At 44.6% G+C, this 57671-nt stretch carries 55 protein-coding genes, 1 tRNA gene, 1 pseudogene and 1 other annotated feature (2 of these 58 running past the window's edge); of the genes and pseudogenes, 14 read left to right on the top strand and 43 right to left on the bottom strand.

The window, feature by feature from the left end; all coding sequences use genetic code 11:
• Both NFR43_RS02480 and NFR43_RS02475 read right to left on the bottom strand, forming a co-directional pair.
• Positions 1 to 676 carry the beginning of a formate--tetrahydrofolate ligase gene (locus NFR43_RS02480; protein WP_251546116.1) on the bottom strand. It extends 986 nt beyond the left edge of the window, so only the first 676 of its 1662 coding nucleotides appear in the window; the start codon lies at positions 674 to 676; its stop codon lies beyond the left edge, outside the window.
• Positions 677 to 793: 117 nt separating this feature from the next.
• Positions 794 to 1840 (bottom strand): AI-2E family transporter, encoded by a 1047-nt coding sequence (locus tag NFR43_RS02475; protein ID WP_251546114.1) that lies wholly within the window; start codon positions 1838 to 1840, stop codon positions 794 to 796.
• Positions 1841 to 1975: 135 nt separating this feature from the next.
• Between NFR43_RS02475 and NFR43_RS02470 the strand changes: the two genes are divergently transcribed.
• Entirely contained in the window at positions 1976 to 3070 is a 1095-nt protein-coding gene (locus tag NFR43_RS02470; protein ID WP_251546113.1) for an AI-2E family transporter, read from the top strand.
• Positions 3071 to 3150: 80 nt separating this feature from the next.
• On the top strand, positions 3151 to 4332 hold the full coding sequence (locus tag NFR43_RS02465) for an SAM-dependent methyltransferase (RefSeq protein ID WP_251546111.1): 1182 nt from the start codon (positions 3151 to 3153) through the stop codon (positions 4330 to 4332).
• Positions 4333 to 4380: 48 nt separating this feature from the next.
• On the opposite strand, the gene NFR43_RS02460 is transcribed toward NFR43_RS02465, so the two are convergent.
• The 18 genes from NFR43_RS02460 to NFR43_RS02375 all read right to left on the bottom strand — a co-directional run bounded on the left by NFR43_RS02460 (position 4381) and on the right by NFR43_RS02375 (position 20761).
• Positions 4381 to 4929 carry an RBBP9/YdeN family alpha/beta hydrolase gene (locus NFR43_RS02460; RefSeq protein WP_251546109.1) on the bottom strand — a complete coding sequence of 183 codons (549 nt, stop codon included), beginning with the start codon at positions 4927 to 4929 and terminating at the stop codon, positions 4381 to 4383.
• Positions 4930 to 4988: 59 nt separating this feature from the next.
• Positions 4989 to 5408: an AzlD domain-containing protein gene (locus tag NFR43_RS02455; RefSeq protein ID WP_251546107.1), complete on the bottom strand. Its 420-nt coding sequence runs from the start codon at positions 5406 to 5408 to the stop codon at positions 4989 to 4991.
• Positions 5408 to 6196, bottom strand: coding sequence for an AzlC family ABC transporter permease (locus tag NFR43_RS02450; protein ID WP_251546222.1), 789 nt, complete (start codon positions 6194 to 6196; stop codon positions 5408 to 5410). Before NFR43_RS02450 ends, NFR43_RS02455 begins: the two co-directional genes overlap by 1 nt.
• Positions 6197 to 6420: 224 nt before the next feature.
• Entirely contained in the window at positions 6421 to 7629 is a 1209-nt protein-coding gene (locus NFR43_RS02445; RefSeq protein WP_251546104.1) for a D-alanyl-D-alanine carboxypeptidase family protein, read from the bottom strand.
• The gene (locus NFR43_RS02440; RefSeq protein ID WP_251546102.1) at positions 7613 to 8773 is read right to left on the bottom strand and encodes a sensor histidine kinase; all 1161 of its coding nucleotides are present in this window, start codon (positions 8771 to 8773) and stop codon (positions 7613 to 7615) included. The genes NFR43_RS02445 and NFR43_RS02440 overlap by 17 nt, the downstream gene beginning before the upstream one ends.
• Positions 8774 to 8870: 97 nt before the next feature.
• Positions 8871 to 9560, bottom strand: a complete 690-nt coding sequence (locus NFR43_RS02435; protein ID WP_251546100.1) for a response regulator transcription factor — start codon at positions 9558 to 9560, stop codon at positions 8871 to 8873.
• Positions 9561 to 9702: 142 nt separating this feature from the next.
• Positions 9703 to 10845 carry an IMP dehydrogenase gene (gene guaB, locus NFR43_RS02430; protein WP_251546098.1) on the bottom strand — a complete coding sequence of 381 codons (1143 nt, stop codon included), beginning with the start codon at positions 10843 to 10845 and terminating at the stop codon, positions 9703 to 9705.
• A gap of 89 nt (positions 10846 to 10934) precedes the next feature.
• The gene (locus NFR43_RS02425) at positions 10935 to 11711 is read right to left on the bottom strand and encodes a DUF1129 domain-containing protein (protein ID WP_407658119.1); all 777 of its coding nucleotides are present in this window, start codon (positions 11709 to 11711) and stop codon (positions 10935 to 10937) included.
• Between the two features lie 29 nt (positions 11712 to 11740).
• The gene (gene ychF / locus NFR43_RS02420) at positions 11741 to 12838 is read right to left on the bottom strand and encodes a redox-regulated ATPase YchF (protein WP_251546096.1); all 1098 of its coding nucleotides are present in this window, start codon (positions 12836 to 12838) and stop codon (positions 11741 to 11743) included.
• Between the two features lie 20 nt (positions 12839 to 12858).
• Positions 12859 to 13056, bottom strand: a complete 198-nt coding sequence (locus tag NFR43_RS02415; protein ID WP_251546094.1) for a DUF951 domain-containing protein — start codon at positions 13054 to 13056, stop codon at positions 12859 to 12861.
• 17 nt (positions 13057 to 13073) lie between these two features.
• Positions 13074 to 13964, bottom strand: a complete 891-nt coding sequence (locus tag NFR43_RS02410; protein ID WP_251546092.1) for a ParB/RepB/Spo0J family partition protein — start codon at positions 13962 to 13964, stop codon at positions 13074 to 13076.
• Entirely contained in the window at positions 13951 to 14721 is a 771-nt protein-coding gene (locus tag NFR43_RS02405; protein WP_251546090.1) for a ParA family protein, read from the bottom strand. Before NFR43_RS02405 ends, NFR43_RS02410 begins: the two co-directional genes overlap by 14 nt.
• Positions 14722 to 14738: 17 nt before the next feature.
• A complete protein-coding gene (locus NFR43_RS02400) occupies positions 14739 to 15656 on the bottom strand; it encodes a nucleoid occlusion protein (protein WP_251546088.1) in 918 nt (305 codons plus the stop codon).
• Between the two features lie 20 nt (positions 15657 to 15676).
• On the bottom strand, positions 15677 to 16405 hold the full coding sequence (gene rsmG, locus NFR43_RS02395; RefSeq protein ID WP_251546086.1) for a 16S rRNA (guanine(527)-N(7))-methyltransferase RsmG: 729 nt from the start codon (positions 16403 to 16405) through the stop codon (positions 15677 to 15679).
• Positions 16406 to 16518: 113 nt separating this feature from the next.
• Positions 16519 to 17439, bottom strand: a complete 921-nt coding sequence (rihC, locus tag NFR43_RS02390; protein ID WP_251546084.1) for a ribonucleoside hydrolase RihC — start codon at positions 17437 to 17439, stop codon at positions 16519 to 16521.
• A gap of 80 nt (positions 17440 to 17519) precedes the next feature.
• Positions 17520 to 18719: a NupC/NupG family nucleoside CNT transporter gene (locus tag NFR43_RS02385; protein WP_251546082.1), complete on the bottom strand. Its 1200-nt coding sequence runs from the start codon at positions 18717 to 18719 to the stop codon at positions 17520 to 17522.
• Between the two features lie 508 nt (positions 18720 to 19227).
• Positions 19228 to 20592: an amino acid permease gene (locus NFR43_RS02380; protein WP_251546081.1), complete on the bottom strand. Its 1365-nt coding sequence runs from the start codon at positions 20590 to 20592 to the stop codon at positions 19228 to 19230.
• The gene (locus NFR43_RS02375; protein WP_251546079.1) at positions 20585 to 20761 is read right to left on the bottom strand and encodes a hypothetical protein; all 177 of its coding nucleotides are present in this window, start codon (positions 20759 to 20761) and stop codon (positions 20585 to 20587) included. The genes NFR43_RS02380 and NFR43_RS02375 overlap by 8 nt, the downstream gene beginning before the upstream one ends.
• A gap of 404 nt (positions 20762 to 21165) precedes the next feature.
• Between NFR43_RS02375 and tyrS the strand changes: the two genes are divergently transcribed.
• Both tyrS and trpS read left to right on the top strand, forming a co-directional pair.
• Positions 21166 to 22419: a tyrosine--tRNA ligase gene (tyrS, locus tag NFR43_RS02370; RefSeq protein WP_251546077.1), complete on the top strand. Its 1254-nt coding sequence runs from the start codon at positions 21166 to 21168 to the stop codon at positions 22417 to 22419.
• Between the two features lie 266 nt (positions 22420 to 22685).
• Positions 22686 to 23702: a tryptophan--tRNA ligase gene (gene trpS / locus NFR43_RS02365; protein ID WP_251546075.1), complete on the top strand. Its 1017-nt coding sequence runs from the start codon at positions 22686 to 22688 to the stop codon at positions 23700 to 23702.
• A 43-nt stretch (positions 23703 to 23745) separates the two neighbouring features.
• Here the strand turns inward: trpS and NFR43_RS02360 are convergent, their stop codons facing one another.
• The 9 genes from NFR43_RS02360 to NFR43_RS02320 all read right to left on the bottom strand — a co-directional run bounded on the left by NFR43_RS02360 (position 23746) and on the right by NFR43_RS02320 (position 35664).
• Positions 23746 to 23934, bottom strand: a complete 189-nt coding sequence (locus tag NFR43_RS02360) for a sugar-binding domain-containing protein (protein ID WP_275087089.1) — start codon at positions 23932 to 23934, stop codon at positions 23746 to 23748.
• A 121-nt stretch (positions 23935 to 24055) separates the two neighbouring features.
• Entirely contained in the window at positions 24056 to 25564 is a 1509-nt protein-coding gene (gene gltX / locus NFR43_RS02355; RefSeq protein WP_251546071.1) for a glutamate--tRNA ligase, read from the bottom strand.
• A 261-nt stretch (positions 25565 to 25825) separates the two neighbouring features.
• Positions 25826 to 27202 carry a glutamate decarboxylase gene (locus NFR43_RS02350; RefSeq protein ID WP_251546219.1) on the bottom strand — a complete coding sequence of 459 codons (1377 nt, stop codon included), beginning with the start codon at positions 27200 to 27202 and terminating at the stop codon, positions 25826 to 25828.
• A gap of 164 nt (positions 27203 to 27366) precedes the next feature.
• A complete protein-coding gene (locus NFR43_RS02345) occupies positions 27367 to 28764 on the bottom strand; it encodes an amino acid permease (RefSeq protein ID WP_251546218.1) in 1398 nt (465 codons plus the stop codon).
• A gap of 233 nt (positions 28765 to 28997) precedes the next feature.
• The gene (locus NFR43_RS02340) at positions 28998 to 29525 is read right to left on the bottom strand and encodes a TetR/AcrR family transcriptional regulator C-terminal domain-containing protein (RefSeq protein ID WP_251546069.1); all 528 of its coding nucleotides are present in this window, start codon (positions 29523 to 29525) and stop codon (positions 28998 to 29000) included.
• An 85-nt stretch (positions 29526 to 29610) separates the two neighbouring features.
• Positions 29611 to 29683 (bottom strand) — tRNA-Glu (locus NFR43_RS02335).
• Between the two features lie 163 nt (positions 29684 to 29846).
• Positions 29847 to 31148: a serine--tRNA ligase gene (gene serS / locus NFR43_RS02330; RefSeq protein WP_251546067.1), complete on the bottom strand. Its 1302-nt coding sequence runs from the start codon at positions 31146 to 31148 to the stop codon at positions 29847 to 29849.
• Between the two features lie 290 nt (positions 31149 to 31438).
• Positions 31439 to 34540, bottom strand: a complete 3102-nt coding sequence (locus NFR43_RS02325) for an AAA family ATPase (RefSeq protein ID WP_251546065.1) — start codon at positions 34538 to 34540, stop codon at positions 31439 to 31441.
• Positions 34540 to 35664, bottom strand: a complete 1125-nt coding sequence (locus NFR43_RS02320; protein WP_251546063.1) for an exonuclease SbcCD subunit D — start codon at positions 35662 to 35664, stop codon at positions 34540 to 34542. Before NFR43_RS02320 ends, NFR43_RS02325 begins: the two co-directional genes overlap by 1 nt.
• A gap of 221 nt (positions 35665 to 35885) precedes the next feature.
• Between NFR43_RS02320 and NFR43_RS02315 the strand changes: the two genes are divergently transcribed.
• From NFR43_RS02315 to dltD, 5 genes are read left to right on the top strand one after another with little or no spacing between them, the layout of a single operon-like run.
• Complete coding sequence (locus NFR43_RS02315) at positions 35886 to 36017, top strand: teichoic acid D-Ala incorporation-associated protein DltX (protein WP_251546061.1); 132 nt, start codon at positions 35886 to 35888, stop codon at positions 36015 to 36017.
• Between the two features lie 14 nt (positions 36018 to 36031).
• On the top strand, positions 36032 to 37561 hold the full coding sequence (gene dltA / locus NFR43_RS02310; RefSeq protein ID WP_251546059.1) for a D-alanine--poly(phosphoribitol) ligase subunit DltA: 1530 nt from the start codon (positions 36032 to 36034) through the stop codon (positions 37559 to 37561).
• Entirely contained in the window at positions 37561 to 38793 is a 1233-nt protein-coding gene (dltB, locus tag NFR43_RS02305; protein WP_251546057.1) for a D-alanyl-lipoteichoic acid biosynthesis protein DltB, read from the top strand. Before dltA ends, dltB begins: the two co-directional genes overlap by 1 nt.
• Before the next feature lie 33 nt (positions 38794 to 38826).
• Complete coding sequence (dltC, locus tag NFR43_RS02300) at positions 38827 to 39066, top strand: D-alanine--poly(phosphoribitol) ligase subunit DltC (protein ID WP_251546055.1); 240 nt, start codon at positions 38827 to 38829, stop codon at positions 39064 to 39066.
• Entirely contained in the window at positions 39059 to 40354 is a 1296-nt protein-coding gene (gene dltD, locus NFR43_RS02295) for a D-alanyl-lipoteichoic acid biosynthesis protein DltD (protein WP_251546053.1), read from the top strand. Before dltC ends, dltD begins: the two co-directional genes overlap by 8 nt.
• A 49-nt stretch (positions 40355 to 40403) precedes the next feature.
• Here dltD and brnQ read toward each other — a convergent pair whose 3' ends face one another.
• Complete coding sequence (gene brnQ, locus NFR43_RS02290; RefSeq protein ID WP_251546051.1) at positions 40404 to 41780, bottom strand: branched-chain amino acid transport system II carrier protein; 1377 nt, start codon at positions 41778 to 41780, stop codon at positions 40404 to 40406.
• A 443-nt stretch (positions 41781 to 42223) separates the two neighbouring features.
• Between brnQ and rlmD the strand changes: the two genes are divergently transcribed.
• On the top strand, positions 42224 to 43657 hold the full coding sequence (gene rlmD, locus NFR43_RS02285; protein WP_251546049.1) for a 23S rRNA (uracil(1939)-C(5))-methyltransferase RlmD: 1434 nt from the start codon (positions 42224 to 42226) through the stop codon (positions 43655 to 43657).
• A gap of 43 nt (positions 43658 to 43700) precedes the next feature.
• Here rlmD and NFR43_RS02280 read toward each other — a convergent pair whose 3' ends face one another.
• The 4 genes from NFR43_RS02280 to NFR43_RS02265 are packed head-to-tail and all read right to left on the bottom strand — an operon-like array spanning position 43701 to position 47507.
• Positions 43701 to 44852: an ArgE/DapE family deacylase gene (locus NFR43_RS02280; RefSeq protein WP_251546047.1), complete on the bottom strand. Its 1152-nt coding sequence runs from the start codon at positions 44850 to 44852 to the stop codon at positions 43701 to 43703.
• A gap of 21 nt (positions 44853 to 44873) precedes the next feature.
• Positions 44874 to 45575, bottom strand: a complete 702-nt coding sequence (locus NFR43_RS02275) for a methionine ABC transporter permease (RefSeq protein WP_251546045.1) — start codon at positions 45573 to 45575, stop codon at positions 44874 to 44876.
• The gene (locus tag NFR43_RS02270; RefSeq protein ID WP_251546043.1) at positions 45568 to 46632 is read right to left on the bottom strand and encodes a methionine ABC transporter ATP-binding protein; all 1065 of its coding nucleotides are present in this window, start codon (positions 46630 to 46632) and stop codon (positions 45568 to 45570) included. Before NFR43_RS02270 ends, NFR43_RS02275 begins: the two co-directional genes overlap by 8 nt.
• A gap of 23 nt (positions 46633 to 46655) precedes the next feature.
• The gene (locus NFR43_RS02265; protein ID WP_251546041.1) at positions 46656 to 47507 is read right to left on the bottom strand and encodes a MetQ/NlpA family ABC transporter substrate-binding protein; all 852 of its coding nucleotides are present in this window, start codon (positions 47505 to 47507) and stop codon (positions 46656 to 46658) included.
• A gap of 95 nt (positions 47508 to 47602) precedes the next feature.
• Positions 47603 to 47848 (bottom strand) — a binding site (T-box leader).
• Positions 47849 to 48017: 169 nt separating this feature from the next.
• Here NFR43_RS02265 and NFR43_RS02260 point away from each other — a divergent pair.
• On the top strand, positions 48018 to 48428 hold the full coding sequence (locus tag NFR43_RS02260) for a hypothetical protein (RefSeq protein ID WP_251546039.1): 411 nt from the start codon (positions 48018 to 48020) through the stop codon (positions 48426 to 48428).
• A gap of 40 nt (positions 48429 to 48468) precedes the next feature.
• Here NFR43_RS02260 and NFR43_RS02255 read toward each other — a convergent pair whose 3' ends face one another.
• From NFR43_RS02255 to pyrR, 5 genes are all read right to left on the bottom strand, one after another.
• The gene (locus NFR43_RS02255; RefSeq protein WP_251546037.1) at positions 48469 to 48807 is read right to left on the bottom strand and encodes a helix-turn-helix transcriptional regulator; all 339 of its coding nucleotides are present in this window, start codon (positions 48805 to 48807) and stop codon (positions 48469 to 48471) included.
• A 136-nt stretch (positions 48808 to 48943) separates the two neighbouring features.
• Positions 48944 to 50266 carry a dihydrolipoyl dehydrogenase family protein gene (locus tag NFR43_RS02250; RefSeq protein WP_251546035.1) on the bottom strand — a complete coding sequence of 441 codons (1323 nt, stop codon included), beginning with the start codon at positions 50264 to 50266 and terminating at the stop codon, positions 48944 to 48946.
• 179 nt (positions 50267 to 50445) lie between these two features.
• The gene (pyrE, locus tag NFR43_RS02245; protein WP_251546032.1) at positions 50446 to 51090 is read right to left on the bottom strand and encodes an orotate phosphoribosyltransferase; all 645 of its coding nucleotides are present in this window, start codon (positions 51088 to 51090) and stop codon (positions 50446 to 50448) included.
• A 2-nt stretch (positions 51091 to 51092) separates the two neighbouring features.
• A complete protein-coding gene (pyrF, locus tag NFR43_RS02240; protein WP_251546030.1) occupies positions 51093 to 51821 on the bottom strand; it encodes an orotidine-5'-phosphate decarboxylase in 729 nt (242 codons plus the stop codon).
• 114 nt (positions 51822 to 51935) lie between these two features.
• The gene (gene pyrR / locus NFR43_RS02235; RefSeq protein WP_275087087.1) at positions 51936 to 52472 is read right to left on the bottom strand and encodes a bifunctional pyr operon transcriptional regulator/uracil phosphoribosyltransferase PyrR; all 537 of its coding nucleotides are present in this window, start codon (positions 52470 to 52472) and stop codon (positions 51936 to 51938) included.
• Between the two features lie 215 nt (positions 52473 to 52687).
• Between pyrR and NFR43_RS02230 the strand changes: the two genes are divergently transcribed.
• Positions 52688 to 53323, top strand: a complete 636-nt coding sequence (locus tag NFR43_RS02230; protein WP_251546028.1) for an HAD family hydrolase — start codon at positions 52688 to 52690, stop codon at positions 53321 to 53323.
• Between the two features lie 90 nt (positions 53324 to 53413).
• Complete coding sequence (locus tag NFR43_RS02225) at positions 53414 to 54463, top strand: hypothetical protein (RefSeq protein WP_251546026.1); 1050 nt, start codon at positions 53414 to 53416, stop codon at positions 54461 to 54463.
• A gap of 67 nt (positions 54464 to 54530) precedes the next feature.
• Here NFR43_RS02225 and NFR43_RS02220 read toward each other — a convergent pair whose 3' ends face one another.
• From NFR43_RS02220 to NFR43_RS02205, 3 genes and pseudogenes are all read right to left on the bottom strand, one after another.
• A complete protein-coding gene (locus NFR43_RS02220) occupies positions 54531 to 55904 on the bottom strand; it encodes an NAD-dependent succinate-semialdehyde dehydrogenase (RefSeq protein ID WP_251546024.1) in 1374 nt (457 codons plus the stop codon).
• Between the two features lie 348 nt (positions 55905 to 56252).
• Positions 56253 to 56693, bottom strand: a complete 441-nt coding sequence (locus tag NFR43_RS02215; protein ID WP_407658129.1) for an LCP family protein — start codon at positions 56691 to 56693, stop codon at positions 56253 to 56255.
• Positions 56688 to 57091: pseudogene (locus NFR43_RS02205) on the bottom strand (HAD hydrolase family protein); the annotation flags it as partial. The gene NFR43_RS02215 and the pseudogene NFR43_RS02205, both read right to left, overlap by 6 nt.
• Before the next feature lie 65 nt (positions 57092 to 57156).
• Between NFR43_RS02205 and NFR43_RS08555 the strand changes: the two are divergent.
• On the top strand, positions 57157 to 57420 hold the full coding sequence (locus NFR43_RS08555; protein ID WP_407658128.1) for a LysR family transcriptional regulator substrate-binding protein: 264 nt from the start codon (positions 57157 to 57159) through the stop codon (positions 57418 to 57420).
• Positions 57421 to 57460: 40 nt separating this feature from the next.
• On the opposite strand, the gene NFR43_RS02200 is transcribed toward NFR43_RS08555, so the two are convergent.
• Positions 57461 to 57671 carry the 3' portion of an adenylosuccinate synthase gene (locus NFR43_RS02200; RefSeq protein ID WP_251546021.1) on the bottom strand. The gene runs 1079 nt beyond the window's last position, so the window shows 211 of its 1290 coding nt (coding positions 1080-1290); its start codon lies off the right edge, out of view — the gene reads right to left on this strand; its stop codon occupies positions 57461 to 57463.

The raw sequence follows: 57671 nt of genomic DNA, 5'->3' as shown, positions 1-57671 counted from the left end.
TTGTATAACCAACAACGATTCGACCGACCCGTCGCTTTAAGTCCATCAGGTCCGTTGAGAGGCACAAAATAGCCATTAATTCAGAAGCCGCGGTAATGTCAAAGCCAGTTTCCCGCGGGATCCCCTGCATGACCCCACCTAAACCGGTCACCACGTGACGAAGGGCCCGATCGTTGACGTCTTCAACCCGTTTCCAAATAATTCGCCGGGGGTCTAAATTCAATTCGTTATCCCGCATAATGTAGTTGTCAACGAGAGCCGCCAACGTATTGTTAGCACTCGTTAACGCATGCAGGTCGCCAGTAAAGTGTAAGTTGATATCTTCCATTGGGACCACTTGGCTAAAGCCACCACCAGTGGCACCACCTTTGATCCCGAAAACCGGCCCCATTGATGGTTCACGCATGGCAATGATCGTTTGGTGATCCAGTCTATTCATGGCATCACCCAAGCCAACTAAGACGGTGGATTTCCCTTCACCAGCCGGAGTCGGGTTAATGGAAGTGACCAGGACCAACTTGTGTTTTTTAGTCGCATCCTTCTTTAATGGGAGGTTGATTTTGGCCTTGTACTTTCCATATTGCTCAATATCGTCGTCGCTGAGCCCAATCTTGGCAGCAATTTCAGTAATGGGTTCCATTTCGGCTTGGTCAGCAATTTCAATGTCGGTTTTCATTTAATGGTTTCCTCCTTTTGAGATCTCAAGAACTAAAGGCGAACTTTTATAAAAATAAAATACAAATAGTTTGTGATTACATTCATAGAATAATCGATTTACCCGGAAATGTAAACACTATTCTTCTACTTTTGTTGGTCGCAACTGGTGTTTCTTTTGGACTGGTTTGACACCAAAGATATCCAGCAAGAAGGTAAAAATTGGCACCCCAACAATCAAGCCCCAGGTTCCCCACAAATGTTCGGCAACTAGCAGGACGACAAAAGTGTAAAAAATTGGTAATTCCGTCCGGCTGGACATAAATTTCGGGTTTAAAACGTAGGCTTCGAGGGCGTGGATGACCATGATCATAATCAAAATGTAGATTACGTCACGTAAACCACCAACCTGGTACCCCACCAAGCTTAACGGAATCAGCGAAATAATCACCCCAGCGACCGGAATCAGACTCAAAATAAAGACCATCAGCCCCAACGCAAAAATCTGCGGCATTTTCATAAACGACAGGCAGATCATCGTCAGTGCAGTATTACAAATGGCAATGAAGAATTGAGCCTCCAGTACTACGCCAAAGGTATTGACGAAGGTTTTACCGAAGTAGTAAATATCCCCGAAAAACCAGTTAAGGTACTTGGTATCCAAAAACTGGTGGGAAAATTCGTTCATTTGCTTGAGTTCAACCGTATAAAAGAAGCTGAGAATTAATGACATCACGAAGGCAATGGTGAGTGTTCCAATCCGCGTCAACGTGTTCACTGCGAAGGTCATCCCATGCTTAGCTTGCCCAATAATCGTGGATATTGAGACGTAACGGTTGACGTACTTCATCAACCACTTCATATCATCGCTTTGGTAAAATTTAATTAGCGAATTCACCATCTTCACAATTTCGTTAATCAGCATTGGCATATAGTCAGTGACGACGTAATAAATCCCCCAAATTAGTAGCAGGTAGGTCACGACCACAATTAACGCGGTCGGTAGTTTAGGCAACCACCGCTGGATTAAATGCACCCAATGCACGATCAGATACGTAAAAATAAATGTTAACAGAATTGTGTTCATCATCCCGCGTGCTAAGTACAGGATGGCAACCAAAATCACCAAGACTACCGTCCGGTGCAGGTGCACATTTCCGGTAAATTTCGCCCAAGCATTTTCCATTTTTTTCACGACCTTTTTCCAAATTACTTCAATTTTAACAAACCATCACCTGAAGTGAAAAGCAATCCCTTCACCAGGAATCCCGAATTCCGTGTAGAATAGAATTAGATTTGATTCGATTTGGAGGAGACTAATTTGAAAAGATCAATCCTGGAAAAGCACTACCTACCCATCTTTGTCACCCTCTTTGCCTTATACCTGGCCATCCACTACTGGCCAACCATTGCCAAATTTGCGGGAAATATTGGTCATGCAACAATTCCGTTACTGGCCGGGGCCGTCCTCGCCTACGTCATAAACATCTTGTTAAACCAGTGGGAACTCCTGTATACCAAGGTTCTACCTCATGGCGCTCAAAAATTTAAACGGGGCGTTTGTATTGCCCTCTCCTACGTTTCAATTATCGTGATCATTAGTTTGGTCCTCTGGTTAGTCATTCCCGAAGTCATTGCTTGTGTCAAATTACTTCTCGCTCACCATAGTCGCTTAATTCAGCGAACCATTGATTACATCTCCAACCACTCTTTCAAATACATTGATCCAGATAAAATTAATTGGTCCAAGTTGGTTAACCAGGCCTCAGTTGGTGTCGGGGGCACTTTCAAAATTGTTAAGAGTACTGCTTCGAAGGTGATCTCATTTGGTACCACTTCGATCATCGCCATCTTCTTTTCTGTCTACCTGCTGATTTTCAAGGAAATGCTGCAACGGCAATTTACAAAATTGATTGACCTGTTGCTCCCCAAAGCCAAGCACCAGATTATGTACGTCGTCCGGGTCTTTGATAACAGCTTTAGCAGTTACATCAGCGGTCAATGCAAGGATGCGGTGATCTTAGGATTATGTTGTTTTCTTGGCATGACCATTCTGCGCCTGCCATACGCCTACATGATGGGGGCAGTGACAACAGTGACGGCCCTGATCCCGATCATCGGCGCTATCTTAGGAGCGTCGGTTGGTTTGGTCATTATTTTCGCTGTTTCGCCAGTCAAGGCCCTGATCTTCTTAATCTTCATCATCGTTTTACAACAACTCGACAACCGGATTACCTACCCGATTGTCGTTGGCAAGACCATCGACCTCCCCAGTGTTTGGGTCTTCGTTGCCGTCATGGTCGGCGGCGGTGTTTCTGGCATCATTGGGATGATGTTCACGGTACCGTTATTCTCCGCCTTTTACCGGTTAATTCGTGATCGGGCAGCCTTACGGGAACCGCAACAAGACAAATAATGTCCGTTGTTGATTCGCGAATTCAAGCGAAGGGTGTATAATGATTACTTGTGTAATATAAGAAAGAAGGAAACCCACAGATGTTAGAAAAGACGTTCTACAAGCAATTGTTAAGTCGCTCTTTCACCATTCCTGTCAAAATCGTCTTCTGGGATGGCAAGAGTGTCGCCTATGGCGATGGTGAACCTGAAGTAACAATCACCTTCAAGGAAAAGATTCCAATTAAAGACATCACGCGGAACGCCTCAATCGCCCTCGGTGAAGCCTACATGGACCACAAGATCGAAATTGATGGCAGTATCCAAAAACTGATCGAATCCGCCTACGAAAGTGCGGACAGTTTCATGCGGAGTTCGAAATTCCGGAAGTTCTTACCAAAGCAAAGCCACACCGAAAAACAGAGTGAAGACGATGTCCAAAGCCACTATGACGTTGGTAATGACTTCTACCGCCTGTGGTTGGATGATACCCTGACTTACTCATGTGCCTACTTCACGAACGGCAATCATGACGACCTGAAAGCAGCCCAAATTGCCAAGGTCCACCACATTTTGCAAAAGCTTGATCCAAAGCCTGGCAAGACCCTCTTAGACATTGGTTGTGGTTGGGGAACGTTGATGCTCACCGCTGCCAAGGAATATGGTTTAAAGGTTACTGGGGTCACGCTGAGTGAAGAACAATACCAACTGGTCCAAAAGAAGATCGAAGAAGAAGGCCTCAGCAACGTTGCTGAAGTTAAACTGGTTGATTACCGTGAACTTGGTGACCGCCAATGGGATTACATCACCTCTGTCGGGATGTTTGAACATGTTGGTAAAGAAAACCTAGGAATCTACTTCAAGGACGTCGCTAAGTACCTCGCCAACGATGGGGTTGCATTGATCCACGGGATCACCCGTCAACAAGGCGGTGCTTACAATGGTTGGATTAACAAATACATCTTCCCTGGTGGTTACATTCCTGGTTTAGCAGAAATGGTTGACCACATCGAAGAAAATAAGTTACAAATTGCCGACATGGAAATGCTCCGCCGGCATTACCAACGGACCCTGGAAATTTGGGACCAAAACTTCAACGCCCACCGCGATGAAATTACCCAAATGATGGGCGACCGGTTCACCCGGATGTGGGACCTGTACTTACAAGCATGTGCTGCATCATTTGAATCTGGTAACATCGACGTCATTCAATACCTCATCACTAAGGGTGCTTCTGGTAAGAACTTGCCAATGACCCGTGATTACATGTTAAATAATAAATAGTTGGAAAGCGGCGGTTGATTTCTCGTTTGAAATCAACCGCCGCTTATATTATTTCATCATCGTTTTCAATTCCTGTGCTACCAACGGAAATTCAGTATAGCCATCGTCACTCAAGAAGTGTCCTCCGGTCGGTCGAACAACTAGTTTTGCTCCCAGATGGTTGGCAACTGCCACACTATATTGATATGGTGCAATCGGATCATCCTGGGCCGTAATCACCGTCGCGTGCTGTAGTTTTCCTTGTACGTTGTGGAAATCTACCGGTGGAATCATAAAACCGTCTAATTGCGGGTAGTTAGGAAGGGGCTTGGCAAAAGCCCCGACCAACAATAGATTAACATTAGCAACGTCATTGCGCTCCACAAACCGTAGTGCCGCAATGCAGCCCAAACTATGGGCAACGATGGTGACTTCCTGCCCATCCGTATGGGGAATTTGGTCATCAATCGCGTTACTCCAGTCCCGTTGGTTCGGATTAAAGGGATCCGGTAACCAAATTCTGTCCAGTTGAATTGCCGGTGCCACTTCTTTTTCCAACCATGGGAACCAGTCATCGTCCCGGGTCGAGGTACCATGAATTAGGTAAGCTTTTTTCATTTTGGTCATCCTTTCTCAATGCCCATTGTACCAAAAAAGAGGCTGAGCACCTCAGCCTCTTACACACCAATTGTCACCGATAATAACCAGACGACGCCGAGCCCAACAATCACGGAGGAGAGCATTGACCGGGTAAAGTAAGCCACCAAAGCGACACACACCGCCGCAATCAGATAACTGGCCAGCCCATACACCGTCAGGTTATTACCAAACAAGTGGATATGATCAATTACCAAATGATACTTGCCATCCACAAAAATCCCTTTGACCACTAGGGCAGTAAAGAGGCTGACCGGAACGTACTTCATCCATTCATTAAACCACTCCGGAATTGGCCGGTTGGTAAAAAAGCGCATGGGGAAATACCGCGGGATAAATGCCGCTAACGCCGATAGTAAAATCACGATGAGGTGATACGTTAAATTGTGGTGACTTGGTACCATCGATGCCAATACCAAATTATTACTCAAATTAACCATTATTTGTCTCCATCATGTATTTCAGAATTTAATTGCTGCTCTTCTTCTGGGGCATTCTCGCCTTCCATTTCCTCAACGGTCGTCTTCGTCATCCGCGGACGGTGAATCTTACCAAGAATCCATGTCTTATTAGGCGACTTGGAGTATTTCCGCACCCGGTTTTCAATGGCAAAGCCGATCAATGACGTTAGCAGGGTCGACAAAATAATCCCAATCGTGTTTTTCGTCAGTAGCAGGAAGAAAAATGAAGAAATAATTGATAACAAACAGATAATGAAGGTGATGTTGTTTTGAATTTGCATGACGATCATGTAAATAAACAGGGCCGTCAAAGCAAAATCCACGATCGTTAAGTCAATTGAAACGGCACTCCCAATCAAACTCCCGATTAAATTCCCACTGGCCCAAGAAATTAAGGAATAGTGTTCAATCATCAATGCATCACGGGTCGTCCAATTTTTATCCGTGGCAAATTTCAAATAATTAATGGCATAGTTTTCATCATTCATTGATGCCGAAAACAGTAACACAAACCGTTGTGATGAATGCTTAAAGTATTTTGATAAACTCGATCCTAAAAGTGCATACCGCAATTCCAAGAAGAACAGTGTCATAAAAATACTCGACACCGGGGCATCTAAAACTAGTAGCGACGCCAAAATAAACTGGGCTCCACCGGAAAAGACTACGATGGATACCAGCAACGTTAACAGAAAATTCATCCCGGCAGCATGCAGTAAAATCCCACAAGCAATCCCAATTGGTAAATAACTGAGACACAGGGGCATGGCAATGCCAAGGTTTTCAAGCCAGGGTTGTTTTTCTGGATCGATTTGATGGGCTTTGTGTTGCAATAAACCTTCCTCCACAACAAAAGAAGTTAATTAGCTACTTGGCAATAACGGTCACATCACTAGTGGTGAATTTGACCTTCCTAACTAGTTTATCATATTTAAATTTAACTTAATATCTATGCAACCACTTACATTCGACGAAATCACGAAATTTTCGCTTAGAACAGTGAAGCTAACCAGCCAAAGAGGCCCCGCCGGTGTACATCCCGAGTCGAATAAACACCAAATTCTAGTACATGACCGTTAACCTTTTTTAATTGGTTAAAGCGTAACTTACCAACTTGCGTGTTGGCCTTAAATGGGGCCTTCAGTTGAGTACCATCACGATACTTTCGATTGGCAATCCATTGAGCACTCGCCTTCTTTGAACGCGGTTGCCAAACTGTAACCTTTTGCTTAGTTTGCACCCGAACCGTCTTCACACGCCCCCGGCTCACCTTGACCGTCTTACTCAGCTTAGCACTGGTTGGTTGCCACTGACTAAAGACTGCTGAATAAATTACCTTCGACTGTGTAAAACGGTTATCTGCGTGCATGACAACCACAATCAACCGGTGACCATGATAAGTCCCAGTAGAAACCAAACATTGACCGGCTTTATCGGATGTTCCAGTTTTCAAGCCATCAACCGTGATCTTCTTGGTTGCGTTGGCGTTGCCGGGTAAAAGTTCGTTGAGGTTTTGGTAGGTTTGACCTGACCACTTCAACGTTTTTTGTTTCGTAATGTTCAGGAGGTCCGGATAATTTTTGATCAGGTATTGGGCTAGCTTGGCAACGTCGCGAGCCGTCATCTGATTTTCCGCACTCCCGGCAGTATTAGCAAGTTTAAAACTGGCCATATCTTTATTTTCCAAGCCAATTCCGTTATAGAAACGATAATTGGTCAAGCCAATGCGTTTCGCCATGGCGTTCATTTGTGACACGAATTGTTTAGTGCTTTTTCCTTCAGCCCGGGTTAACGCAATTGTGGCCGCATCACCGGATTTAATCAATGCTGCCTCGGTGAGCTGCTTAACAGTGTAACTGTGGCCGGCTTTGAGTGGCACGTTTGAATACCCACTCGCCGTTGATAGTTTGGCTTCGGCAGCCGTAATTTTCACCTTGGTCGACCACTTTAGGTTTCCCCGATCAATTTCGTGTTCGATTACGGCAACCGTAAGCAGCTTACTCATTGATGCCACGGCCAATCGTTGATCCCCATTTTTGTTATAAAGAACCTGGCCAGTCTGGGCATCAATCGCAAAGGCGGCGTTCGCATTCACCGTAGTTGCAGCATGGCTCACTAACGGTCGACTCGTGAGGACACTGCCGATCATCAAAATTATCAGTCCCAGGTAAAGGACAAACTTGTTAACTTTCTTCATCATTCTTCTGACCCGTTTTTTCTTGTTCCTGTTTGGTTGGTAAAGTTACAATAAACGCCGTTTCATCATCATCCGACTGGGCAGTTACTGTCCCATGATGAAGGTCGACAACGCTTTTAACGATGGCAAGGCCCAGCCCGGTCCCGCCAGTCGCCTTCGAACGTGAAGCTTCAACCCGGTAAAAACGTTCAAAGAGGTGGCTAATGGATTCAGCGGGAATCGGTTCACCATCATTGGCGACTGTCACCCGAACTTGATCACCATGTTGAGCAGCATTTAACCGGATGTAACTAGCACCATGACCATATTTGATCCCGTTCGCTACCAGGTTACTAAAGACCCGTCCCAACTTTTCAGGATCCGCTTCAATCATCAGCGGTGTCGGGGTAGTCTGTGAAGTGACTTCAATTCCCTTATTTTCACCTTCAAGCTCAAAGCTAGCACAGACTTGCTCCAGCAATTGGCCGAGGTCAACCGTCATAAAATTGATGGGGGCACCATGCTGTTGCACCTTGGTGTATTCAAACAGGTCTTCCACCATGTTTTTCATTTGCTTAGCTTTTTCGTAAGCAATATGAGAATACTTGAGGATATCCTCTTCAGAATGATACTGTTTATCTTCAATCAATCGTAAGTAGCCAATAATACTCGTCAGCGGGGTTCGTAAGTCATGGCTAACGTTGGTAATTAACTCGTCTTTCGATTTTTCAATTTGTCGTTCATCGTTCATTGATTGCACGGCGCTGTCCACCAATGCGTTGACACTCGTTACAACGTGCTGAGTCCGCCCCTTCAACCGGAAAGGGATCCGGTGATCTAAGTGACCCTGCGCGATGTAGTGAAGCTCCCGAATAATGTGATTAATTTGGTACTGGTGGTACCGACGCAATAATCGCCACCACACCACAAAAATATCGATCACGATAAAGATCCCAATCACTAACCGCTGGTATGACCAAATCTGCGCTTGAAGTGGCCCAATTTTCAAAGACTTTTTAATAATAAAAATTCCGTTGGCCACTCCCGGATTTCCCTGGACAACGCCCTGTAAAATCACAATCAGGGCTAAGTTGATCAGGATTAATAAGATAACCGTAATGATTCCCTCAAAAATGAGCGAACCTTTTTCACGTGCCGTTAATTTCACAATACTTTCCCCACTTTTAGTAATTCACGCTCATTATACCATTCTCCACCCTAGAGAAAAGGGACAATGGTCTTACCCACCGTCCCTTCAATTATCATTAATGTGTTTCAACTTTGTAGCCGACACCCCACACGGTTTCGATGACCTTTTCACCACCGGTCGCTGCTTCAATTTTATCGCGCAGGTGGCTCACGTGGACCATCACCGTTTTGGCAGAAACTACGGATTCTTGTTGCCAAACCCGTTCAAAAATATCATCCGCCGAGAAGACCCGGTTCGGGTGTGAGGCCAAGAGATAGAGAATGCCAAATTCGAGGGCCGTTAACTGGATCAAGTCTCCATTAATGGTCTTAACTTCATGGGAATCCTTATTAATCTGGAGTGGACCAACGTTCAAAATATCTGGTTGATCATTGGTCATTTGGCCTTCACTCCTCCGGAGAAGTGAACGAACCCGAGCCATCACTTCCAGTGGATTAAATGGTTTGGTCACATAATCGTCAGCCCCGGTAATTAACCCCTGAATCTTATCCATATCCGCTGTCTTGGCCGAAAGAACCAAGATCGGAATCGAAGAATCCTTCCGAATTCGCTTAATGACTTCCATGCCGTCCATTTCCGGCATCATGAGGTCCAGGATGACCAAGCCAATGTCGGGAGTCGTGTTCAACTTGGTTAACGCTTCTTTACCATTGTAGGCAGCTACTGGTTCATAGCCCTCGTTGCGAACATAGATTTCCAATAGTTGGACAATTTCTTTATCATCATCAACAACAAGAATTTTCATCGTGTTTCCCCCTTTTACGAGCATATAACTAAGCTAATTATACACTTTCCCGGGAAATAATTCTTGATTGGCAAAGGGCCTTAAATAATTATTTACTTTCAAACAACAACGCGACGACCATTGAGGTCACCGCGTTTCTTAGTTATTTATAATTTGGTGCGGCCTTGGTGATTTGGACATCATGAGGATGAGATTCACGAAGACCAGCATTGGTAATTTGAACAAATTGGGCGTTATCAATTAACGTTTGGATATCCGGAGCACCACAGTAGCCCATTCCAGAACGGAGACCACCGACCATTTGGAAAATAATGTCGGCAACGTCACCCTTGTATTCAACCCGGGCTTCAATTCCTTCAGGAACCAACTTGTTGGCTTCATTAACGCCCCCTTGGAAGTAACGGTCAGAAGAACCATGGGATTGGGCCATTGCACCAACGGAGCCCATGCCACGGTATGCCTTGTACTTCTTGCCATTATCTTCAAAGACTTCACCGGGTGCTTCAGTTGTGCCAGAGAACATTGAACCAAGCATGACAGCATTCCCACCAGCTGCTAGGGCTTTTACGATATCGCCAGAATACTTGATCCCACCATCAGCAATGATTGTCTTGCCATATTCACGGGCAACTGACGCCGCATCATAGATGGCAGTGATTTGGGGAACCCCAACACCGGCAACCACCCGGGTTGTACAAATTGAGCCAGGGCCAATGCCGACTTTGACAACGTCAACACCAGAATCAAACAGGGCCTTGGTACCTTCTGCCGTTGCGACATTTCCGGCAATCAAGGTTACATCTGGGAAGTGTTCCCGAATTTCCGCAATCTTGCGTAAGACTCCGGCAGAGTGACCATGGGCGGTATCAATAACAATTGCGTCCGCACCAGCCTTTAAGAGAGCTTCCGCCCGTTCAAAAGTATCGGAGGTGACACCAACTGCAGCAGCGACTAACAAACGGTTTTGGCCATCTACAGCAGCTTTTTCAAAGTTCCCGGCCAAGGAAACACCCTTAACAGTGGCAACTTCGCCTGCTTGGGCTTGGATGGACATGTTCTTGTGAACAACCCCCATCCCACCTTGAAGGGCCATGGCAATGGCCATTGAGCTTTCAGTAACAGTGTCCATTCCGGCACTAATGAATGGTACGTTTAACTTAATATTCTTTGCTAATTGCACACTCAAGTCCACTTCGTTCGGCAAAACGTGGCTTTCTGCCGGAATTAACAGGACATCATCGAACGTTAATCCTTTTTTTGCGAACTTTGTATCCCAATTTGACATTAAATATCCACTCCCTTATGAATTTTGTTAGTATTTAACCTACTAGGAAATCCAGGCCAGGTCAAGAGTAATTGGCAAGAAATTTGAATTTATTTGCGGTTCCGTGGTGCACCACCAAAGACGTTGTTAGTAATGTTGAACCGGGTCCGCAAGAAGAGATCGGCACCAAAGACCACGATCCCCAGAATGATGTAGACCCACTTGTTCGTTTGTGGATTGACTGCATTTGGTAACAACGCGGTGAGGGTGTAAATCCCGATCCAGATCAAGAAGGCCAAAACAATCAAACCAATCCGTAACCACAAGTTACGTTGAACAACTTTGCCGGTCTTTTTATCCTTGTAAGGCGCCATGATCTTGGCAACGTAGCCAAACAGCAGCCCCCCAGCGATGGCAATGATCAGGATGGCCGTCAAACCAGAACTACCATAATGACCATTCGGGCTTAATGAGTTGGGATTCATAAAGGCAATCAAACCAAACATGAAGGCAAAGATGGCAAAGAACATCATCCCGTTGTCTAAGGCGAGGAGCCAGAAATTGCTGTTTTCTGGTACTTCGCTCGTCTTCTTTTTCGGGTTGATGAGTTCATCTGCGTACGCCGTTGGGGTCCCAAACTGAGCCTTAGCGGTTTGTCCCTTCTTTTGTCCCGCTAACAGGTCATTGATTGTCTGGTCAATGAATGTGGCCTTCTTATCAGCCGTGACACCCTTTGCTTCGAGCTGCTTATTTAATTGATAAACAAACTCTTCGTTTTTGCGGGTCAAACCGTACTCACTAAAGGCCTTACCTGCTTCCTTATTCGTTTCTTTGATGTATTGCTTCTGCCGTTGTCCAGCAGCCGCGTTCCGTGGTTGTTCGCTCAAGATGTAACTCCTCTCTTCATTTAGCCAAATTAAACGTTGAACCGGAATTCAACGATGTCACCGTCTTGCATGACGTAATCCTTACCTTCCAGCCGGAGTTTCCCAGCTTCCTTAACTTTGGCCGCTGAACCAAGTTGATCTAAATCTTCAAAACTCATCACTTCAGCACGGATAAAACCGCGTTCAAAGTCAGAGTGGATAATTCCGGCAGCTTGGGGAGCCTTGGTACCCTTACGGAAGGTCCAAGCCCGCGTTTCAGGACCACCTGCAGTAAAGAAGGTTTCCAGGCCTAAGAGCTTGTAAGCAGCCCGAATCAACCGATTCAAACCTGGTTCCTTCACTCCTTCCATCTCCAAGAAGTCAGCTTTTTCATCATCATCCATTTCAGCAATGGATTCTTCTGCAGCCGCTGCCACGCCGATGACTTCACCTTCACCGGCCACGTGTTCCTTAATAGCATCCATGTACTTATTGCCATCAGGGTCAGCCATGTCTTCTTCCGCAATGTTAGCAACGTAGAGGACCGGCTTAGTTGTTAGGAGGAATAAGCCCTTCACGATCTTTTGTTCATCCTCTGAGAAGTCAATTGTCCGAGCGCTCTTGCCATCTTCCAAAACTGGCTTGATCTTGTTCAAGACCGCTAATTCAGCCAGAGCGTCCTTATCGCGACCCTTCGCCGCCCGTTGAACCTTGCTCAAACGGTTATTAACGGATTCTAAGTCTGCCATAATCAATTCTAGATTAATCGTATCGATATCTTCGATTGGGTCCACTTTCCCGGTCACACTGGTGATGTCATCATCATCAAAGGCCCGGACAACATGGACGATGGCGTCTGTTTGCCGAATATTTTCCAGGAACTTGTTACCAAGTCCTTCACCCTTCGAGGCTCCTTTAACAATGCCGGCAATATCAGTAAATTCAAAGGTCGTCGGCACGATCTTTTTTGCCGGAATCAATTCATCAATCCGGTCCAACCGTGAGTCAGGCACTTCCACCATTCCAACGTTAGGATCAATCGTCGCAAATGGGTAGTTAGCCATTTCGGCGCCCGCCTTCGTAATCGCGTTAAATAGTGTTGACTTCCCAACGTTTGGTAAACCAACAATTCCTGCAGTTAATGACATTTTATCTTCACGTTCCTTTTTTAATTTTCTTGATCTGCTTTTTCAAGCACTTTTTTCATTCGCTTGTCAAAGTTATAACGGCTCATCATCACAATATGGCCACAACCAGTGCATTGGATTTTGATATCAGCACCAATCCGGATAATTTGCCACCGGTTAGTTCCACACGGGTGTGGTTTTTTCATCATCACAATATCGTTCAATGCGTAATCTTGCATCATGATCACTCCTTTGCTTAATCAAAAGAAATGCCCAAAATTTCGAGAATCCTGGTCAGGTCTTCGTTAGAAGTATACGGAATTTCAATTTTTCCAGTATTCTTCTTCGCCGCCGGTGCTACTGCCACCTTGGTGCCAAACTTACTTTGTAACTCGTTTTCAGCTTCTCGAAGGTATGGTGACTTTCGCCGAATCGGCTTTTTCTTCTTCGCACGTCCCTGATCTTTATTCATCTTTGCCACCAACTCTTCTAGTTGGCGGACCGTCAACTTATCTTTAACTGCCCGCCGAGCGACCGCAGCGACTTTGTCCTTATCATTGAGGGATAACAATGTCCGGGCTTGACCCATTGATAATTCACCAGATTGCAGTGATTTTTTAACGATTTCCGGAAGGCCCAGGAGCCGCAAATAATTCGCAATATACGGACGACTTTTACCGAGTCGTGCAGCAACCTGTGCTTGGGTCAATGACAGTTTATCCATCAGAGTTTGATAAGCCTGCGCTTCTTCCAGTGGCGTTAAATCCTCCCGTTGGAGGTTTTCTAAAACGGCCACTTCCATCATCCGCTCATCATCAAAGTCGCGAATAATTGCTGGGATCGTCTCTTGATGAGCTAATTTGGAGGCCCGAAAACGGCGTTCTCCAGCAATAATCTCGTATCGTTCGATGTTGGGATCGGGTTGTCGAAGAATAATTGGTTGAAAAACTCCCGATTCTTGAATCGACTTTGCCAGTTCTTTTAAGGCCGCTTGGTCAAAAATTCGCCGAGGCTGGTAAGGGTTAGGACGAATGGCCGTCAGCTCAACGTCAACAACGTTTTCGCCACTTTGTGTTTCTTCTAAATTATTTTCCTCAAACAGGGCTTCAATTCCCCGCCCAAGGCCCATTTTCTTATTCTTCGCCATGAGCTGCCAGCACTTCCTTTGCTAATTGTTGGTAGACCTTTGCACCGGTCGAGCGCCGATCATAATCAATGATTGCCAGGCCATGGCTCGGCGCTTCTGACAAGCGCACGTTCCGTGGAATGACCGTTTCATAGACTTGGGAGCCAAAGAACTTCTTTACTTCCGCGTTCACTTCTTGACCCAGATTAGTTCGCCGATCAAACATCGTTAACAAAACGCCCTCAATCTTCAACGATTTATTGAAATGTTTGCGAACGAGTTGAATCGTGTTCATCAATTGGCTTAGCCCTTCCAATGCGTAATATTCGCTTTGCACTGGGATCAAAATGGAGTTGGCAGCCGTGAAGGCGTTGATCGTCAGTAAACCTAATGACGGAGGACAATCAATCAAAATGTAGTCATATACATCTTGCACATCCGCAAAACCGTCTTTAAGCCGAGTTTCCCGGGCCATCATCGAGGTTAATTCAACTTCCGCTCCCGAAAGTTCAATCGTCGTTGGCGCAATATCGAGTCCTTCATGACTGCTATGCTGAATCACATCCTTTAATGGAACATCATTAATCAGGACATCATAAACGCTTTGCTCAATCTTCTTTTTGTCGATTCCCAACCCGCTAGTGGCATTCCCTTGCGGGTCGAGGTCAATCAAGAGCACTCGTTTGCCGGCATCGGCCAGGCAGGCACCTAGGTTGACGCTCGTCGTCGTTTTACCAACGCCCCCCTTTTGGTTGGCTAAGGCAATTACTGTTCCCATTTGCTCAACTCCTTTCGTTATTTCTTGGGGATTTTAATCGTGATCTTATAGGAATTCTTGAGGTCCTGCTCTGACAATTCGGCTTTTAGCCCGCTATCCTTAATCATCTTGACCGATTGCTTAATCGTATTCATCGCAATCCGGGGATCGCTCACCTTAATTTTCGGTGCTGGCGCCTTCTTTGCTGCCTTCTTTTTGGTCGTCTTATGTTTGGCAGGATTAGCAATTTTCACGTTATCTTCGTTGGCCAGGCGTTCTTGTTCTTTTTGCGCCTCAATTTCTGATGGTAACGGTTTGCCTTGTAAACGCGCGACCTCATCTTCAGTTTGGCGAACGTTCAATTTTTCATTCACAATCCGCATTAACATGTTGCGTTGTTGGTCGTCATTCAGACTCAGTAAGGCCCGACCATGCCGTTCGGTGATTAAACCATCTAAAATGGCGTTTTGGACTGGAACAATTAATTTTAAGAGCCGGAGCTTATTGGCAACCGCCGACTGGCTCTTGCCCATGCCCTTGGCTAATTTAGCCTGGGTTAGATTATTGAGCTCCATTAATTTTTGATAAGCCTGGGCTTCTTCGACCGAGCTTAATTCAGACCGTTGCAAATTTTCGATCAGAGCTAACGAAGCAGTCTCATGATCATTCATTTTTTCAACGATGGCCGGGGCCTTGGCCCAGTCCAACAACTTCATTGCCCGGTACCGCCGCTCACCAGCAATAATTTCATACTTAGCCGGTTCGTATTCGCGTAAGATGATCGGTTGCAAAAGCCCGTGGGCTTGAATGGTTTCCGCGAGTTCTTGAATACCTTCTTTATCAAAAACCTGCCGCGGTTGGTACCGGTTTGGTTCGATTTGGTCCAGTGGAATTTCAACAACCTGATTCTTTGCTTCATGATGGTTTTTCCCCATCCCAAATAGTGAAAATGCCATACTAATTCTCCCTCTTCTATTTAAAGTGGCTTTTTAGCCGGTACGCCAGCCCGCCGTGGGTATTGGGCCGGTGTATCCGTAACCTTGTCGATAATTACTAAATTGCGGTCTTCCGGTTCCGGTTCGGTCGGTAATTCAAGCTGATAAACATTCCGTACTTGGCCGCCAAGCTTTTTCAACGCGGCCTGTGCTGCAGTAATTTCGTCATTGGCAGCTTGCGCTTTATAAGCTAAAAAGACACCATCACGTTTGACGGCTGGAAGACAGAACTCGCTTAGTACCGTCAACCGGGCGACTGCCCGGGCAGTTACGACATCAAAATGGGCACGATTAGGACTGCCCTTTTTACTAAAATCTTCGGCCCGACCATGAACTAAGGTCACCCCACTCAGACCTAATTGGTCAACCAGGTCTTTTAAGAAATTAATTCGCTTATTCAGTGAATCCACGATCGTGACTTTTACTTGGGGAAAGGCGATCTTTAATGGTAGTGAAGGAAAGCCAGCCCCCGCACCAATATCCGCAATTGTCAATTCTGTATCCCGTAATTCCGGCAATGCCAAGGCCCCCGTAATCGAATCATAAAAGTGCTTCAGGTACACTTCCTCTTCATCCGTAATCCGGGTCAAATTCACCACCCGGTTAGTGGCAATGAGTGATTGATAATATTGGGCAAACTGCGCCATTTGCTGGTCTGTTAATTGGATATCATGCGTTGCCAATGCCTGGCGAAATTCTTCTGGAGTCATACTACCGTCCTTTCCGTGAAACACAAAATTGTTTCACGTTACCTTTTTACTTTACCTTAAAAAGGCCCCCGTTTCAACCGTCACGGGAGCCTAATCAATGATTTAGTAAACTTTTATTTCATCTGTGAAACTTGTTCCAAGAACCACTTGTTAAAGAAGTCGGCATCAATGTCCACACATGCCTTAGCGTTTGTCTTGCCATCGTGGTAAGCACCACGGATATCACCAACAGTCGCACCAATTGCGGGGCCGCTAGTTTGAACATCAATCCAAAGATCCTTGGTCGTGAATGCTTCTGGATGCAAGAGGTAGAAAATCGTGTTGACGTCGTGCATTGGGCGGCCTTGATCACCACCACTAGCGTCATTGTAGTGGCTAATCAAGCCATACAACATCTTACCAGTTTCATTCATGTCTTTGAGTTGGTTTAAACTCTCATCCGTCAAGAGGGCCTTTAAGGTCACATCGAGGCCAACCATCACAATTGGAATCCCTGATTCGTACATAATCCGGGCGGCGTCTGGGTCTGTAAAGACGTTAAATTCAGCGACGCTGGTCATGTTACCACCCGAAAGTGAACCACCCATGGCTACGATCCGCTTAATATGACTCTTTACTTCTGGGTATTCCTTTAAAAGGAGAGCCACGTTCGTGTAAGAACCAGTTGGTACTAAGGTAATCTCGTCTTCAGCCATGATCGTATCACGCAAGGCTTGAACGGCTGATTTAGCAATTGGTTGACCGTAATCATTGCCAAAGTCGTAGCCTTCCATTCCTGATTCACCATGAATCCGGGCCGCGTCTTCAAATGGTTTAATCAGAGGTTCTGCCGCCCCAGCTGCAACCGGAATTTCTTTGTCCTTGCCAAAGAAATGGATAATTTTTAATGCATTGGCAGTCGTTTTATCAACCTTGACGTTCCCCGCAACAGCAGTCACTAACTTTAAATCGATGTCAGGGTTATTAATTGCCATCGTTAATGCAGCTGCGTCATCAATTCCTGGATCAGTATCCATAATAATCTTGGTAGTCATTAATTTTCCTCCATGTTCCAATCACGAGTTACAAAAGGAGGCTGTCGTTCCCGCCAGCCTCCAGATCAAAAATTATTAAATTACCAAACGAACAGTCCAACCATTGCTGCGGAAAGTAAGGAAACCAGGATCCCGGAAAGAACCAGGTAACCAATGTTACGAGCAATGTAGTTGTTAGTTTCCTTGTCAACCAAGCCCTTGAAGGCCCCGATGATCATCCCTAAAGTACCAAAGTTGGCAAATGATGTCACGAACGTCGTCAGAACCGCTTGGAAGTGGGGATCGAAGTGCGCGATCTTGTTAGTCATGCTACCCATCACAACGAATTCGTTGGTGATCAACTTCATCCCCATGTTTTGAGAAAGGATCCATGCATCGTGCACGTTTAATCCCATCAACCAGGAGAATGGGAACATGATAACACCCAAGATACTTTCAAGTGAAAGCGGCTTCCAGAACAGGCCCAAGATCTTGTCGATCAAGGCTGCCAAAGCAACGAAGGCAACAACGTTGGCGATGATGATCAAGATCAACTTACCAGCGCCAAGGATGGAGTCACCCAAGAAGCTGAAGAATGGTTCCTTCTTTTCGTCAGTGTCATTGACAGTCACGATCGTGTCATCTTCAGGATCAACATTGACTGGGTTCATGATACTAGTAGCGATCAAAGAGTTGATGATGTTAATCGGAATCGCAGTTAAGATATAACGACCTGGCATCATTTCAACGTAAGAACCAACCATGGCGGCAGTGATACAAGACATTGACATCATGGCGATGGTCAAGTTCCGCGCCTTGGACATCTTTTGCAATTGTAATTCTGAAACGGCTAACACTTCAGTGTTCCCTAAGAACATCATTTCAACAGCAAAGAATGATTCAAACTTTGGCTGACCAGTAATGAATGATAATCCACGACCAATCCACTTGATAATCCATGGCAGGACCCCAATGTAGGTCAAGATATCGAACATTGGTACAACCATCAGAATTGGCATCAGAGCGGAACAAATAAAGTTCAGGTTCTTGGCATCGTACCAACCACCAAGGGCGAACACAGTCCCCTTAGCTGAGGCATTCACTAACCAAACGAATCCATCGGCGGCCGCCTGAACACCACGCCGACCAATCGGCGAACCAATTAAGAAGGCTGCTAAGATGATGTTGATAACCACCATGATGGCAACAGCCTTCCAGTTAATGTTTTTCTTGTCTTTGGAGAATAAAAATCCAATAAACAAGAAAACAATTAACCCAAGGATGTTAATTGCAAGATACATTTTTCCAACACCTTTCTACAAACAGAAAATAATTGCAACTACGAGCTCTATCACAAAAATTTTGTAATAGTCTGTATCAATACTATACATTAAGTTTGCAATTGTGTAAATATAATTTTACAAAATTGTCTCATTTATTCACTAAATATGTATAAAAATACTAAGTATACCGTTTTACTACAATTTGAGTAAATAAAAAAAGAGGCTGGAGATAACTCCGCCTCTTTTTAGGGAGGAAAGACTATCTGCCGTTGCGTACTTGTATGTGACAAATTTTAACGTGTATCAATTAAGTAACTTTACTACTGCTGGTAAGAGGGACATCCCTCATAGTAATTCGACAACTAGTCTTTAACCTTATTTATGTTGATATGATGTGGGGGGATAGAGAATTACCTGCTCTTTACAGGTTGTTATCATGCAACAGTACTGATCTTTCCACAATCTAATTATAATTCTTTCTATTTTAAAAATCAATCCGATTCCCGTCATTGCAGCAATGGAAGCGCTATTTTTGGTTAGTTTTTTGCCGCCGTTCAACAAAGGAATAGGCTACAAAAAGGCAAACGAAAAATAAAATTGAAACAATCAACGCCGGCCGGGTCGATGGGATAAACAACAGGATCACTAAGACAGCGACGAAGAAAATCATTGTGAGCCAATCGGTGAACGGAAAACCTGGCATCGTAAATTCAGCCACCCCATGAGGGTGCTTTTGCCGATATTTAATGTGACACCACAGAATAAACAGCCAGACAAAGATAAAGTTGATTGTTGAGACTCCAGAGACCAGTTCGAAAATTCCCGCTGGCATGATGTAGTTCAAAATGACGACAATCAATAAAATCAATGATGAGAACTGCAACGCTTGATTCGGCACCGCTTTAGCGCTCAACTTTTTAAACCGGGCAGGTGCATTCCCGCCAGTAGCCAATGAATACAGTGATCGACTGGTTGAAAAAATGGCACTATTGGTGGCAGACATTGCCGCGGTTAAAACCACAAAGTTTAGAATCCCGGCCGCCCCGGTAATGCCAATCCCAGCAAAAACTTGTACGAAGGGACTCGAGCTCGTTTTAATATCTGTCCATGGGTAAACTGCCATGATGGCAAGCATTGACCCAATGTAGAATAAACCAATCCGTACTGGTAAGGTATTGATTGCCTTCGGAATATCCGTTTGCGGATTCTTAGTTTCTCCGGCCGTTAAGCCAACCATTTCAATGCCGACAAAGGCGAAGACAACCATTTGGAAGGACATTAGAAAACCCAGGGCGCCCTTCGGAAAAATTCCACCATAGTTCACTAAGTTCATTAAACTGGCGTGACCAGTTTTGGTTGGTGAATGAAAAATCACCATTACCAATCCCACTACAATCAGCGCCACAATCGCAAGAACCTTAATTGTAGAGAACCACGTTTCGAGTTCCCCAAAGAGACCAACGTTGACCATGTTCACCAGCATCAAGAGCACAATGATCACCAGTGGCCCGACCCATTGGGGTAAGTTTGGGAACCAGTATTTCAGATAAATCCCCGTGGCCGTTAAATCTGCCATCGCTAAACTCAGCCAGCACGACCAATACGTCCAACCAGCAATAAATTCCATTCGGTCACCCAAATATTCCTTGACCGAATCAATAAATGAATGCTTACTGGTGTCAGCAAGCAGCAGTTCCCCTAGGGCTCGCATCATGAAAAAACAAAAGATTCCCACGATGAAGTACGTCAAAATAATCGATGGTCCTGCTGCTTTAATTGCACTCCCGGAACCCAGAAAAAGTCCGGTCCCAATGGCCCCACCAATCGCAATCATCGTAATATGACGACTTTTCAGTGAGCGTGATAACTTTTGTTCTTGTTGTTCATCCATCAGCAATACTCCTTTCTAACGCAAAAACGCCCCTGGTAATCCATTTACCAGGGACGTCTGTCAACGCGGTTCCACCCATCTTTATAGGCTCAGTGCCTACCTCTTGGTCAATAATGGAACCACCCATTTCACGCGTCAATGCCATTTTGCGACGGCCAAGTTTCACCATTTCTTGGCCTCTCTGCAAGTCGCTCTTATCAAAAGTTAATCATTATTATACTAAATTCTCATAATCTGTCAACGCTCCAAATGCCGTTAAACCGGTTCCATGGGGATTTTTTCCATTTTTAGTGGCTTGACTTTTAATTTAAAACATTGTTTAATGCATACAATGATTGATTCAGAGTTTCAGTAGCAACTTGTTCCCTGGCTTAGAGAATTGGCGGTGATGTGTGAGCCAATCCACAGCAAGTTCGTGAATTACAGCTCGTTAAGCATGAATCAATACTCTTGTAAATAACGTCAATTAAGGTACGTAACGTACGAAAATGGGTGGTACCACGGTTCACTTCGTCCCAAGGCTTAAGTGTCTTGGGGCGTTTTTTCGTTGTTACTGAATTGGAGGGACAATTTATGAACATTGTTGATGAATTAAAATGGCGGGGCGCCTTAAACCAGGTGACGGATGAAGAAGGCTTGCGGAAGCTGACCGATGAAAAACAAATTAGTCTGTACTGTGGAACTGATCCAACGGGTGACAGTCTCCACATCGGTCACCTGATTCCATTTATGATGCTGAAACGATTCCAATTAGCTGGCCACCATCCGGTCATCATCATCGGTGGCGGAACTGGGGCCATTGGTGATCCTTCTGGTCGTAAAACTGAACGGACACTCCAATCCGCATCAAAATTGGAACACAACAAGGAAGCCTTGACGAACCAAATGAAGAAGCTTTTCGGCACCGAAAACTTCACCATCGTCGATAATTACACCTGGCTTTCCAAGCTCAATATGATCGAATTTCTCCGTGATTACGGGAAACTGTTCAACGTCAACACGATGTTAAACAAGGAAGTGGTTGCGAGCCGGCTGGAAAACGGGATTTCCTTTACTGAATTTACTTACCAAATTCTCCAAGCGATCGATTTCCTGCACCTGTACCAAAACAATGACGTCCAACTCCAAATCGGCGGTTCTGACCAATGGGGGAACATCACCTCCGGGATTGACTTAATTCACAAAATCGAAGGTCCAGAAACCAAGGTCTTTGGCCTCACGATCCCATTAATGCTCAAAGCTGATGGGACGAAATTTGGCAAAACTGCCGGTGGTGCCGTTTGGTTAGATCCAGAAAAAACTTCACCTTACGAATTCTACCAGTTCTGGCTCAACCAGGATGACCGTGATGTTGTTAAATACCTGAAGTACTTCACCTTCCTCGACCAAGACCAAATTAATGCCCTGGCCGAAAAGGTCGAAAAGGAACCCTGGAAGCGGGAAGCCCAACGGACACTGGCCCGTGAAGTAACCACTTTTGTCCATGGCGAAGAAGCTACCAAGCACGCGGAAGAAATTTCCCAATTGCTGTTTAAGGGAAATATTCAAGACCTGACGACCGCCGACGTCGAACAAGCCTTCCAATCTGCTCCATCCGTCGATGTTTCAGCTGATTCTGCTAACATCGTTGACTGGTTAGTGGATACTAAAATTGAACCATCCAAGCGGCAAGCCCGTGAAGATGTCAAGAACGGGGCCATCACCGTTAATGGTGAAAAGGTCACGGACGTCGATGCAGAAATCAATCCCGCTGATCACTTTGATGGTAAATACGTGGTCGTCCGGCGTGGTAAGAAGCACTACACCCTCGCCAAAGTTAATAAATAGCTTGCACAATTTTTAAAATCGGTTACAATTTAAATAATTCGAAGACGTGGTAATAGTAGCACAACCACCAACAGAGATGACTGACAACCGCTGAGAGAAGTCTACGGAAGTGCGAAGTGGAGCCGCCAGAAGTAGTTAAATAATTAATGAGTGATGTACATTTTTGTACATAAAATAGGTGGCACCGCGGTCAATCGTCCTATTTTCCGACTAGGAAAATGGGGCGATTTTCTTTTACCCGGTAATGATAGAAAGGATTGAATGATATGACAGAGAAAAAAGTAATCTTAACTGGTGACCGGCCAACTGGTCACTTGCACATTGGTCACTACGTTGGTTCCCTCCGTGAACGGGTGAAGATGCAAAATAGCGGTAAATATGATCCATACATCATGATCGCGGACCAACAAGCGCTGACTGATAACGCCCGCGATCCAGAAAAGATCCACAACAGTTTGGTTCAAGTTGCCCTCGACTACTTAGCCGTCGGTCTTGATCCAGAAAAGTCCACCATTTATGTTCAATCACAAATCCCGGCCCTTTCGGAATTAAACATGTACTTCCTGAATTTGGTGACCGTGTCTCGTTTGGAACGGAACCCAACCGTCAAGGCGGAAATTCAGCAAAAAAACTTTAACCGTTCCATTCCCGCCGGCTTCTTAACCTACCCGGTTAGTCAAGCTTGTGACATTACAGCATTTAAAGCCGAACTAGTCCCAGTTGGGGATGACCAAGAACCAATGTTGGAACAAGCACGGGAAATCGTCCGCACCTTCAACTCCATTTACGGCGACGTCTTGGTAGAGCCTGAAGGGGTCTTTCCACCAAAGGGTCAAGGACGAATTCCAGGGCTCGACGGTAATGCCAAGATGAGCAAATCCCTTGGTAATGCCATCTACCTTTCAGATGACGAAGACACGCTCCGTAAAAAGGTCATGTCCATGTATACTGATCCAAATCACATTCACATTGAAGATCCGGGCCAAGTCGAAGGCAACATTGTCTTCACCTACCTTGACATCTTTGATGATGATAAAGAAAAGGTTCAAGAATTAAAGGAACATTACCGGGCCGGTGGCCTTGGTGACGTTAAGATTAAGAAGTACCTCTTCGAAGTCTTAAATGAGCATTTAACGCCAATTCGGGAACGCCGGGCTGAATTTGCCAAGGATATCCCAGCAGTCTACGACATGCTAAAGCGGGGTTCAGAAAAAGCCAATAAAGTGGCAAACCAAACCTTGCACGAAGTTAAGGACGCGATGGGCCTAAATTACTTTGAATAAATTTGATATTAAAAGGGTGACTCAGCAACGAGTCACCCTTTGCTTATTCCTGTTCGCGTAATAACGCTTCTGCATCGTTCAAGTCAGTAACCAAAACGTTCGCATATCCCCCGTTCAAAGCTGCTCTAATGGCTGGTAACTTATTCGTTCCCCCAGCAACCAGGATGGATTGACGGGTTGCCTTGAGGGCAGCAAGTGAGATAGCCATTGTACGGGCCTTTACCGATCTCAACAGCTTGCTGAATTTACTTTTTTGAAGTCATTTAACTGCCCTCCCCGATTTGTCAAAACAAACTACTAACACAAAAAACCGGGTTACCCGTTGGGGTAACCCGGTTTAGACTAATATTCGATTAGTTTAATGAAGCAATGGCCTTGTCGAGCAACTTAACAGTTGTATCAACTGGATAAACAGCCATAATTTCATTGATTTGTGGAGCAGAGCTCTTTCCAGTGAAGGCAATGTTCAATGGGAAGTAAAGCTTTTGTCCCTTCACGCCAGCTTCCTTACCAACCTTCTTGATCAGGTCGTTAAAGGCTTCTGGAGTAGTGCCTTCTGGCAAGTCAGCAACGGCGTCCTTAATACCGCTCAAGACAGCCACAGTTTCATCCTTGTCGAAGTTAGCAAAGTCATCGTAGGAAAGGTCTTGGTCTAAGATAGTAGCGTAGAACCAAGCGTAATCCATGATTTCGATCAACTTGTAAACATCACGCTGGTGAATGTGGATAACCTTCTTCAAAAGATCACGAAGGTCATCATCACTCATCTTCAAGTCGTTGAGCTTGTTAGCTTCTTCAGAATCGTTTTCGTGAACTAAGGTCATGATCCGGTCAGCTAATTCGTCAACGGACATCTTCTTGATGTATTCACCGTTCATCCAGTCAAGCTTGTGTTGATCGAAGTAAGCAGGTGAGTTAGACATCCGGTTAGGATCGTAAGCCTTGATCAATTCTTCCTTAGAGTAGATTTCCTTTTCACCAACTGGTGACCAACCAAGGAAGGCAATGAAGTTAAAAATGGCTTCCTTGAGGTACCCATGACGGTGGTATTGGCTAATGAATTGCAAGGTGTTCTTGTCACGCTTACTCAACTTCTTACCAGTAGCTGGGTTGAAGATCAGTGAAATGTGACAGAAGTGTGGGTGGTCAACACCTAAGGCTTCGTAAACAGCAATTTGCTTTGGCGTGTTGGCAATGTGGTCGGCACCACGAAGACAGTCGGTGATGTCCATCAGGTAATCATCAATAACAACGGCAAAGTTGTAAGTTGGCATCCCGTTGTTCTTTTCGATGATGAAGTCCCCACCAAGGTTGTCAGAGTTAAATGAAACGTGACCTAAAGCCCAATCGTCCCATTCCAGAGTGTGATCCTTTGGTAAGTGTAAACGGACACTTGGCTTAATGCCCTTAGCCTTAGCAGCAGCGATTTCTTCATCACTAGCTTCGAACCAGTGGCCATCGTAACGAGGGGTTTCACCCTTGGCCTTTTGTTCGTCACGCATCTTTTGGAGTTCTTCTTCAGTAGTGTAGTCGTAGTAGGCCTTACCTTCATCCAAAAGCTTTTGAACGTACTTGTGGTAAATTCCTAACTTATTCCGTTCAGTTTGATGGTATGGGGCATACTTAGGATTTGGCTTATCTGGACCTTCATCCCAGTCAACACCCAACCAATGCAAGTTCTCCATCTGAGACTCTTCACCGTGTGGCACATTCCGTGCGATATCAGTATCTTCGATCCGAAGAACCATTGTTCCATTAAAGTGACGAGCAAACAGATAGTTAAAAAGTGCAGATTGTGCATTACCGATATGCAAGAAGCCAGTAGGACTTGGAGCATAACGAACTCTAACCTTTTTATCCATAGTAATATCCTCTCTCCATCAGAAATTAATCTTATTTAAACGGACAGGAATTTTCCCATCTATAAGACTTATGACTATTTTAACATTCTGTATAAAAAATTGAAAGCTCTATCGCAAAGTTTATTAGAATGCTCCTAAATTATGTTTGAGAAACCCTTTTGACATAATTCGGCAATACGACAAAAGCCCCTTACGACAAACGTCGCAAAAGGCTTTTGAGTTATTAATTAACTGTTGATTTAAGGAGTGCCCTTAAAATGACTAGTTGAACTTCTTGTTCAAGTCAGCAATGGCTTGGTTAAGGTCTTCAGCAAAGTCATCAGCAATCGTCATATCCATTCCTGGACGAACAACGATCCGTTCAACGGTTTCGTCGTCACGATCCTTTGGAAGTGGGTATGCAGGAACTTGCCAACCGTATGAACGAAGGGCATCTTCCATGTCATAAAGGTTCCACTTAACATCAACGTCATCACGAAGCTTCCAAGTGTTGATAGGAAGAAGAGAACCATCGGTGATCATTTCGAAGTAACCAGTAGCCTTCAAAACTTCACTAAGGTGAGTAGATACCTTCCGAACGTTTTCCATAACGGCACGGAAGCCTTCCTTACCAAACCGGATCAAGTTGTAGTATTGACCTACAATGTGAGCACCGGAGTGGGAGAAGTTAATAGCGATTGAGTCAACTGAACCACCAAGGTATGGTACGGAGAACCGCATTTCCTTTGGAAGGTGTTCGTAGTCGTTCTTACGCCAGATCGTCCAACCTAAACCAGGGTAAACCATTCCGTACTTGTGACCAGAAACGTTGATTGAAGCAACGTTCTTCAGACGGAAGTCCCAAGGCTTGAAGCCATCAACCCAAGGTGCAAAGAAACCGTTGTAAGCAGCATCAACGTGAATCTTAATTGGCATGTCCTTGTGAGCTTCGTTGTACTTAGTAACTTCAGCATCAAGTGCTTGAACGTCATCAATTTCACCAGTAAAGGTAATACCGAAGACAGCAACAATCCCGATCGTGTTTTCGTCAACTAATGACATTGCCTTTTCGATGTTCAGGCTAGATTCATTAGTACCGTGTTCCAACTTAACTTGACGCATTTCAACGTTCCAGTAAGTACAGAACTTTTCCCAAACAACTTGGTAACCAGAACCAATGATCATGTTTGGCTTGTGGTTGTGAAGGTCATCAATGTCAATGCCGTTAGCCTTAGCACGGTGCTTCCATGAGAAGAGCATGGAAAGTCCACCTAACATACATGCTTCAGATGAACCAACGGTTGAAGTACCAATGAAGTCCTTCCGGAACTTTTCATTTTCAGGAATACCCCACATGTGGCCAATCATAGCAGCACAACGGTCTTCCATTGCGGCAGTCTTTGGGTATTCAGACTTGTCAATTGCGTTAGTGTTCATTGCACTAGCCATCAACTTGTCAGCTTGTGGTTCCATTTGGGTGGAACAGAAGGTTGCTAAGTTTTGGTTAGCCTTTGCTTCGTTCAAACGGAAGTGTTGAATCAATTGTTCAGCAACGTTTGGGTTCATTGCCTTTTCTGGCATCGTTTCTTCTGGTAAATGTTCACCAGCTTCAACGCTACCTAACCAGTTTTGCTCTAAAGCGTCATTAATATCAGCCATATTAGTTTCGGAATTAGTAGCCAACTAATTCCTTCCCCTCCTTTTGTGTAAAACCTATAGTAACAAACATGTGACTACTACTTTTTCAAATCAGACAACTACTAACTTCGTTCTCCAATTCCCCCTTTCAGGGTTTCATAATCTAAATCAACTTAAATTAATAATTAATCTTCATCATCAAACAGACCGGCGTCCTTGACTTGCTTAGTCCACTTGTTACGGTAACGAAGCATAATAAATGGAACAATGAAGACAATGACGAAACCAACAATCAACAGCATTAAGTAAGTGTGTTGTTGAGCCGTGGAGTAGCCTGCAGGTGGGAAGAAGGTAACGATTAAAGCAAATGCACTTAATACGAAACCAAAGATTGCGTATAAGTTCTTCATTAACTTAGAACGTGAAGCAACCCAAGTCCGGTGTAAGTCATCATGCTTGTTAACCAACTTGAAGTATGCTGCAAACATCATCAAGTACATCAATTGGTAAATGGCAACAGTTAAACTCATGGCAGTTTGGAAACTGATATCGTTCTTGTTACCACCAGCACCGAAGGTTAACCATGCACCAACGATACATACGATGATCCCTTGAAGAATCATGACATTTGTACCAATACCGTTCTTGTTAGACTTAGCAAACCGTGCAGGAAGGAAGCCCTTTTGAGCAGCTTCGTGCATCCCGGCATTTGGACCAACAACCCAGCTACTGATTTCAGCCAGCACACCAAGTGCTAACAGAATCCCAGTTAACTTTTGAATGAAAATACCTGACATGTGGAACATTGAAGCAAGGGAACCGTAAGCGAAAACAATTCCGTTACTCAATTGAATTTGGTCGTTAGGAATCGTTGCAGCAATTGACATTGAACCAATGATATCGGAGCAGATAGCGGCAATTGCTAATGCTAACATAACCTTAGAGTAAGCCTTTGGGTCCTTCAAGTTCTTAACGTGAGGAGCAGAACCTTCAGCACCAGCGAAAGCTAAAATAAACGGAACAAATCCAACTAACACACTCCCGGTCCAGGACTTAGGGAAAATCGTGTGCCAGTTAATCGTGATCAACATGTGGTGACCAGTTAAGAGGTAAGCCGCAAACAGGAAAAGTAAGAAGAATACTGGAATAATAACACCTAATGTAAATCCCCATTGCGCGATCTTACCAGTGAACTTAGTACCACGTTGTTGAAGAGCAATAAGTCCCCAAATAATGATCAAAATGAAAATGTAACGAATCCAGACGTTGTCATACATGCCTGACCAGCTCAAACTTGCTGAGAAACAAGCAATAATGAACATCATCATCGTGTTCATACCAACGGTAATGTGGACCCATTGATAGAACAATGCAGTAAAACCAGAGTTATCACCAAACATGTGGCCAACCCAGGTAAACACACCACCTTTAGACCAGCCATCAACTGAGGCCATTTCACCGGCGGCACGAGTAACTGGTAAGAACCATAAAATACCAGCTAAGAACAGGAAGAAGAACGCCGTAGCGCCTTGCTTAGCAAATGAAGCAAATCCGTAGACGGTCATAACCATCGAAGTGGTCATGGAAAACAGTTGGAAACCAGTAATCTGGTTGACTGCCTTTAAGTCCGTGGCTTCTTGTTTATTTTCAGCCAAAATAATCCATCTCCTACTTTTATTCACTACCATCACATGAGCGCTATTGTGATTGCAGAAATAATACATTAACCAGGGATATCCATTAATCTGATTACGATTTTATTGTAACCGTTACCGGAAGGAGAAGATATATACATTTCGGTTAAAATGTATAAAATTTAAGCTTCAGAGAACAGTCGATCAACGCTTTCTGTTGAGGTTGGTAATGTTTTAGACAGGAGTGTGGAAGGGTCATCGCTCATGCCATTCTTGATCCATTCAATAATAATTCCGTGAATTCCATAAGCAAAAAATTGTGCTCCCTTATCAAGTGAATCAGTAGGCTTCTTGCCCTCACTTTGAAGGATAAATTGGTTTAAAGCGGTGTCGAGAAAGGCACTCAGCAAGGAGTAACCTTGGTCACCGTAGGTAATATGAATAATTGCTTCTTTGTGTTTACGAATTACGTCAAGTAAGTTCAGGAGATGTTGCTCTAAATTAGTGGAACCATCCCGCTCCGCAAGAAGTTTCCCCCATTGTTGTAAATAAAAGGCCAAGCACTGGTACTTATCTGAAAAATAATAATAAAAAGTTTGGCGTTCAACCTGAGCGTGTGAGGCAATATCTTTTACTGAAACAGACTCAAAATACTTTGTCTCGCTAAGATCGAAGGCACTCCGCCCCAACAAATTTTTTGTCGATTTCATTTATATACTCCTATACTTGTAAGACTCACAGATTAACGAATTCGTAAAAAAAGGCTACTTGCGAAAACAAGTAGCCTTTTACTAATGACCCGTGCGAGATTTGAACTCACGTTACCAGCGTGAAAGGCTGGTGTCTTAACCAACTTGACCAACGGGTCAATTCCTCTTGACGTCTATAATAATATCATAGGTCAAAAAAAATACAACCCTTTTTGTTAAATTTTTTTGACTTTATTTTGATCGTGTCAAAAAATCGGTCATTGGGCCTCTCAAAACAAAAAGAACCAACCGATCCGGCAGGCTCCTTTAGTCAATTTCAATTTACTTTTTGTTCCGGAATGGAACAGCATTTTCCTTCGTAATCTTAGTAACCCCATGCATGTATGGTACCAATACTTCAGGGATTGTGACTGAGCCATCTTCATTTTGGTAATTTTCTAAAATGGCTGCGACAGTCCGACCAACGGCCAATCCTGAACCGTTCAGGGTGTGAACGTATTGAAGCTTACCGTCCTCATCACGGTATTGCGTATGCATCCGCCGTGCTTGGAAGTCAAGACAGTTTGAACAACTGGAAACTTCACGGTACTTGTTTTGTGCAGGCATCCAGAGTTCCAAATCGTGCGTTTCAGAGGCCGTAAAACTCATATCGCTAGTGGTCAACGTAATAACGTGGTATGGCAACTTCAGCTTCTTCAAAATATTTTCAGCATTTGCTGTCATCTTTTCCAATTCATCCCACGAATCTTCTGGTTTCGTGTACTTAACCATTTCCACCTTATTAAATTGGTGCATCCGGATTAATCCCCGGGTATCACGGCCAGCAGCCCCTGCTTCAGAACGGAAACATGGCGTTAAAGCAGTGACATAAACTGGTAATTCTTCGGTTGGAATCACTTCCCCACGGTAATAGTTCGTCAACGGAACTTCCGCAGTCGGAATTAACGTCATATCTTCACCGTTAACTTGGTAAACCCCTTCTTTGAATTTCGGGAATTGACCAGTTCCGTACATTGAATCGGCATTCACAATATATGGCGGAATCACTTCAGTGTAACCGTCCTTCATGTGTTCATCCAACATAAAGTTATAAACGGCACGTTCGAGTTGCGCCCCTAAGCCAAGGTAGTACACAAACCGGGCCCCAGAAACCTTACCAGCTCGATCAAAGTCTAAAATGCCAAGGTTTTCACCGATATCCCAGTGGTGCTTAGGTTCAAAACCAAAGTCACGGATTTGACCAACCTTCCGTAATTCAACCGAGCCTTCTTCTGTTAAGCTAACTGGAACACCATCATGGGGAACATTAGGCAAGCGTGACATCTTATCATCAAAAACTTTGTCATTAGCTTCTACTTGCTCATCAAGTTCCTTAATTCGGTCACCTAATTCACGAGTTTCTTTAATGGCTTCGTCAGCAGATTCCCCATTACGCTTAGCTTCACCAATCTTCTTTGATGCCGCATTCCGTTGGGCCTTGAGAGTTTCTACCTTTTGAAGTAATTCCCGACGTTTCTTATCCAATTCCAGGACTTCATCAATTTCTTCCGGTTTAATTCCCCGGGTTGCCAACTTTTCCTTAAACCAATCTGGTTGACGACGAATCTTCTTAATGTCTAACATCGTTTTTCCTCCAATCAAATCAAAAAGAGCCACTCCGTCCATATATTTTGGGACGAAATGGCTCTTGTTCCGCGGTACCACCCAAGTTTGACAATCAAATTGTCACCCTCGAAATGGATAACGGCCATTCACCGTGCAGCATTACCTGCCCACATTTCATGCACCGGAGTTTCGGTTGCTAGCTTACACCACTCGCTAGCTCTCTGTGAACCTACTTAAAATGCATCCGTGTTTATTTATGGCCCTTATGATATTACATTCCACATTATTTGGCAATTGAATTCACTAATTTATTCTTCATGGTACTTGATATGGCTAACCCCGTGATCTGAAATTACTTCCAACTGGTTCGGCACCGCTTGCTCTAATTCCGTCACGTGACTAATAATCCCAATCATCTTGTAACCTTGAATCGAAGCAAGCGCATTTAATGCTTGCTGCAACGCGTCCTGATCCAAAGAACCAAAGCCTTCATCAACAAACAAGGCATCGACTTGGATTCCACCACTGCGCTCTTGAATTACTTCTCCAAGGCCAAGCGCCAGGGCTAATGAGGCAATAAAACTTTCACCACCGGAAAGGGTCCGAGCACTCCGTTCTTGGCCCGCATTATCATCATAGACGTTAATTTCCAAGCCACTCCACTTCGTACCATTGCCGCGGCCCTGCTGATCACTTAGTTTAAATGCATACCGCCCATTCGTAAGTGATGCCAGCCGAATATTTGCTACTTGCAACACTTCGGTTAAATAAGACTGCAGAACGTAACGTTCCAAACTTAATTTATTATCAGTATTGCCACTCATGACATCACTAAGGGTTTGTAAATTCTGAATCTTTGCTAATTCTGCGTTTTGTTGAGTAGTTAGTTCCGTAATTTGATCAACCACGGAGTGAATCTGTTTTAATTCATTTTGTAGTTCACCGGATCGTTGTTGGAGTTGGTTGAGCTGCTCAGAAGCCTGGGTTAATTCAGCCGTGGTTTGCTCAATTTCCGGTGGTTGACGATCACCAATTTGTTGGTTAAAACGGTGAAGCAGTGAATTCAGCCGTGCTTGTCGTTCTTGATATTTTTGAACTTGTTCTTGGTAACTCGTTAATTGCGAAACGTGGTCCGTTGCCCACTGCCAAAAATCCCAAGTCAGGTCCGCTGAAAAATCACTGAGCGCTGCCAATAGCTGCTCTTTCAACTTGGCACTTTGTTGTTCAGCTGAAGTTACTTGTTGCTGGGCACTGGTGAGTTTTGTTTTGCTAGCAGCTAGTTGTTCACTTAGTTGGCCTTGCAATTGGCGAACTTGAGTCTGTTCTTCGTTATAATCCGTAATGCTTCGCTGCCATTTGTCTAGCTGCTTTGTGGCCGCCACCTCATCCGAAAATTCGCTTGGCAGGTTTTTTTCGGTCGTCGTGAGACTCGCCTTTAACCGACTCATCTCCATTTCCGCTGGATGGAGTTGCGCCTGGAGCTTTTCAACTACCTTTTGAGATTCAGCGACGATAGTCGTCAATTGCTCCTGTTCGGTCTGGAGCTTCTGATAATGAGCTGCTGACTTGGCAAATCGCGTTGTATCATTCTGAACTTGTCCTTTGGTATTTGCCAGCCACTGATGAGCTTCCTCACTTGTGTTAATATCCGCGCCAATTAAAGTAGTCAACGCTTGTAATTGCTTACGTTGATCCGCTTGAGACTGTTGAATTTGTTTTTGCAATTCAGTACGACGTGACGTTAACGCGGCCGCTTTTTCTTGAAGTTGACTTAATCGTTGATTAGCAGCCTCAACTTCTGTATTGGAGACGACCCGATCAGTCGTCACGACTGCCGGGCATGGGTGGGTCGTTGAACCGCATACCGGACAAGGGATTCCGTCTTTCAAATTCTTGGCCAAACGGGCGATTTCACTTCTTGCATGGGCATCCTTTAAATCGTCGTAATCAGTTTCTGCTTGCGCCGTTAATTTTTGCTGCTCCGTTAATTCTTTATGAACGTTCTCAACCTGTTTAGCCAACCGCTGTTCTCGTTGATAATCTTCATCATAATCATCCAACAATTTCTGACCACTTTGTAGTTGGTGTTGGGAATTCGTCAGCGCTAATTGTTGATCAGTTGGATTGTCCATCGCTGTCAATTTTTGGGTATTCAGCCCTAATTGTTCCTGAGATTGATCGACAATGGTTTGATGTTTTGTCAGTTTAGCTTGTAACCGCTTGACCACTTTTTGCTGGTCAATAACCTGCTCAGCGAGCCGCGTTTGTTGCGCAAAGAGGGGCAACTGATTTTTCAAAACATTCTTTTGTTCCTGAATTTGATTGATTTCAGCCGCTTGTAATTCTAACTTGTTTGAACGTTCTGCTATCTTTTGCTGTTGCGAAGTTAGTTGCTGTTGATTTTTCTGTTCATCAGCAATCATTTGCCGCTGTTGCCCTAACTTCGTTACCAAATTTTGCCAATCATTATAAGCCGTTTGGTGTTCGCGATACCATGTTAAGCGGCCAATCATTTCTTTAATTTTAGCTATTTGCGCAGCCTGTTGATTTAATTGATCTAATTCTCGCCTTGTTTTTTGACGATCTTGAATGGCTTTTCGGAGAGATTGTTCTTGATTGAGGCGCTTTTGTAATACTTGGTAATGATCTTGAACAGTATTAATTTCCCGGGAAATATTTTGTTGATCCTGTTCTTTTGCCGCCAATAACTGCTGAACTTGGTGACGCCACTCATCCGCTGAAAGTTGGCTGTTAACATCACTCAAATTCTCCTTCAAAGTGGTAATCTTCGTTGCTACGGTTTGATTTTGTTTTCGTTGCTCAGCTAAACGCTGCTTTAACACCTGAGTCCATTGTTCATATAGGTTGGTATCGAATAGATCTCTGAGTAACGCTTCTTTGTCGCTACTACTGGATGCTAAAAATTGGCGAAATTTCCCCTGTGGCAATAAAATGATTTGTTTAAATTGGGTCCGGGTTAAATTTAATAGTTTTTCAATGTAAGCATTGGCCTCACTAACTTTTGTAATTTCTTCAGGTTGATCGCTTTCTAGCGGATAAACCAGGCTGACTTTGGTGCCGTGTTCCACAAGCCTGTCCCCTCGCCCCACTAGCGTTTGTTTAGGCTTCCTAGTAATTTGGTAGGTCTTTCCTTGATGAGCAAAGGTAAACTCCACAATAGTTTCTTGATCATCAGGGGCAAAATCCGAGCGCAATGCCGCCGCATCACGGTCCTGATCATTCGTCGTTTGACCGAACAGCGCAAAACACATCGCATCAAAAATGGTCGTTTTTCCGCTCCCAGTGTTCCCACTAATTAAAAAAATCGGTGTCTGGTTAAGTTTCGTAAAATCAATTAGCTGATCCCGATATGGCCCAAAATATCGGAGGCGAAGTTTTATTGGCTGCATTATCGTCTATCCTTCTCTACTTGTTCTAACGTTTGGTGAATTAATTTCATTTGGGCAGTGCTGGGCTTTTGCCCCAGGGTTTGTTCAAAGAAATTTTCAAACAGTTGGTCTGGAGCCAGCTGTTGTTCAATTTGGCGTGCTGCTGTTTGTGGATTCTCAAAGCCATACTTACGTCCTAAGTTCAGAATCTGTGGATAATACTCGCGTAAGCGATTCATCACATCCGGAATGATTTCCCGATCCAGTAAGCGGATTGCATAGTAATCGTCCCGGGGGAATTGCTGGGCAAAATCTGGATCAGTCAGTGTCTTCATCGACTCTTCCAAAATATGGATATCATGAACAGGAGCAATTGGAACCCACTTAATCGTAAATGGAGCTGTGTCCACAATCCAAACGCCCTTCTCCATCTTGGCTTCAGAAACCGAGAACTTCATCGGCGAGCCACTGTAACGGATCCGTTCTTCATGCAAAGCGTTCCGATTATGAAGGTGTCCTAAGGCAACATAATCAAAGTCGTGAAGTAATGAGGTGTCGACGGCACTAAGGCCTCCAACTTCAATCATCGTTTCTGATTCAGCCGTGCGGTGACTACCGGCAGCAAAGAAATGGGCCACTAAGACTTGGTGGAGAGCCGAATCAAAGGATTTCCTCATTTCTGCAACAATCCGCTTCATCGCGCTGTTAACATCGCGAATTCGCTCATCATGAAAATAATTGCGCACTTCCTGAATCCCAAAAAATGGTAAAAGATAAAACTGGGTATCTGCAATCTGGACTGGAGAAAACGCCTGATTGAAATCGGTATTCAAATAGAAATTTTGACTAGTAAACCACTGCCGACCAACCCCTAGTCGGGTCGCCGAATCATGATTACCGCTGATGGCCAAGAGGGGAAGCTGTTGCTTTAAGTTGATCGTCGTTAATTGATTGGACAATTCTTGAATCGCTGCTTCACTAGGAATGGAGCGATCATAAAGGTCGCCCGCCACTACCATTGCATCGACCTGTTCATCTTTAGCAATTTGCAGAATTGTTTCAAAGGTGGCGTGCTGGTCAGCCAAGAGATTAAAGCCAGCCAAATTTTTACCGATATGCCAGTCACCAGTATGTAAAAAGCGCATGGTTTTTCCTCCAAACATTCGTTTGCTTTCAGGGCCAATTATAACAAAATCGTAGCAGCGATAAAACATCCGCTTAAGGATCATTATTTCTTTGTTCGCATTCGTTTACACCTGCCAGTTCATTGCTGTATAATATCGAATGATATTTTAAAAATAGGGTGATTTCTCATTAATGTTGAAATGACCCCCTTATTTTTTGTCCACGAAAGGATGGCATAGCAATGCTTAAAGATCATCCAGTATCTTCTTTTATTCTGAAGACAATCTTTTATTTCGTTGTATTAGTAGCCTTGATTTACCTGTATGGTTACTTTGGTGCTGGGCAAGCCCCATTCATTTATAACGAATTTTAATGGAGGAAAGAGTTTTGGTTACAAATATTGTCTCTGAAATTGATCAAAGTGCTCAACAACATCTTGATAAAGTATATTTCGATGAAATGGGCACGACACATACTTATGAAGATTTAATTACTGCGTCCAACTCATTTGCTGCTTGGTTAGATAGTAGTAACATTCCAGCGGGCAGCCCGATTATGTTTTACGGCGACCACCAATTTGAAATGGTTGCTGGTTTCTTGGGAGGCTTAAAAGCTGGGCACGCCTATATTCCCGTCGAAACGGGCTCTGCTTTACCACGAATGCAATCCATCATTAACACTGCCCAACCTAAACTAGTAGTGGCAGTTGATGAATTTCCTGACCAAGACCTCGATTATGATGGTCAGGTTCTCAACCTCTTTGAATTACAACAAATTATGGATAAAAAAACTTCCTACCAATTGAGCCACGAAGTTAAGGATGATGACACCTTTTACATCTTGTTCACTTCCGGCACTACTGGTTCACCGAAAGGAATCGAAATTAGCGCCAACAACATCACGAGCTTTGCCAACTGGATGTTAGGTGACGACTTTAACCTTCCGCACGAAGCCACGTTCCTTGGTCAACCACCGTTCTCATTTGACATTTCCCACTTCTATTGGTTAGTTGGGATGCTCTCTGGAGCAACCGTGAAGGCCATTCCGGTAAAGGTCGTTCAAAACTTTGGTCAACTCTTTAAGGTTTTACCAGATCTCAAGATCAACGTTTTCTTCGGGACCCCTTCCTTTGCGGAATTACTGTTACTTAGTCCTGATTTTAATGCCGAAAAAATGCCCGACCTTGAAAAATTCGTCTTCTGTGGTGAAGAACTGACCGTTTCAACGGTTAAGCGACTTTTCCAAAAGTTCCCAAATGCCCATATTTACAACACCTACGGACCGACTGAGGCAACCGTGGCCGTTACTAGTTGTGAGATTACTAAGGAAATGGTCAAGAACACCAAGCGGTTGCCAATTGGCTATGATAAACCCGGTGTGACAACTACCATTTGGGATGGTAACCAGCAAATTACTGAACCTGGCAAACACGGTGAAATCATCATCTCCGGTGACAGCGTGGCCGCCGGCTACCTCAATAATCCCGAAAAAACTGCCAAAAACTTCTTTAAGTTTAATGGTCAACAGTCCTACCGGACCGGTGATGCGGGATACATCTCAGCTGACGGTCTTCGCCACATCATTGGGCGGATGGACTTCCAAATTAAGCTTCATGGTTTCCGGGTTGAATTAGATGAAGTCCGGTCCAGCTTGGAAATGAGTCAATACATCAAGCAAGCTGTTGCGGTACCGAAGTACGATAAAAATGGTAAAGCAACCCATTTGATTGCTTATGTCATTGCCCAACCAAATGATTTCGCAACCGAAGCCGAATTAACAAAGGCCATTCGCAGCAGTTTGGCTGATAAGATCATGGATTACATGATGCCAACCCAATTTATCTATGTTGATAGTTACCCAACTTCCGCCAATGGCAAGATTGCTGTTAAGGAATTGATTGCGGAGGCTAACAAATAATGGTTAATTGGTTTGCAAGCTTACCGAACTTTTCTGCATACGGCACACCAACCTACTTTATCTACTTGCTGATTGCCTTGTTACCAATGGGGATCGGTTTGTACTTTGGAAAACGGTTCGAGTGGTACGAAGCATTAATTAGCTTCATCTTCATTTTCTTCATGTTTGATGGCCACGACTATAAGCAGGCGTTATCGTTAATCGCCTACATTATCTATCAAACTTGTCTAGTGATGTGGTATTTCCATTACCGGCAAAAGAAAAACAACAGTATGGTCTTTTACGTGACCGTCTTCTTATCCCTGTTACCAATCATCATCGTGAAATTTACTCCAGCAATGGTTGGTCATAATTCGTTGCTCGGCTTTTTAGGGATTTCGTACTTAACCTTCCGGGCAGCGGGAACGATCATCGAAACCCGTGATGGCGCGATTAAGGATATTAACTGGTGGAAATTCATCCGCTTCATGGCCTTCATGCCAACCATCACCTCTGGGCCAATTGACCGGTACCGGCGTTTCTCAAAGGATTACCAGAAGGTCCCTAGTCGGGAAAAATATCTGAGCCTCCTCGAAAAGGCCGTTTTGTACCTCTTCATCGGGTTCGTTTATAAATTTGTTGTTGACTACTTCTTTGCTCAGCGGTGGTTACCATACGTTGAACAGCAGGCGATGGCGCACGCTCCTCACCTTTCATGGTGGGTTGCCGGAGTCGCCTATGTCTACACTGGTGATCTGTACTTCGACTTTGCCGGCTACTCACTGTTTGCCGTTGCCATCAGTTACATCATGGGTGTTGAAACCCCAATGAACTTCAACAAGCCATTCCTTTCCAAGAATATCAAGGAATTCTGGAACCGGTGGCATATGACCCTTTCATTCTGGTTCCGTGATTATATTTTCATGCGGTTCGTATTCTTAGCAACTAAGAAACGCTGGTTCAAAAACCGGAATGTCCTGTCTTCCATCGCCTACATGTTAAACATGGTCGTGATGGGATTCTGGCACGGGGTAACGTGGTATTATATCCTATATGGGTTCTTGCATGGTTTCGCCCTTGTAACCAACGATTGGTGGTTGCGGTATAAACGAAAACACTTCAAGAATTTAAAATCCACAAAACTGACGAAGTTTATCGCTGGGTTTATCACATTTAACTTTGTTGTCTTTGGTTTCTTAATCTTCTGTGGGTTCTTGAATACCCTATGGTTCAGTCCCGCAGCAATGAAATAATACGTAATTAATATCTATTTGGAGGATTTTATCATGAAAGAACAAATTCAAGATTTATTAGCACAAGCAACTGGCCGTGACGCAAGTGATTTTGCTGACACAAGTGCTGACCTTTACGCTGATGGTTTACTTGATTCAATGGCCACCGTTCAATTTTTACTGTCACTTCAAGACGAATTTGACATCCAAGTCCCAGTTTCTGAATTTGACCGGAGTGCCTGGAGTTCTGTTGATAAGATTACTGATCGGGTAAAGGAATTACAAAATGACTAACAAGAAAAAGCTGTGGTCAATCTTTGGCCCAGTGATTGTTGCTTTAGTTTTAGTATTTATTTTCTTTTGCTTGCCTTGGTCAGGTCATCACTCTGCTAAGACCGAGCAAAAGGCTGCCGTTTCCCTCAGCCCAACGGTTTTCAAAAACCGCTCGTTAAAGGTCCAAGCCTTAAGTGACCGTCATACTAAATACGTCCCATTCTTTGGCTCCAGTGAATTTAACCGGATGGACCGGTATCACCCTGCCGTCATGGCAGCCAAGTACCACTCATACCGGCCGTTCCTGTTTGGATCACGGGGGACTCAATCGCTTCCCCAACTATTTAATATGACAATGATGTCCAAACAAATGCAGAATAAAAAAGCAGTTTTCGTCATTTCCCCCCAATGGTTTGTTAAACAAGGGGTCATGGCTTCCGCTTTTAAGTACTATAACGGTTCCTATGCTAATTTAATGTGGGTCCAACAAGCTAACCCAAAATCACCATACGACCGCTATACTGCTAAACGCTTGCTCCAATTACTCGGCCATGACGGTTCAGTTGGTAGCTATGCCACTAAAATTAGTCAAGGAAAGTCCCTCAGTAAATGGGACCGCTTTGTCATCAATTCTAAAATCACCCTCCTCCACCACGAGGATAATTTATTTTCCGGTTTCTTTATTAAAGATAACTACGACACCCGGATTAAGCCCAAAATCAAATTACTGCCCAACCAGTTAAATTATGCGGACTTATCTGCCAACGCGGTTAAAGAACATGATCAGGCTTCTAACAATAACCCGTTTGGGGTGCTGAACGCCTTCTACAACAAGCGAATGCGTGGCAAGATTAAACGGACCGCTGATTCACAACGGCATTTTAATTACACGCAATCGCCAGAATACGGCGACTTGGAAGTTGTCTTAAAACAGTTCCAACGGACAAATACCAACGTCATTTTCATGATTACTCCGGTCAATGCAAAATGGGAAAAACATACCGGCATGCCAATGAAGATGTACTACCAAACCGTTCGCAAGATTAAAACCCAACTTCGTGCCCAAGGATTCAATAACATTATTGATTACTCCCACAAGGGAAGCGAAAATGGTTTTATGCAAGACACTATCCATATCGGCTGGGCCGGATGGGTTGACTTTGATCGGCAAACCGCACCATTCTTAGAAAAGAAACAGCCACAACCGAATTACAAGATGAATGATGCCTTCCTCTCGAAGGATTGGTTGAATTTAAAGCCAACCCAAAAGAATTTGCAACAATTCAAGAGTGAACATCACATCAAATAATCACTAAAGGCGCAACGTCAATTCTGTGACGCTGCGCCTTTTGCATACTTTAATCTTTATCCATTGCCGCCGTCCGAACCCGGACACGGTAGAAGTGAACTGCTAAACCTAATACCAACCCAACTAAGGCTGGAACTAACCAGGATAAGCCCAGGCTAGCTAATGGTAAGTGTTCCCGGAAGGCTGCCACGCCTTTCCCAAAGGCACTTGCACTCACTACCTTCGGGAAAGTGACTACCATGTCACATAAAGCAGGCACCACCGTAAACAAGACCACAAAGAAGTAAACTGCACCGTCACGATTAAACAGTGGTGAGAATACCGATAAAAGGATCAATACCAGAACCAATGGGTAAAGGAACATTAACATTGGCGTTGACCAAGAGATGATCGTGTCTAAGCCAAAGTTAGCTGCCAAGAAGGAAGCCAAGGTCGTTAATGCTAACCAAGTGTGGTAAGAAACCTTAGGGAAATGCTTATGGAAATCTTGTGCAAAGGCCGCCACGAGCCCCACAGCAGTGGTTAAACAAGTGACCGTGATCAAAACAGCTAAAACAACTTGACCAAAAGCCCCACCGTAGTAATTAACCACTTGAGTAAAGGCCACCCCACCATCAGCAGATAACTTAAAGTGGCCCAGTGACATTGCACCCACTACGATTAGCAAGACATATACCAAGGCCACCATACTCATGGCTAAGACGCCGGACTTACCAACCACTTTGGCCACATCTTTCTCACGCTTTTGACCCATTTGACGCACCGCATGAACCACCGTGACTCCAAAGGCTAGCCCAGCTGGCGCATCCATCGTGTTATACCCTTGTAAGAACCCATTCACCACTGATGCGTGCAGGTAAGCAGCGGTACCATGAGCTGTCATTGGGTTCCCCATCGGCCGCAAGAACGCCACCATGAACATCACAAATAGTAATGCCAAAAACATTGGGTTTAAAACTTTACCAACGTTCGAAAGAATATCATTTTCACGGTAGGAAAATGCAAATGCCAACAAGAAGAAGACGGCTGAAAAGACTAATAAGGCGAGTTTTTGATCCGCTTTAGGAACAAACGGTGCCACCCCAACCGTGAAGGAAACGGAAGCCGTCCGCGGTGTTCCAAAGAGTGGTCCGATCGTGGCGTGGATTAAAACCATAAACACAAGTGCAAAACTAACCCCCAGCGGACGACCGATGTCATAAACCCCTTCTGAACAGGTGACCGCAATTGCCAGCACTGACAGTAGTGGTAATAGCACCCCCGTCAATAGAAAACCAACCGTGGCCCCAACCCAGTGGCCACCAGCTAACTGTCCGAGGTGCAGAGGGAAAATCAGGTTCCCGGCCCCAAAGAACAAACCAAATAGTAGCGAACTGACGACTAAATATTGTTTCGTCGTTAACTTGTGTGATGCTAAATCATCCATATTTTTCCCTCCAATATTGCAAATCAGTTAACTCCGAACCCAACAAAAAAGTCCCTTGACCAAGCATTTGCTCAGTCAAGGGACACTGTGTGCGGTACCACCCTTTGGTTATACTAACATTACTGTCAGTACCTTAATACGTGCAGCAGAAATCATTCTGCGATACGCTAACACGGTAATGGGTGTCATACCACTGGACCTTGGACAATCCAGACTCGAAAGTGATTTTCGATGAACTAATCACCGTTCCCCTCTCACCAAACGGGATTCGCTTGCGGTTTAGCACACCTACTCTTCTTTCTCATTGTGTTCGAATAATTAATTTATGTGAACATTCTAATTAAATTTTAATAATCTGTCAATACCCTTTTGCAAATTTTTTTGTGGGTAAAATGTGCTAAAATAGAAAATCGTTATCATCACGATTAAAAGGAGGCTTTCACATGTCTGCACCATTCAACAAGCGTTCACGACAACCACGTCATTCCCACACTCAAGAACCCGTAGAAGTTCAGGTTGGTGATCGGTTCCCGTTGACCATTAAAAAATTAGGAGTGGAAGGTCAAGGAATTGGCTATTTTAAACACAAGGTCTGCTTTGTCCCTGGCGCGCTACCTAACGAGGTTATCGTTGCGGAGGTGACAAAGGTTCATCCTCGTTACCTCGAAGCGACAATTCATCGATTGAAAAAGCCCAACCCTGACCGGGTTGAACCACGCGATGATTACGTCATGGAAGCCGGTGGCTTTGAATTTGAAAATTTAAGCTACCCGGCTCAACTCCGTTATAAACGCAAAATGGTGGTAGAAAGCCTGGCTAAATTCAAACCGCTGGGTTACCGCCACTACCCTGTCCGCGAGACGATCGGTTCCGAACACCAATATGGTTACCGAAACAAGGCCCAGTTTCAAATTCGCCAGCAAAATGGTCAGGTCGTCGCCGGGTTGTACAAATCTGGCACTCATGAGGTCGTCGATATGGAAACCTGTGCGGTGCAAATGCCCGGTATTATGGAGGTCATGCGGCCCTTAGTACAGAAAGTCGCCGAATTAAACATCCCACTTTACGATGAAACGAATAATAGTGGAATTCTCAAGACCATCGTCATTCGTGAATCAGCGGCCACTCACGAACTCCAAGTTACCTTTATTACTAATAGCAAAAAGTTACTGAAGAAGCACCTACTGCTCACCTTTATTGAAGAGCAGTTTCCTCAAGTAACTTCAGTCATGCAAAATATTAATCCAGGAGATACGCCACTTGTATGGGGCGAAGAGACCATTAACCTCGCTGGGAAAGATTACATTACCGAAAGTTTGATGGGCCTTGACTTTATTTTGTCAGCCCGTTCGTTTCTTCAATTGAACCCTTACCAAACAGAAACATTATACGAAGAAGCGGCTAAAGCCATGGAACTGTCTGGCGATGACACTTTAGTTGATGCCTATGCTGGGATTGGCACCATCGGTTTGGCACTCGCTAACCGAGTAAAAGCAGTCATTGGCATGGAAACTATTCCCGAGGCAGTGGCGGACGCCAACCGTAATGCAGAGCTGAACGGCATTACGAATGCCACATATGAGGTCGGCTCAGCCGAAGACTTACTTCCGAAGTGGCGTGCTGAAGGCCGTCACTTTGACGCTTTGGTCGTTGACCCGCCACGCACCGGGCTGGACCAAAAATTAATTGATCAGATTCTCGCTGAAAAGCCAACTAAATTTGCCTACGTTTCCTGCAACATGGCTTCACTCGCCCGTAATTTAGCGCGGCTTGTCCCAACTTACCGAGTGGATTATATTCAACCAGTTGATATGATGCCACAAACTCCACGCTGTGAAGCAGTTGTGAAACTCAGTTTAAATCAATCATCCCACTAAAAAGGACGGCCAAATGGCCGTCCTTTTATTTCCCAGGAAATATTTAATCAAAGAAGTGTTTAATAATTGTCTGGTAGGTGGCAATCGTTGCTAAATAGCTTGATAGCGTAGTGTATTCATTAATTTGGTGAGCAATATCCCAATCATCTGCCCCAAGCACTACCACTGGCAAGTCAGGATTATGCTTTACAAACACGCTGGCATCCGTCGCCCCATTGATCGTCTTTAATTGGGGCTGAGAATGATCCGCTAGTTGTTGATAGGACGCTTGTGAAGCCTGCAGGGCTAATTGAGCAAATCGGCCTTGTGGATCAGAAGCAACTGGCCGGAAGTTATGAATTAATTCGAAGGTCAGCTGACCTTGTCCAGCAGCGTTAATTGCCTCCACAGCTTCTTGAATCTTTGTAACAACGTGGCCATTGTCAAAAGCCTTCGTTGGCCGAATGTTTCCTTGGATGGTAGCGTGGTCAGGAATCGTGTTGACTTGGTCACCACCATTAATCACGGTGACACTGTGTTTGACCGTGCCTAAGTATTGGTCCACCGGTGCATCATCAAAGAGCGTCCGCTCCTTCACACAGTAATCGACTAGGGCATCAATGGCGTTGATCCCGTTTTCCGGCTGCGAAGAATGAACTGCTTTCCCGACACTCGTAATTTGGTAGTTCATACTCCCAGAATGGGCAAAAATCACGTTACCACTCGTTGGTTCGCCGACAAGGAGGCCAATTAAATCCTTAGCGACCCCGTTTGCTTCCAGGCGATTGGCACCTGGCGTCCCGTACTCTTCACCAGCAGTCGCAATAAAGCGAACGTGACCAGTAGGCAATTGATGGGCGTCATGTAATTCAATCAAGGCAATCACTTCGGCTGCGAGGCCACTCTTCATATCCGCCGCACCACGGCCATACAAGCGATCGCCATCACGACGGGGTTCAAATGGGTTGGAGGCCCATTTTCCTTCATCACCGACCGCAACAGTATCCATGTGGCCGGTGACACCAAACACGTTTGGACCTTCACCAAAGTCAACAATTAAGTTGGCCCGCCGGTTACCAAACTCATCAATTTGGGCCTCGATCCCATGAATAGCAAATAGTCGTTGCAAATACTTAGCAACGTCAAGCTCATTGCCATTGACCGAATTAATTTTAATGAGGTCCTCTAAAACCTTGACCTGCTCTTCTCTTTCCATCTAATCGCCTTCCTACCGTGATTAACGACTTTGGTGATTCAACCGCTTAGCAAGCCAGTCACCAACTAATTGAATGATGACCACTAATAACAGCACCAAAATCGTTGCAACAATCGTTACGTCATTATTAAATCGGTTGTAACCGTATGAAATCGCGGTGTTACCTAAACCACCAGCACCAATGGCTCCGGCCATGGCAGTTAAACCAACCAAACTAATTAACGTTACCGTAGAAACCCGGACCAATTCTGAACGAGCTTCCCGCAGGTAAACTTCAAAAATGATATCGGTATTAGTAGCACCCAGTGCTTCAGCTGCTTCAACCTTCCCTTCGTTAACACTTTCTAAGGCTACTTGAACCTGACGAGCGTAGAAAGGAAAGACCCCGAGTGACAGTGGAACTAAAGCCGCGGTCGTCCCAATTTGCGTTCCCACAATTAATTGGGTGAACGGAGCAATAAAGGCCAGTAAAATAATGAACGGAATGGCCCGGAAGAGGGAAACTACTTTATCACAGAAGCCAAACCAGAAGCGGTTTTCTAAAATCCCGCCAGGTTTTGTAATTACGAGGACGACACCAAATACTAACCCAAGAATGCCACCAAAGATTGCTGGCCAGAAGGTCATGTAAATGGTTTGCCAAATGGAAGTCCCCCAGCCAGTGTCACCGTCCCAACCAAGGTTGGCCACGTTTGGTAAATATTTCGTTAAAAACTCAGTCATTCCAAATCCCCCGATCGTCAATCTTCGTTACTTCCACGTCTTGATCCTTCAATAATTCGACAACTTGGTTAAGTTGCTCATGATCACCCTTCACCAAGATAAACATTGTCCCGACTGGTTCATCACCCAATACTTCGATGTTCCCATAAAGCATTGATACATCCAAGCCCAGCTTCTTGTACAGTTCCAAGATGATAGATTTCGTGACGTTACCAGCACTGAAGACCACTTGGAAAAGCTGTTCATTCGGTGCCAAGTGACCCAAGTTAAAGGCCCGTAAGGTTTCGATAGCTGCAAGCGAACCACCAACAAATTGTCGCGTCAGCTCTTCCTTTGGCCGTAGGTAAACGTCTCGCAAATTACCTTGTTCCACGATGACCCCGTGTTGCATAACAGCGATCTTGTTAGCAACTCGCTTGACAGCATCCATTTCGTGAGTGATCAAGACGACCGTGAGACCCAATTTTTTGTTCAGGTCTTTTAACAGATCAAGAATTTGGTTCGTATTGCGGGGATCCAAAGCTGACGTTGCTTCATCAGAAATTAAAATTTCTGGATCATTGGCTAATGCCCGCGCGATCGCCACCCGCTGTTGCTCACCACCTGATAGTTGGACCGGATAGGCATTGGCTTTATCCTTTAACCCTACTAAATCCAACAAATTCAGCACTTTCGCTTCCGCATCCTCATCAGACAGGTCAGAATGTTTTAAGGCAAACAACACATTTTCGGCAACCGTCGTTTCATTTAACAGGTTGAAGTGTTGAAAGATCATCCCGATATTTCGCCGCTTATCTTGTAATTCCTTATTATCAATTTGTTGTTGACCATCCTTGAAAAGGACCGTTCCAGCAACGGTAACGGAACCTTCAGTTGGCTTTTGCAATAAATTGATCGTCCGCACCAATGTGGACTTACCAGCACCAGAATAACCGACAACCCCGTAAATATCTCCCTTTTCAACTTTGAGGTTCACGTGTTGAACCGCCTTTACGTCCTTCCCCTTCTTTTGGTGGAAAGTCACGCTCAGATTGTCTAAATCAATGATGTTCGCCATATTCTACCTCTCCTTACTGCTAATTACTTTAACTTCAAGTCCCAAGCGGTCTTTTCAGTGTCACCGTAGTATTTTTGGTAAAGCTTCTTTACTTGAGTAGTTTGGAATGCCTTCACAACGTCCTTGTAGGCTTGCTTATTAGCATCAGACTTCTTCGCAACGATGATGTTAATCCATTGCTTAGAATCACTGTTCAGTGGTTCAACATAGATTGTTTGCTTATCACCAAGGCCCGCTGGCGTAGCGTAAGTATTGTTAACTACCGCAGCATCAACGTCACTGAGTGACCGCGCAGTTTGTTCAGCACTCAATTCCTTGATCTTCAAGTTCTTCGGGTTCTTCTTGATGTCAGCAACAGTTACCAAACTGCCCTTTCCCTTCTTCAGAGTAATCAAACCGGCATTCTTCAAAACGTACAATGCCCGACTTTCGTTAGAGGCATCGTTTGGAATCGCAATCGTGGCGCCATCTGGCAAATCCTTCAAGCTCTTGTACTTCTTAGAGTAAAGACGAATTGGAGCAATCACGGTCCGACCAATGGCAACTAAGCTACCATGATTAGCCTTATTCCATGACTTCAAGTATGCATAGTGTTGGAAGGCGTTCAGATCAACATCCCCATTTTGCACCGCCTTGTTTGGTTGGTTGTAATCAGAGAAGTTTTTAACCTTCACGGTCACACCATACTTCTTTTGAGCAGTTTTATTAACTTGGTCCCAAATCTTTTGCTGTTCGTTAGTTAATCCAACCACCCCAACAGTAACCGTCTTTGATTGCGTTTGACGATGATGAGCAAAGCCCACAATCCCACCAATCACGATAATTGCAATAATGACAATCGTCCAAATTAATCCTGTATGTTTCCTCTTCTTCATAATCAAAATCTCCTTCTCAATTAATAATTGCGTTCGAATTAACGAGCTAACCAAAACCGTGATGAACAAAAAAATCGTCCCTTATCCATCTCTAGATAAAGGACGATTTCTCGCGCTGCCACCTTTAGTTCACTAGATCCTCACGAACCTAGCCTCAGCAGGTTACCAGGAGGATGATTCCTCCGTACAACCTTGCACTAATAACGTGTGCAACTCCGTTACCAGTTATGATCACTGGTACCATTCCAAGCCCATCTTCGGAATTTTCAACCACTTCTTTTCACCCAACCAGAAGCTCTCTTGAGATCTCCAATTCGTACTCTGCTTTTCGATATGTTTGTTAATTCGATTAATTAATTATGAGTAATTATAATTTAATTCTAATTTTTGTCAACACGATTTTTAATTTTTTTGGATTTTTTCGTAGATCGCCGCAATTAATGGCGTGATCATTAGGAAGTCAGCCGTTCTTATGATATGATATGTATCTAGGTAAAAGGAGGGTTCGCATTGCAAAATCCATTTGGAAATAACAATAATAACAATGATCCTAACAACATTTTTAACAATCTCCCCATTCCACCAAACTATGCGAAAATTAAAAATGACCAAGGTGATCTTCGGATTGCTAAGGTAGGGATTTCCTGGACCACCTTCTGGTTTGGACCACTACCAGCACTGTTCCGCGGTGACTACTATAACTTTTTCCTGGAATTAGTATTAGCCGCCGATTACGTACTGGTGGCACTCTTTTTTAAATTGAACTTTCTACTAACTTTCCCCTGGCCAGCCTTAATTTTTGCCTTCTTCTACAATATGATGTACTTCCGGCATAAGTTTAATAAGGGCTACTACCCAGCCGATGCCCATTCGCGGGACATTTTAATCAAGAGTAAATACCTAAAAGAAAAGACTAATTAGTAAAAAAGGATCGAGCGTCGACTCGATCCTTTTTTACTAATTAGAATAATGCTGCAATCAGCGTAATAATGCCGCAAATCATCCCAAATATAACAATTCCGACAATCGCCATGCCATATTTATGTTGAGATAGAAACTGCCAACCGGTAAGTACCGGTTGTGGCTGCTCTAGCGGTTTTTTTCCTAAAACTAATTCATCCAAAGAAACTTGGTATAATTGGGCAATTTGCACTAATTTCGGTAAATCCGGAATACTCGTACCGCTCTCCCATTTGGAAACTGATTGCCTTGTGACAGCCAAGCGGGTAGCAAGTTGTTCTTGAGAATAATGGTGCGCGGTCCTCAGTTGAACCAGTTGTTGTGCTAATTTAACTTCCATTCTTAATCTCCTTCGTTTTTTTATCATTATTCCATTGAACAACGGAGCAGACAAGAACTTCACTTCCACCAATTAGTTACTGATTCCTTGCATTTCCGCAACTAATGGTTGCTACTATGTTTTCCCGGGAAATATCCTATAATAATCCACCAACTTTGTCGGCTAATGCTGGGTAAATGTTAATGACCGCTTGGCGATACTGTTCACCGGTAATTGACAACCCAATCACTGGTGCAAAATTATTAATGTCATCCGCGGCGTGCTCATCAACCTCACTGGCACCGACCAGTTGGCCGCCCTTAAACACGAGCGTCAATTCACTAATTTGATCATTCTGACCAGCATACAAACTACCGTACTTCAACGGCTCCCTTTCAATCCGGTATCGAGGATCATCTGCCACCTCATCCGGGTTAATACCCACTGCAGCAACCACTGGATAGGTAAAGGCGGCCTTAGCAATCGTCGGGTAGGAAATTAACTCTGTGGTCCTGCCCGTTAAGTAATCAAATAAATATTGACCTTCAAATTCAGCAACTGGGGTCAATTTGGGTTCACGCCGACTAACCACGTCACCAATTGCATAAACATCCTTCACAGTCGTCATCAGGTGGTTATCAACGGCGATTCCGTGACGGTCAGACTGAATTCCAGTCCGGTCCAAATGGAGGCGATCAATATTCGGGTGGCGCCCCGTCGCATCTACGACATAATCAGTCTTGATCACGCCTTGATCAGTGTGAATTTCTAAGCCAACTGTCGTCTTCTGCACCGCTTGGGTATTCGTGTTAAACATGAAACGAATGCCCCGTTCTTGCATAGCTTTGACCAAAGTTTGGCTCTCATCCTGAGGGAAGCTGCGTAGAACCCGATCAGAATGGACAATCACGGTTACTTCAGCACCGGCTGCTGCCACGAGGGTCGCGAGTTCCAATGAAACAAAACCGGCACCAATGAAGGTCATCTTCTTGGGTAACTCCTTTAAAGACAGCACATCATAACTCGTGTGGAGGTATTCTTGCCCCGGAATTTCCAACAAGTTCGGGGTTTGCCCAGTCGCAATGATAATATGGTCGGCTTGGTACTGGTGACCATTGACTTGCACAGTTTGATCATCAAGAAATTCCGCATAGCCCGTCTCAACATCATGGGTTTTGGCAATGATTTCTTTAGTTTCTGCCGGCCAGGGATCAAACCGATCTAACTTAGACTGCATGAGTTGTTGCCAATCAAGAGTGGCGGGGTGGCTGATTCCATGCCCCACTAGCTGTTGCGATTGCAAGACGTTCCGGACGGCCCCTTCGAGGAAAATTTTGGGTTCACAGCCATAGTTAGGACACGTTCCCCCAAATTCAAAACCGTCAATTACTAATACTTGGTGATCGGTCTTGGCTAACAAATTGGACATCTTGTATGCTGCGGGCCCTGAACCAATTAAAATTTCATCATAGTGTTTCATCACGAAACTTCCTTTCTAAACTACTGATTTTGCCCTAATTATGTCACACCCCGACCAGCAAAGGAAAAAATGTGCAAATTCTTATACGTTATAAAAAATGATCCAAAAGGCGGTGAGTAAGCTAATAATCACACCAATAATGACGGCCATCTTCTCGTCGTTGTTCATGAATTTCTCCCTTATTCGCCATGTGTCTGTGACCATTGTTCCGGATCCTTGCGCCAGGCATGCAGTGAACTCAATTGTTCATCGGAAATAAAGCCATTTTGCTTGGCCGTTTCAATCAAGGTCGTGTAATTCGTGACTGTGTAGTATGGTAAACCAGCCGCTTTAAAGTTGTCATCTAAGGCTGGAAGTTGGTAACTAAAGATGGCAACCACACCGATAACCTTGCCACCAGCTTCTTCGACGGCCTTAACTGCCTTTAAGGCACTTCCCCCAGTTGAGAGTAAGTCATCAATCACGACGACTTTTTGTCCTTCTTGCAGGACCCCTTCGATTTGCTTACCACGCCCGTGATCCTTAGGCTTGGAGCGAACGTAGATTAATGGCTTTTGGAGTCGTTCAGCCACGTAGGCCGCATGCGGAATTCCCGCAGTCGCAACTCCAGCAATCACGTCAACATCACTAAGGTGGTGCTTGATCAGTTCCGTCATGCCCACCGCAATGTTCCGCCGGACAAAGGGATAGGAAATCGTCAACCGATTATCGGTATAAATGGGTGAATGCAACCCACTCGCCCAGGTAAATGGTTTGTCCGGTTGTAAAGTAACTGCATGAATGTCTAATAAGTTTTTGGCAACGATTTCTAATTGTCCAACCATAATTATTCCCCTTCCATAAATGCTTGACGAATCGCTTGATATGCCGCAATTGGCTCTTTACTCTGCGTAATTGGCCGACCCACGACAATCCCATTACTTCCCAATTCTCGTGCCTGGGCCGGAGTGACCACCCGTTTTTGGTCATCATGAACACTCAAGTCCGGACGGATTCCTGGGGTGACGCAAAGAAATGTGGGTTGTGTGACTGAACGAATGGCTTTGACTTCCTGAGCCGAGCAAATTACCCCGTCCAAGCCAGCTCGCTCGGCAACTTGCGCATAATTTTTGACAACGTCAATCAACGGCAGGTCAACGTGTTGTTCCGTTTTTAAAATGTGCTCATCAATTGAGGTAAGTTCGGTGATGGCGAGTAATTTGGGCGCTGGCAAACCTGCTTCACGCGCCCCTTCGACCAGCCCTGCTTTGGCCGCCTTCAACATTTCCGTACCACCGGCAGCATGAGTTGTCGTAAACCGCACCCCCATTTTGCCGATGACCTGCATTGCCCGGTGAACGGTATTGGGAATGTCATAGGACTTTAGATCCAAGAAGACCGATAATCCCCGTTGCTTGGCTTGTTTCACAATTCCGGGACCAAACGCGTAGTACAATTCCATCCCAATTTTGACGATGGGGGTATGCTGGGTATCAGCTGCCAACTCATCAAAAAGGTTCAGTGCCTCTTCCTTCGTTGCCACATCGATTGCGACCATTGGTTCAAACCGTTCCATTGTGTTCCTCCTATAAAAAAAGCAGTCCTCCCAAAGAGAGCACTGCTAATGAAGGTTGACTAAACCCGTTTTCGCCTTTTTGCCCTCTCTGGAGCGAATTAAAATGGTGAAATCTTAATTATTTTCGATTGAAATGTCTTCGTGACCATCGTATTCTTCCACTGCCACATGGACAGTTTCATTTAATGATGTTGGAATATTTTTGCCAACAAAATCTGGCCGAATTGGTAATTCACGGTGACCCCGATCAACCAGGACCGCAAGTGAAATCCGCTTGGGCCGGCCTAAATCCATCAAAGCATCCAGGGCTGCCCGGGCAGTCCGTCCAGTGAAGAGCACATCGTCAACCAAAATGACGTGCTTATCATTCAAGTCCACATCAATGTCACTACCATTAACCGTTGGTTGGGTTTTGTGATCCGCAATGTGACGGTCATCACGGTACAGAGTAATGTCCAAGGATCCTACCGGAACCTTGACGCCTTCTAGTTGTTCCATCCGCTTTGCTAAGCGTTGTGCCAAATACACACCCCGGGTTTTAATGCCAACAAAGACTAAGTTTTCAACACCCTTGTTTTGTTCAATGATTTCATAAGTAATCCGCGTCAATGCACGCTGCATACTAGAACCATCAACGATCTCATGGGCCACAATCAACACTCCTTTTCTATAAATAAAACGCCTTTACGTTGATGGGGAACATAAAGACGTGACCAAACTGGTATTTATCGATCCCCTTTTGACCTCTCTGGGTCGATTTAAAAGGCTTTATTTAGAACAAGTCTACCCGTCTAACGGTTGAGTGTCAACCATTAATCAGAGTATAATGGTGGGCATAATTATTTTTCGAAAGGACTGGTCAACTAATGAACAATTTCATGTTTGATTTTGATGGGACCCTCGCTGATTCTGGTGAAGTCTGCACTTTAGCAACCCAGAAGGCGTTCATCAAAAATCAGCTTCCGGCCCCAACTAAACAACAGGTATTAGATTACATGGGATTACCAATTGAAACCTTTTTCCCGATGTTGGCACCCCAAGCTTCCGCTAAAGTTTTGGAACAGCTCTATGCCGACTTTCGAATGTACTGTACCCAATATGAGGATTCAGAAACCAAGTTATTCGATGGCATTACCACGACGCTCAAGGGACTCCACGATGCCGGTAAGCACCTCTTTATCCTATCGAGCAATTCCTCACAAACGATCCAACACCACCTGGAAAGGTTTCAAATTGAGCGTTTCTTTACGGAAATCGTTGGCTCTGACATGGTTCAAAATTTCAAGCCCGACCCAGAGAGCGTTAACCGTGTAGTTCACGATTTTAACCTCAACCGGGACCGCAGTGTGATGATTGGGGACGCCCGCTACGACTTGCAAATGGGTAAGAACGCGGCCGTCAAAACCTGTGGTGCCACCTGGGGAGCTTTCAACGTTGCTTCCTTACGGAAAGAGCAACCAACCTACCTTATCGATCAACCACAACAATTATTGGAATTTTAGTCACTACCGGTCGTTGAACCTTCAATTGTTCAGCGGCCGGTTTTAGGTGTATATTAAATTGGTAATATTATTGGGAGATATTTGAAAATTATGAAGCGAAAAAATGTGGTGATCTTATCAGTAGCGGGACTTGCCTTGGTCCTTGCGGGTTGTGGAGCACAAAGTTCCCCAACCAACAACGCCAGTTCTTCTAGCCTGTTAGCAAGCAAGTCCAGCACGAAAATAAGTGCGGATAACCTCACCCCTCAGCAAACAGTTAGCTTAGTCACGACCTATGCAGGGAATAAATATGGGCAACAATGGGCCCAAACTGCTAAGCAAGCCAAGAAAGCTGGCCTCCAAGTTGACCTCTACCCGGCCAGCAATTATAAATTAGCGGACAACGGTCAAGGTGTGGCCTATAACGTCAAGGCCAATGGGCAATCATCCAAGTTGGTTTATACGGTCAATGGGGATAATGTCACCATTTACCAAAATGCTTCTAAAACAACCACCGGAAAAAAGTTGACCACCGTCAGTCGTGCTGATATGGTCAGCTATATCAATCAAAATGGCCAGGGCGATCACGTCAACCAATTAGCGCAGAATGCGCAGGTGAATGACAAGCGTTCCGGGGACAGTACCACTACTGGTAGTTCTTCCACTGGCACTAGTGGCAAATACGGTAATGAGGGTGCCGTGACCGTCCCTTCCGAGATGCGGGGAACGTGGTATTGTGCTAAAGACGGTAATTCTACCGTTACCTTTGGTAAACATACTTATAACTTCACCTCCGACAAAGATAATGAAGGTAGTAATGGCCCCATCCATTTGTACAAGCAAAGCAAGTCCTTCCTGGAAGATGAAGATAGTCAAACGAACCAGACAATTGTAGATGCTACCAAAAATTGGGGCAGGACAACCTTCACCGACCTGGACGGTTTCCACTGGCTCAATATTCAAGGTTGGTGTCAAGGTGCTGGCGATGGTTCTTTCTACGCTATACATACAGAAAACATTGATGGTAAACAGGTAAAGATTTTAGTTGCCGCTGGTGGTGCTGAAATTCAGGCCTACGCTGTTTATTACCAGACCCAAGACCAAGCTCAACAATACGCTAATAAAAAATTTGACGATATTCGTTACTACGAAGATGACTAGTCAATCTATGTAAAAAGGGGAGCACTTCAAACTGAAGTGCTCTCCTTTTATGTTTCACGTGAAACAATTATGCTTCTGGTTCGTAAACTAAGTGATCATTCACAAATGACATGAATCCTTGTTCCGCTAATTCACGACCATAGCCGGAGTGCTTAACTCCACCAAATGGTAATTCTGGAAGTGAGGCCCAGCCGGAATTAATCCAGGTCATTCCTGTATCAATTTGGGCAGCAACCTTCCGGGCTTCGGAAACGTTCTGACCAAAGACACTACTCCCTAAGCCGTAGCTCGAATCATTGGCTAAATCAATCGCTTCTTGCACATCTCTGTACTTATAGACGGCCATGACTGGTCCAAACATTTCTTGATCAAAGACTGGATTGTCCTTGCTGATGTCAGTCAAGATGGTTGGCATGAAGAATTGACCTGGTAAATCTACCGGTTGGTTACCGTAAACTACCTTCGCCCCATTTTCAATTGCCAAGTCAACCTGTTTTTGCAACTTATTCTTGGCCTTTTCAGAATTCATTGGCGCCAGCGTAGTATTCGGATCCATTGGGTCACCCATCTTGACACTACTAAATGCTGCCTTAGCCCGTTCCAGAAATTCGTCGTACAGGTTATCTGGAACGATGAACCGCTTGGAAGACGTACATACTTGACCGGCGTTGTATAACCGGGCTGCTGGAATGATGGCCGCCAACTTATCAATATCTGCATCTGGCAAAACGATAAAGGCATCGTTACCACCTAATTCCATCGTACTCTTCTTCAGGTTCTTGGCCGCTTCCGTGGCAACTGCTTGGCCACCACGTTCGGAACCCGTCAGGCAAACACCTTGAACTCGCCGGTCCGCAATGATATCGCCAACTTGATCATAATTAATGAACATGTTGGTAAGGCTGCCTTCTGGCGCTCCAGCTTCCTTTACCAAGTCAGCAAAGGCCTGCGCTGAAGTTGGGCAATTAGAAGCGTCCTTTAAAATCATTGGATTACCCGCTAAGAAGTTCGGGATAAAGACCCGGGCAATTTGGTAGAACGGAAAGTTCCATGGTTCAACTGCCATTAATGCCCCGGTTGCCTGGTGTAAGACGTAGGCATTTCCTGAGGTCGTGTAAATTGGCGTTGGCGCTAAGAATTGATCTGCCCGTTCCACATAGTAATCACAGAAGGACGCACATAATTCCACTTCTCCTTCGGCTTCGCCAATTAGCTTCCCCATGTCATGCGTCATAATGGTCGCCATCTCATGCTTCTTATTCCGTAATAATTCGCCTAAGCGGGTGATGATCTGCTTCCGTTCTGCTAATTCATCACCATCACGCCACTTTAAGTATAGGGCATGAGCCGCCGTTAACGTTTTTTCAATTTCTTCGTTACTGGTTTGTTGATATTCGTGTTCCACTTCATTCGTGTATGGATTGACTGTTTGATATGCCATTTTTATAATCACCTTTCCTATTTTGACTACACTTCACATTGTAACCGTTTTATTGAATTTCACAAGTGAAATAATGATTAGTTTATAAATGCACATATATCAAACATTACGCGCTGTAAGGCTGTTTGTGAAAAATATTTTTGCTCTTGCTAAAATTCACAAAGTCGTTAATTTACCTTTGCCGTGGGTACCCATTCGTTATATTGGGCTCCCTCTGGCAGCTGAAAAGCCTGTCGATTGTAGCCATTCCACGTTGTTTGTTGATTGTAAAGCTAGGTTTCATGATTAATAACCTTTTTAGGTTTTAGCCCCAACATCTGCCGCAATTTGAAAATCAGTTCCGTCAATTTACGCATTCTTCCCCTGCAAATAATCTTTCGTCACCCGTTCCATGGCCTGGTGGTAATTCAGGTACAGGGTGGCACTATTTTTCAATGGCACGTCCGTTCGAACCCCGTCTTGCATTGCTGCAATCAACTGATTCGCTGATTTCACGGACCAATTCTTTTTAAAAGTTCGAATCACCGACTCGATCACTTGTTGCCCCCGCTTTTGTCGGCCGTAATCATTGTTCGGATCATCATAGCGCATCCGTGAGTACTTCAACGCCTCATTACCATTCCAATGTTGCCACCCCTTTTTAAAATGATAACCTTCGTAGGTAAACGCAAACGGATTATTGACGCGAACTCCCCCAACGATGTTCACTACTTTCTTCAAGGTCCCCATATTTACCAAAGCATAGTTATTAATTGGGACCCCAAGTAATTCGCTTACCTGATGTAAAATCGGGGTAAGGCCGTCTTCGAGTAGCACCATCTTTGAACTCCGTTTTGCCACATCAGCGGCATTGGCCATGGCAATCCCGACTTCTGCCTGCTTTAACGCTGGTGCGTCATTAACGCCATCACCGGTTTAATCCCCCGTGCTTGTAATTCCGCTAAGGCAGCCGCTGAATCAGACCGCACCCGGTCCTGAAGGATAAAGACGCCCGCTAATTGGTTATCGACCACCAACGCCACGGAGCGACCAGTGTGAAAATCGATTTGATTAATTTTATTTGTCGCCGTTGGGTCCAGTTTCTGTAATTGGTGGAACGACCCTAATTTGACTTCGTGTTGTCCCAGATAATCATTAATGGCGTCGTCAATGATTCCTGGATTTTGAATATCCGTCGAGGCACCGGCCGTCATGAAATTTACCAGCCCAGCATTAACTCTGAAATCCCTGGCTCACCAGCCACTAATCATTTATCGTCGTTTCTAACGAAAGTTTTGCTCGCCATGGGATTAACCCATTCTACGCCGTTAAGTGTGATGACGCGCGGACCGCCATTACTTGGGCCATCGCTGGTTTGGGTGTCGCCCTGGTTCCTGGTAGAATCGCCCAAAATTTGGCCAAGCAGCCACAATCCCCAATCAAGTACCGGGCTTGGCAATCAAAAATTGAATTAGTCTGGCCCAAGGACCAGTTCGTGCGACCAGTCGTGGAGCACTCCATTGAATTATTCCGTTAGCAAAAAAAGAGACTGAGAAAACTCAGCCTCTTTTTAAGTCTTAATCCTTCCAAGGATCGTGCAAAATCATCGTTTGTTCACGGTCAGGACCAACCGAAACCGTTGCTAATGGGGTGTCAGTCAATTCTTCGATCCGCTTTAAGTACTTTTTCGCATTAACTGGTAAGTCCGCAAACTTCGTCACCTGCGTAATGTCTTCGTCCCAGCCTGGTAATTCATCATAGATCGGCTTGCACCGGTCTAATTCTGCC

Source organism: Limosilactobacillus caecicola (genome assembly GCF_943192935.1).
In the GTDB taxonomy this organism is placed as follows: Bacteria; Bacillota; Bacilli; order Lactobacillales; family Lactobacillaceae; genus Limosilactobacillus; species Limosilactobacillus caecicola.
The sequence above is the reverse complement of the archived record's forward strand: the minus strand, read 5'-3'. Positions and strand labels throughout refer to the sequence as shown.

Coding starts and splice junctions, on each gene's coding strand:
- NFR43_RS02475 (WP_251546114.1), bottom strand. CDS start 1,840: ATGGAAAATGCTTGGGCGAAATTTACCGGAAATGTGCACCTGCACCGG.
- NFR43_RS02465 (WP_251546111.1), top strand. CDS start 3,151: ATGTTAGAAAAGACGTTCTACAAGCAATTGTTAAGTCGCTCTTTCACC.
- NFR43_RS02460 (WP_251546109.1), bottom strand. CDS start 4,929: ATGAAAAAAGCTTACCTAATTCATGGTACCTCGACCCGGGACGATGAC.
- NFR43_RS02455 (WP_251546107.1), bottom strand. CDS start 5,408: ATGGTTAATTTGAGTAATAATTTGGTATTGGCATCGATGGTACCAAGT.
- NFR43_RS02450 (WP_251546222.1), bottom strand. CDS start 6,196: ATGCCCCTGTGTCTCAGTTATTTACCAATTGGGATTGCTTGTGGGATT.
- NFR43_RS02445 (WP_251546104.1), bottom strand. CDS start 7,629: ATGATGAAGAAAGTTAACAAGTTTGTCCTTTACCTGGGACTGATAATT.
- NFR43_RS02435 (WP_251546100.1), bottom strand. CDS start 9,560: ATGAAAATTCTTGTTGTTGATGATGATAAAGAAATTGTCCAACTATTG.
- guaB (WP_251546098.1), bottom strand. CDS start 10,845: ATGTCAAATTGGGATACAAAGTTCGCAAAAAAAGGATTAACGTTCGAT.
- ychF (WP_251546096.1), bottom strand. CDS start 12,838: ATGTCATTAACTGCAGGAATTGTTGGTTTACCAAACGTTGGGAAGTCA.
- NFR43_RS02415 (WP_251546094.1), bottom strand. CDS start 13,056: ATGCAAGATTACGCATTGAACGATATTGTGATGATGAAAAAACCACAC.
- NFR43_RS02410 (WP_251546092.1), bottom strand. CDS start 13,964: ATGGCGAAGAATAAGAAAATGGGCCTTGGGCGGGGAATTGAAGCCCTG.
- NFR43_RS02405 (WP_251546090.1), bottom strand. CDS start 14,721: ATGGGAACAGTAATTGCCTTAGCCAACCAAAAGGGGGGCGTTGGTAAA.
- NFR43_RS02400 (WP_251546088.1), bottom strand. CDS start 15,656: ATGGCATTTTCACTATTTGGGATGGGGAAAAACCATCATGAAGCAAAG.
- rsmG (WP_251546086.1), bottom strand. CDS start 16,405: ATGACTCCAGAAGAATTTCGCCAGGCATTGGCAACGCATGATATCCAA.
- rihC (WP_251546084.1), bottom strand. CDS start 17,439: ATGACTACCAAGATTATTATGGATACTGATCCAGGAATTGATGACGCA.
- NFR43_RS02385 (WP_251546082.1), bottom strand. CDS start 18,719: ATGTATCTTGCAATTAACATCCTTGGGTTAATTGTTTTCTTGTTTATT.
- NFR43_RS02380 (WP_251546081.1), bottom strand. CDS start 20,592: ATGGATGAACAACAAGAACAAAAGTTATCACGCTCACTGAAAAGTCGT.
- NFR43_RS02375 (WP_251546079.1), bottom strand. CDS start 20,761: ATGGTGAAACTTGGCCGTCGCAAAATGGCATTGACGCGTGAAATGGGT.
- tyrS (WP_251546077.1), top strand. CDS start 21,166: ATGAACATTGTTGATGAATTAAAATGGCGGGGCGCCTTAAACCAGGTG.
- trpS (WP_251546075.1), top strand. CDS start 22,686: ATGACAGAGAAAAAAGTAATCTTAACTGGTGACCGGCCAACTGGTCAC.
- gltX (WP_251546071.1), bottom strand. CDS start 25,564: ATGGATAAAAAGGTTAGAGTTCGTTATGCTCCAAGTCCTACTGGCTTC.
- NFR43_RS02350 (WP_251546219.1), bottom strand. CDS start 27,202: ATGGCTGATATTAATGACGCTTTAGAGCAAAACTGGTTAGGTAGCGTT.
- NFR43_RS02345 (WP_251546218.1), bottom strand. CDS start 28,764: ATGACCACTTCGATGGTTATGACCGTCTACGGATTTGCTTCATTTGCT.
- NFR43_RS02340 (WP_251546069.1), bottom strand. CDS start 29,525: ATGAAATCGACAAAAAATTTGTTGGGGCGGAGTGCCTTCGATCTTAGC.
- serS (WP_251546067.1), bottom strand. CDS start 31,148: ATGTTAGACATTAAGAAGATTCGTCGTCAACCAGATTGGTTTAAGGAA.
- NFR43_RS02325 (WP_251546065.1), bottom strand. CDS start 34,540: ATGCAGCCAATAAAACTTCGCCTCCGATATTTTGGGCCATATCGGGAT.
- NFR43_RS02320 (WP_251546063.1), bottom strand. CDS start 35,664: ATGCGCTTTTTACATACTGGTGACTGGCATATCGGTAAAAATTTGGCT.
- NFR43_RS02315 (WP_251546061.1), top strand. CDS start 35,886: ATGCTTAAAGATCATCCAGTATCTTCTTTTATTCTGAAGACAATCTTT.
- dltB (WP_251546057.1), top strand. CDS start 37,561: ATGGTTAATTGGTTTGCAAGCTTACCGAACTTTTCTGCATACGGCACA.
- dltC (WP_251546055.1), top strand. CDS start 38,827: ATGAAAGAACAAATTCAAGATTTATTAGCACAAGCAACTGGCCGTGAC.
- dltD (WP_251546053.1), top strand. CDS start 39,059: ATGACTAACAAGAAAAAGCTGTGGTCAATCTTTGGCCCAGTGATTGTT.
- brnQ (WP_251546051.1), bottom strand. CDS start 41,780: ATGGATGATTTAGCATCACACAAGTTAACGACGAAACAATATTTAGTC.
- rlmD (WP_251546049.1), top strand. CDS start 42,224: ATGTCTGCACCATTCAACAAGCGTTCACGACAACCACGTCATTCCCAC.
- NFR43_RS02280 (WP_251546047.1), bottom strand. CDS start 44,852: ATGGAAAGAGAAGAGCAGGTCAAGGTTTTAGAGGACCTCATTAAAATT.
- NFR43_RS02275 (WP_251546045.1), bottom strand. CDS start 45,575: ATGACTGAGTTTTTAACGAAATATTTACCAAACGTGGCCAACCTTGGT.
- NFR43_RS02270 (WP_251546043.1), bottom strand. CDS start 46,632: ATGGCGAACATCATTGATTTAGACAATCTGAGCGTGACTTTCCACCAA.
- NFR43_RS02265 (WP_251546041.1), bottom strand. CDS start 47,507: ATGAAGAAGAGGAAACATACAGGATTAATTTGGACGATTGTCATTATT.
- NFR43_RS02255 (WP_251546037.1), bottom strand. CDS start 48,807: ATGGAAGTTAAATTAGCACAACAACTGGTTCAACTGAGGACCGCGCAC.
- NFR43_RS02250 (WP_251546035.1), bottom strand. CDS start 50,266: ATGAAACACTATGATGAAATTTTAATTGGTTCAGGGCCCGCAGCATAC.
- pyrE (WP_251546032.1), bottom strand. CDS start 51,090: ATGGTTGGACAATTAGAAATCGTTGCCAAAAACTTATTAGACATTCAT.
- pyrF (WP_251546030.1), bottom strand. CDS start 51,821: ATGGAACGGTTTGAACCAATGGTCGCAATCGATGTGGCAACGAAGGAA.
- NFR43_RS02230 (WP_251546028.1), top strand. CDS start 52,688: ATGAACAATTTCATGTTTGATTTTGATGGGACCCTCGCTGATTCTGGT.
- NFR43_RS02225 (WP_251546026.1), top strand. CDS start 53,414: ATGAAGCGAAAAAATGTGGTGATCTTATCAGTAGCGGGACTTGCCTTG.
- NFR43_RS02220 (WP_251546024.1), bottom strand. CDS start 55,904: ATGGCATATCAAACAGTCAATCCATACACGAATGAAGTGGAACACGAA.